The sequence below is a fragment of the Gottschalkia purinilytica genome (assembly GCF_001190785.1).
In the GTDB taxonomy this organism is placed as follows: Bacteria; Bacillota; Clostridia; order Tissierellales; family Gottschalkiaceae; genus Gottschalkia_A; species Gottschalkia_A purinilytica.
In genome coordinates, this window is sequence record NZ_LGSS01000002.1 from 115344 (window position 1) to 173014 (window position 57671).

Annotated in this window: 58 protein-coding genes, 1 tRNA gene and 1 riboswitch (2 of these 60 cut by a window edge); of the genes, 6 read left to right on the forward strand and 53 right to left on the reverse strand. The window is 28.4% G+C overall.

Annotated features, from left to right (window positions below):
* The 28 genes from fliD to recD2 all read right to left on the reverse strand — a co-directional run.
* A protein-coding gene (gene fliD / locus CLPU_RS02310) for a flagellar filament capping protein FliD (protein WP_050354034.1) crosses the window boundary here: on the reverse strand, positions 1-86 show its 5' portion. 1681 nt of this gene lie to the left of the window's left edge; 86 of the gene's 1767 nt are visible here — the first part of the coding sequence; the start codon lies at positions 84-86; its stop codon lies beyond the left edge, outside the window.
* Positions 87-104: 18 nt separating this feature from the next.
* On the reverse strand, positions 105-464 hold the full coding sequence (locus tag CLPU_RS02315; protein WP_050354035.1) for a flagellar protein FlaG: 360 nt from the start codon (positions 462-464) through the stop codon (positions 105-107).
* Between the two features lie 120 nt (positions 465-584).
* Complete coding sequence (locus CLPU_RS02320) at positions 585-782, reverse strand: YjfB family protein (RefSeq protein ID WP_050354036.1); 198 nt, start codon at positions 780-782, stop codon at positions 585-587.
* An 18-nt stretch (positions 783-800) separates the two neighbouring features.
* On the reverse strand, positions 801-1397 hold the full coding sequence (locus tag CLPU_RS02325; protein WP_050354037.1) for a hypothetical protein: 597 nt from the start codon (positions 1395-1397) through the stop codon (positions 801-803).
* Positions 1398-1436: 39 nt separating this feature from the next.
* Positions 1437-2549 carry a Gfo/Idh/MocA family protein gene (locus CLPU_RS02330; RefSeq protein WP_050354038.1) on the reverse strand — a complete coding sequence of 371 codons (1113 nt, stop codon included), beginning with the start codon at positions 2547-2549 and terminating at the stop codon, positions 1437-1439.
* Positions 2550-2575: 26 nt separating this feature from the next.
* Positions 2576-3319 (reverse strand): acyltransferase, encoded by a 744-nt coding sequence (locus CLPU_RS02335; RefSeq protein WP_050354039.1) that lies wholly within the window; start codon positions 3317-3319, stop codon positions 2576-2578.
* Between the two features lie 29 nt (positions 3320-3348).
* The gene (locus CLPU_RS02340; protein ID WP_050354040.1) at positions 3349-4689 is read right to left on the reverse strand and encodes a nucleotide sugar dehydrogenase; all 1341 of its coding nucleotides are present in this window, start codon (positions 4687-4689) and stop codon (positions 3349-3351) included.
* A 32-nt stretch (positions 4690-4721) separates the two neighbouring features.
* Positions 4722-5828, reverse strand: a complete 1107-nt coding sequence (locus tag CLPU_RS02345) for a DegT/DnrJ/EryC1/StrS family aminotransferase (RefSeq protein ID WP_050354041.1) — start codon at positions 5826-5828, stop codon at positions 4722-4724.
* Between the two features lie 115 nt (positions 5829-5943).
* A complete protein-coding gene (locus CLPU_RS02350) occupies positions 5944-6807 on the reverse strand; it encodes a dTDP-4-dehydrorhamnose reductase family protein (protein WP_050354042.1) in 864 nt (287 codons plus the stop codon).
* Between the two features lie 8 nt (positions 6808-6815).
* A complete protein-coding gene (gene wecB, locus CLPU_RS02355; RefSeq protein ID WP_050354218.1) occupies positions 6816-7943 on the reverse strand; it encodes a non-hydrolyzing UDP-N-acetylglucosamine 2-epimerase in 1128 nt (375 codons plus the stop codon).
* The gene (locus CLPU_RS02360; protein WP_050354043.1) at positions 7936-8970 is read right to left on the reverse strand and encodes a polysaccharide biosynthesis protein; all 1035 of its coding nucleotides are present in this window, start codon (positions 8968-8970) and stop codon (positions 7936-7938) included. Before CLPU_RS02360 ends, wecB begins: the two co-directional genes overlap by 8 nt.
* Positions 8971-9019: 49 nt before the next feature.
* A complete protein-coding gene (locus CLPU_RS02365; RefSeq protein ID WP_050354044.1) occupies positions 9020-10072 on the reverse strand; it encodes an FkbM family methyltransferase in 1053 nt (350 codons plus the stop codon).
* Between the two features lie 27 nt (positions 10073-10099).
* Positions 10100-14971 carry a glycosyltransferase gene (locus CLPU_RS02370; RefSeq protein ID WP_050354045.1) on the reverse strand — a complete coding sequence of 1624 codons (4872 nt, stop codon included), beginning with the start codon at positions 14969-14971 and terminating at the stop codon, positions 10100-10102.
* Between the two features lie 160 nt (positions 14972-15131).
* On the reverse strand, positions 15132-15962 hold the full coding sequence (locus CLPU_RS02375) for a flagellin N-terminal helical domain-containing protein (protein ID WP_050354046.1): 831 nt from the start codon (positions 15960-15962) through the stop codon (positions 15132-15134).
* Positions 15963-16074: 112 nt separating this feature from the next.
* A complete protein-coding gene (csrA, locus tag CLPU_RS02380; protein ID WP_050354047.1) occupies positions 16075-16302 on the reverse strand; it encodes a carbon storage regulator CsrA in 228 nt (75 codons plus the stop codon).
* 2 nt (positions 16303-16304) lie between these two features.
* Positions 16305-16754, reverse strand: a complete 450-nt coding sequence (gene fliW / locus CLPU_RS02385) for a flagellar assembly protein FliW (protein ID WP_050354048.1) — start codon at positions 16752-16754, stop codon at positions 16305-16307.
* Positions 16755-16771: 17 nt separating this feature from the next.
* Positions 16772-17326, reverse strand: coding sequence for a DUF6470 family protein (locus CLPU_RS02390; RefSeq protein WP_200898450.1), 555 nt, complete (start codon positions 17324-17326; stop codon positions 16772-16774).
* 4 nt (positions 17327-17330) lie between these two features.
* A complete protein-coding gene (gene flgL / locus CLPU_RS02395) occupies positions 17331-18287 on the reverse strand; it encodes a flagellar hook-associated protein FlgL (RefSeq protein WP_050354049.1) in 957 nt (318 codons plus the stop codon).
* A gap of 24 nt (positions 18288-18311) precedes the next feature.
* Positions 18312-19769 carry a flagellar hook-associated protein FlgK gene (flgK, locus tag CLPU_RS02400; RefSeq protein ID WP_050354050.1) on the reverse strand — a complete coding sequence of 486 codons (1458 nt, stop codon included), beginning with the start codon at positions 19767-19769 and terminating at the stop codon, positions 18312-18314.
* 30 nt (positions 19770-19799) lie between these two features.
* The gene (gene flgK / locus CLPU_RS02405; RefSeq protein WP_050354051.1) at positions 19800-21245 is read right to left on the reverse strand and encodes a flagellar hook-associated protein FlgK; all 1446 of its coding nucleotides are present in this window, start codon (positions 21243-21245) and stop codon (positions 19800-19802) included.
* Between the two features lie 12 nt (positions 21246-21257).
* Entirely contained in the window at positions 21258-21749 is a 492-nt protein-coding gene (locus CLPU_RS02410) for a flagellar protein FlgN (protein ID WP_050354052.1), read from the reverse strand.
* A 14-nt stretch (positions 21750-21763) separates the two neighbouring features.
* Positions 21764-22054: a flagellar biosynthesis anti-sigma factor FlgM gene (gene flgM, locus CLPU_RS02415; protein WP_050354053.1), complete on the reverse strand. Its 291-nt coding sequence runs from the start codon at positions 22052-22054 to the stop codon at positions 21764-21766.
* Positions 22055-22129: 75 nt separating this feature from the next.
* Positions 22130-22537, reverse strand: coding sequence for a TIGR03826 family flagellar region protein (locus CLPU_RS02420; protein ID WP_050354054.1), 408 nt, complete (start codon positions 22535-22537; stop codon positions 22130-22132).
* 43 nt (positions 22538-22580) lie between these two features.
* A complete protein-coding gene (locus tag CLPU_RS02425) occupies positions 22581-23369 on the reverse strand; it encodes a ComF family protein (RefSeq protein ID WP_050354055.1) in 789 nt (262 codons plus the stop codon).
* A gap of 201 nt (positions 23370-23570) precedes the next feature.
* Positions 23571-24317 (reverse strand): hypothetical protein, encoded by a 747-nt coding sequence (locus CLPU_RS02430; RefSeq protein WP_050354056.1) that lies wholly within the window; start codon positions 24315-24317, stop codon positions 23571-23573.
* 17 nt (positions 24318-24334) lie between these two features.
* A complete protein-coding gene (locus tag CLPU_RS02435; RefSeq protein ID WP_050354057.1) occupies positions 24335-25108 on the reverse strand; it encodes an ABC transporter permease in 774 nt (257 codons plus the stop codon).
* On the reverse strand, positions 25105-25998 hold the full coding sequence (locus CLPU_RS02440) for an ABC transporter ATP-binding protein (RefSeq protein WP_050354058.1): 894 nt from the start codon (positions 25996-25998) through the stop codon (positions 25105-25107). Before CLPU_RS02440 ends, CLPU_RS02435 begins: the two co-directional genes overlap by 4 nt.
* A gap of 299 nt (positions 25999-26297) precedes the next feature.
* Positions 26298-28523 carry an SF1B family DNA helicase RecD2 gene (gene recD2 / locus CLPU_RS02445; protein WP_050354059.1) on the reverse strand — a complete coding sequence of 742 codons (2226 nt, stop codon included), beginning with the start codon at positions 28521-28523 and terminating at the stop codon, positions 26298-26300.
* 317 nt (positions 28524-28840) lie between these two features.
* On the opposite strand from recD2, the gene CLPU_RS02450 reads away from it, so the two are divergent.
* Together CLPU_RS02450 and CLPU_RS02455 are read left to right on the forward strand one after the other, a co-directional pair.
* Positions 28841-29032 carry a hypothetical protein gene (locus tag CLPU_RS02450; protein ID WP_050354060.1) on the forward strand — a complete coding sequence of 64 codons (192 nt, stop codon included), beginning with the start codon at positions 28841-28843 and terminating at the stop codon, positions 29030-29032.
* Positions 29033-29209: 177 nt separating this feature from the next.
* Positions 29210-30250 carry an ABC transporter substrate-binding protein gene (locus CLPU_RS02455; RefSeq protein WP_050354061.1) on the forward strand — a complete coding sequence of 347 codons (1041 nt, stop codon included), beginning with the start codon at positions 29210-29212 and terminating at the stop codon, positions 30248-30250.
* Between the two features lie 368 nt (positions 30251-30618).
* On the opposite strand, the gene CLPU_RS02460 is transcribed toward CLPU_RS02455, so the two are convergent.
* The 14 genes from CLPU_RS02460 to CLPU_RS02520 form a co-directional block, all read right to left on the reverse strand.
* Entirely contained in the window at positions 30619-31224 is a 606-nt protein-coding gene (locus CLPU_RS02460) for a competence protein ComK (protein WP_050354062.1), read from the reverse strand.
* Between the two features lie 254 nt (positions 31225-31478).
* Complete coding sequence (locus CLPU_RS02465) at positions 31479-32078, reverse strand: isochorismatase family protein (protein ID WP_050354063.1); 600 nt, start codon at positions 32076-32078, stop codon at positions 31479-31481.
* 65 nt (positions 32079-32143) lie between these two features.
* A complete protein-coding gene (locus tag CLPU_RS02470) occupies positions 32144-33202 on the reverse strand; it encodes a guanine permease (RefSeq protein WP_050354064.1) in 1059 nt (352 codons plus the stop codon).
* Positions 33203-34013: 811 nt separating this feature from the next.
* Complete coding sequence (locus tag CLPU_RS02475) at positions 34014-34862, reverse strand: bifunctional 5,10-methylenetetrahydrofolate dehydrogenase/5,10-methenyltetrahydrofolate cyclohydrolase (protein WP_050354065.1); 849 nt, start codon at positions 34860-34862, stop codon at positions 34014-34016.
* Positions 34863-34997: 135 nt separating this feature from the next.
* Positions 34998-35150: a YvrJ family protein gene (locus tag CLPU_RS16495; protein WP_082154033.1), complete on the reverse strand. Its 153-nt coding sequence runs from the start codon at positions 35148-35150 to the stop codon at positions 34998-35000.
* 118 nt (positions 35151-35268) lie between these two features.
* The gene (locus CLPU_RS02480; protein ID WP_050354066.1) at positions 35269-35493 is read right to left on the reverse strand and encodes a DUF2922 domain-containing protein; all 225 of its coding nucleotides are present in this window, start codon (positions 35491-35493) and stop codon (positions 35269-35271) included.
* A 37-nt stretch (positions 35494-35530) separates the two neighbouring features.
* The gene (locus CLPU_RS02485) at positions 35531-35755 is read right to left on the reverse strand and encodes a DUF1659 domain-containing protein (RefSeq protein ID WP_050354067.1); all 225 of its coding nucleotides are present in this window, start codon (positions 35753-35755) and stop codon (positions 35531-35533) included.
* A 61-nt stretch (positions 35756-35816) separates the two neighbouring features.
* A complete protein-coding gene (locus CLPU_RS02490) occupies positions 35817-36386 on the reverse strand; it encodes a sigma-70 family RNA polymerase sigma factor (protein WP_050354068.1) in 570 nt (189 codons plus the stop codon).
* 251 nt (positions 36387-36637) lie between these two features.
* Positions 36638-36928, reverse strand: coding sequence for a hypothetical protein (locus CLPU_RS02495; protein ID WP_050354069.1), 291 nt, complete (start codon positions 36926-36928; stop codon positions 36638-36640).
* A 146-nt stretch (positions 36929-37074) separates the two neighbouring features.
* The gene (locus tag CLPU_RS02500; RefSeq protein WP_050354070.1) at positions 37075-38436 is read right to left on the reverse strand and encodes an 8-oxoguanine deaminase; all 1362 of its coding nucleotides are present in this window, start codon (positions 38434-38436) and stop codon (positions 37075-37077) included.
* A gap of 55 nt (positions 38437-38491) precedes the next feature.
* Positions 38492-39172 (reverse strand): YczE/YyaS/YitT family protein, encoded by a 681-nt coding sequence (locus tag CLPU_RS02505; RefSeq protein ID WP_050354071.1) that lies wholly within the window; start codon positions 39170-39172, stop codon positions 38492-38494.
* Between the two features lie 87 nt (positions 39173-39259).
* Positions 39260-40012: a GntR family transcriptional regulator gene (locus tag CLPU_RS02510; protein WP_050354072.1), complete on the reverse strand. Its 753-nt coding sequence runs from the start codon at positions 40010-40012 to the stop codon at positions 39260-39262.
* Between the two features lie 410 nt (positions 40013-40422).
* Positions 40423-41604 carry a methionine adenosyltransferase gene (gene metK, locus CLPU_RS02515; RefSeq protein WP_050354073.1) on the reverse strand — a complete coding sequence of 394 codons (1182 nt, stop codon included), beginning with the start codon at positions 41602-41604 and terminating at the stop codon, positions 40423-40425.
* 184 nt (positions 41605-41788) lie between these two features.
* A riboswitch (SAM riboswitch) is annotated at positions 41789-41891 on the reverse strand.
* A gap of 269 nt (positions 41892-42160) precedes the next feature.
* Positions 42161-42628: a COG2426 family protein gene (locus CLPU_RS02520; RefSeq protein WP_235436087.1), complete on the reverse strand. Its 468-nt coding sequence runs from the start codon at positions 42626-42628 to the stop codon at positions 42161-42163.
* A 461-nt stretch (positions 42629-43089) separates the two neighbouring features.
* On the opposite strand from CLPU_RS02520, the gene CLPU_RS02525 reads away from it, so the two are divergent.
* Positions 43090-43166: transfer RNA gene (locus CLPU_RS02525), tRNA-Pro, on the forward strand.
* 250 nt (positions 43167-43416) lie between these two features.
* Positions 43417-46239 carry a phosphodiester glycosidase family protein gene (locus tag CLPU_RS02530; protein WP_050354074.1) on the forward strand — a complete coding sequence of 941 codons (2823 nt, stop codon included), beginning with the start codon at positions 43417-43419 and terminating at the stop codon, positions 46237-46239.
* On the opposite strand, the gene CLPU_RS17125 is transcribed toward CLPU_RS02530, so the two are convergent.
* Positions 46215-46370 (reverse strand): hypothetical protein, encoded by a 156-nt coding sequence (locus CLPU_RS17125; RefSeq protein ID WP_157857693.1) that lies wholly within the window; start codon positions 46368-46370, stop codon positions 46215-46217. The genes CLPU_RS02530 and CLPU_RS17125 overlap by 25 nt on opposite strands.
* A 340-nt stretch (positions 46371-46710) precedes the next feature.
* Between CLPU_RS17125 and yyaC the strand changes: the two genes are divergently transcribed.
* Positions 46711-47244: a spore protease YyaC gene (gene yyaC / locus CLPU_RS02535; RefSeq protein ID WP_200898451.1), complete on the forward strand. Its 534-nt coding sequence runs from the start codon at positions 46711-46713 to the stop codon at positions 47242-47244.
* Positions 47245-47314: 70 nt separating this feature from the next.
* Here the strand turns inward: yyaC and CLPU_RS02540 are convergent, their stop codons facing one another.
* From CLPU_RS02540 to CLPU_RS02585, 10 genes are all read right to left on the reverse strand, one after another.
* Positions 47315-49033 carry a phospho-sugar mutase gene (locus CLPU_RS02540; protein ID WP_050354075.1) on the reverse strand — a complete coding sequence of 573 codons (1719 nt, stop codon included), beginning with the start codon at positions 49031-49033 and terminating at the stop codon, positions 47315-47317.
* Between the two features lie 24 nt (positions 49034-49057).
* Positions 49058-49915 carry a sugar phosphate isomerase/epimerase family protein gene (locus CLPU_RS02545; RefSeq protein WP_050354076.1) on the reverse strand — a complete coding sequence of 286 codons (858 nt, stop codon included), beginning with the start codon at positions 49913-49915 and terminating at the stop codon, positions 49058-49060.
* A 150-nt stretch (positions 49916-50065) separates the two neighbouring features.
* Positions 50066-50776 (reverse strand): S-layer homology domain-containing protein, encoded by a 711-nt coding sequence (locus CLPU_RS02550; RefSeq protein WP_050354077.1) that lies wholly within the window; start codon positions 50774-50776, stop codon positions 50066-50068.
* A 192-nt stretch (positions 50777-50968) separates the two neighbouring features.
* On the reverse strand, positions 50969-51433 hold the full coding sequence (locus CLPU_RS02555) for a hypothetical protein (protein WP_050354078.1): 465 nt from the start codon (positions 51431-51433) through the stop codon (positions 50969-50971).
* A 153-nt stretch (positions 51434-51586) separates the two neighbouring features.
* Positions 51587-52237 (reverse strand): S-layer homology domain-containing protein, encoded by a 651-nt coding sequence (locus CLPU_RS02560; protein WP_050354079.1) that lies wholly within the window; start codon positions 52235-52237, stop codon positions 51587-51589.
* A 274-nt stretch (positions 52238-52511) separates the two neighbouring features.
* Positions 52512-53774 (reverse strand): TRAP transporter large permease, encoded by a 1263-nt coding sequence (locus CLPU_RS02565; protein ID WP_050354080.1) that lies wholly within the window; start codon positions 53772-53774, stop codon positions 52512-52514.
* On the reverse strand, positions 53774-54256 hold the full coding sequence (locus CLPU_RS02570; protein ID WP_050354081.1) for a TRAP transporter small permease: 483 nt from the start codon (positions 54254-54256) through the stop codon (positions 53774-53776). Before CLPU_RS02570 ends, CLPU_RS02565 begins: the two co-directional genes overlap by 1 nt.
* A gap of 58 nt (positions 54257-54314) precedes the next feature.
* Positions 54315-55358, reverse strand: a complete 1044-nt coding sequence (locus CLPU_RS02575; protein WP_050354082.1) for a TRAP transporter substrate-binding protein — start codon at positions 55356-55358, stop codon at positions 54315-54317.
* A 281-nt stretch (positions 55359-55639) separates the two neighbouring features.
* Positions 55640-56071, reverse strand: a complete 432-nt coding sequence (fabZ, locus tag CLPU_RS02580; RefSeq protein WP_050354083.1) for a 3-hydroxyacyl-ACP dehydratase FabZ — start codon at positions 56069-56071, stop codon at positions 55640-55642.
* A 35-nt stretch (positions 56072-56106) separates the two neighbouring features.
* Complete coding sequence (locus tag CLPU_RS02585) at positions 56107-57054, reverse strand: AEC family transporter (protein WP_050354084.1); 948 nt, start codon at positions 57052-57054, stop codon at positions 56107-56109.
* 301 nt (positions 57055-57355) lie between these two features.
* On the opposite strand from CLPU_RS02585, the gene CLPU_RS02590 reads away from it, so the two are divergent.
* Positions 57356-57671, forward strand: the 5' portion of a protein-coding gene (locus tag CLPU_RS02590; RefSeq protein WP_097677526.1) for a response regulator transcription factor. The gene runs 380 nt beyond the window's last position; only the first 316 of its 696 coding nucleotides appear in the window; the start codon lies at positions 57356-57358; its stop codon lies off the right edge, out of view.

The window sequence follows — 57671 nt, forward strand, 5'->3', positions numbered from 1 at the left end:
CTATCTACTTTTACTCTCTCAGCCTTCATAAGTTCTTTAATCATGCTATCTGTGTCCATACCAGATGCAAGTCCTGATATTCTCATATTTATCACCTCATGTTTTTATATTTTTTCATCTAATATTAACCCTGCTACTTCCCATAGCTTAGCTACTAGATCTAATATCTTTTGTGGTGGAACTTCTCTTATAACTTCATCTGTATGTACATCTATAACTTTAACCATAACTTCATTTGTTCCTTCATGTATAGAAAACTCAAGCCTTCTATCATATGTTAAAAACTCTTTATTTACTTTTTCAAATGCATCCATAAAATCTTTATCACTTAGAATATCTTTATCCAAAGTAGTATTGTCATATATGTTATTCTTTTTTATGCTACTTATACTGTCTGTTTTTTCCGTCCCATTCCCTTTTGTTGTATATATTCCTTGAGATAAATTTGTACCAGAAATATTCATTTCCCTACCCTCCTTTTCACGATACTTACAATTATAATATCGGCAATATTCAGGGTAATTTAAGTTATAAAAATAAAATATTTAAACAAATAAAAATCCTATTTTCATAGGATTTAATAATTATATATTTATGTCTATATTTCCACCTATATGAGGCGTTACCGATTGTTCCATCATTTTAGTATTTTGCTGTATCATTTGAGTTAGGTCTGTTGTTTGAATTTTCGCATTATCCATAGCCATTTTCATTACTGAAAGATTGGCTTGTTGCATAGCTTTCATTTGTCCAAGCGCTGTTGATAACATAGCTATATCCATTCATTATCTCTCCTTAGTTTAAGAAATTAGCTTTTCCAGCTTTTCTTTCATATTCTCAAATATCGTAACTATCTCATGAGACAATATGTCTCCTATAGATGTAACATCATTGCTTTCCATTAATATCTTAATTTTTGTTATTACTTCATTTAATGAGTATATCTCTTTAACATACTCATTCCATATTTCATAATCAGAAATTATATCATTTAAGTTTCCAACATCTTCAATACTTTTAAAGGATTCAACCATAAAGTTTACTCCTTCAAATAGTTGGCTTAACTTTGTCCAACTTTCTTCACTAGTTTCTCTATAAAACTCACTTGAGAGCTTATTTATTTCAGGTATAGCCCTACTTACATATTCGTTTATAGAAATTAGTATCTCTTTAACTAGTTCTTTCATAGTTCTTGTAGCTATCTTTATTTCTTCTATTTTTTTTATATTATCCTCTATGTATTCTTGATAATTGTATATAATCTCACCGTCTATTATCATATGTCCAAATTTATATTCTGTTCCTTTAGTTACATCTTCCACTATATTTGCTATTTGAATAAAAGCATTTCTATCATTGTTTATTTCAAACTCTTTATCTAATATGTATAGTCTCATGATTTCCCTCCAATTACTTATATAGTATATTACTATTTATCATTCGTACTTTATTTTCTTAAAGTTCAAAGTGCTTATATTGTTTATAGGGAATTTAATTGCTTTATTCTTATATTGGGATTCATATCCACACAGTATTATTTCCATAGCTTTTTTTCCTTCTTCTCCAGATACAAGTGGATCTCTATCTTCTTTTATAGCTTGTATAAAGTCTTTTATTAAAGGAGTATGTCCAAATCCATACACGTTCTCTATATTCTCACATTGGTCTTTTAATACTACTTCTTCTTTATTATCAGAAAACTTCCATGTTTCTATTTTATTTACTGCTAGCCCCCCTATTACTACTGTGCCTTTTTCTCCAAATATGCTAAGTGTTTCTTCCAAATTTGTAGGATAAACACATGCGCTTCCTTCCACTATTCCTATAGCCCCGTTTTTAAATCTTATAATTATGGCTCCAAAATCTTCTGCCTCTATACCTCTTAGAAAAGTTCCTGTTTGTGCATATACAGATTCTATTTCTCCTCCCATCATCCACTGTAGAAGATCTATATTATGAATACACTGATTCATAAGAGTTCCGCCGTCAAGTTCCCAAGTTCCACGCCAAGATGCTTGGTTATAATAGTCGTCATTTCTATTCCAAAGTATTCTAGCCGTTCCATTTATAAGCTTTCCAAATTCATCTTTTTCTATTGCTTTTCTTAACTTTTGAACAGGTGGATTAAACCTATTTTGATGACAAACTCCAAGTTTCACATTCATTTCTTTTGCTAACTTTATCATAGTTTCGGCATCTGTAGTTGACAATGCAATAGGTTTTTCTACGATCACATGTTTTTCTTTGTTTATACAATCTATAGTATGTCTGGCATGATATCCACTTTCAGTAGCTATAGTTACTATATCTATATCTTCTTCTCTAACTAGCATTTCTTTATAATCTGTATACTTACGTATACTAGTAACTTCATTTATACCGTTATTTCTTAAAGTGTCTATATATTTACTTATGGTATCATCCATCTTTTCAGCTACTATATCACATACAGCAACTAATTCTCCTTCTATATAGTTATTAGCTATTGCTTCCGCATGCTTTTTAGATATTCGTCCACATCCTAATATAGCAAACTTAAACTTACTCATTTGTCATTCTCCTTGGCATAGTCTAATTATATATTATTTTTTAGTAGTTGCTCTTCTGAAACATTGCTTATCTCTCTTATAGGATTGCCTATCATTATTTTTTCTTTAGGCACATTTTTAGTTACAACACTTCCTGCTCCTACAAATCCATCTTCTTCTATAGTTTTTCCAGGTAAAATAGTTACTTGAGCTCCTATTCTTCCACCTCTTTTTATAGTTACTCCTTTAAAATGTTTAAATCTTTCCTTAGTTCTTCCTGCAAAGTTGTCATTTGATGTAACTACTCCAGGAGCAATAAATACATAATCTTCTAATTTTGAGTATGAAGTTATGTATGCATTGGTCTCTAGTTTACAATAAGAACCTATTTCACAATAGTTTTCAATAGCTACACCTCTTCCTATAATTGTTTTATCTCCTATAGTTACATTTTCTCTTACCGTTGAAAGATCAGCTATTAGACAGTCCCTACCTATGTTACATCCTGCATATATTATAGAACTTGTTCCTATAATACTACCGTCTCCAATATTTGCTGGTATCTGTTCTTTCCCATCACTTATAGCGCTGGTTACCGCTCTCATAGGCTGTTTTCCTATAACAGTGTTATCATCTATCCTTACATTTTCACCTATTATTGTTCCTCTATATATAGTTACATTATTTCCTACAGTAGAGTTTTTTCCTATTTGTACATTTTCTTCTATGACTGTGTAATACCCTATTTTTACATTTGACATAATATGTGCTTTTGAAGAAACTTTATTCATCTTTTCCTCCATTTTTACTTTTTATAATACTATAGTTTTTCTATTTTTTCCCTGTTATTTTTAACTTCTTTTGTAGCATTTTTGGTATCAAACAGTATATTTGAATTATCAACTATAAATTGATAGTCAAAACAAGTGTGCATAGTTGTTATTATAGATATATCTGCTAGTCTTAAATTCTCTTCTTTTAGTTCTATAGAGTTATATTCTTTACCTTTATATTTAAACTCTGGTATATATGGATCATAGTATTCTACAATTGCTCCTTGTCTTTCTAAATTCTCTATAACTTTTAAGGCCGGAGATTCTCTTAAATCATCTATATCTTGTTTATACGCTACTCCTAGTATAAGGACTTTTGCTCCATTCATAGCCTTCTTTTCTTTGTTTAATAACTTCATAGCTCTTTCAACAACAAACTCTGGCATGTAATTATTTATTTCTCCTGCTATTTCTATAAGCCTTGTATGATAGTCAAATTCTCTAGCTTTCCAAGTTAAATAAAATGGATCTATAGGTATACAATGTCCTCCTAATCCTGGACCTGGATAAAATGCCTGAAATCCATAGGGCTTAGTTTTAGCTGCCTCTATAACTTCCCATACATCTATATTCATTTTGTCACATAATATAGCTAGCTCATTTACTAAAGCTATATTTATATTTCTATATGTGTTCTCAAGTATTTTTTCCATTTCAGCTACTGCTGGGTTTGACACCCTATGTATACTTCCTTCGAGTACGTTTTCATAAAGTACGGCAGATATTTCTGTACAATTTTCGGTTATTCCTCCTACCACTTTAGGTGTATTTTTCGTATTATATATTTTATTTCCTGGATCCACTCTTTCTGGGGAAAATGCTAAAAAGAAGTCTTGTCCACATTTAAGTCCTGTCGACTCAAGTATTGGTTTTACTACTTCTTCTGTAGTTCCTGGATAAGTAGTACTTTCTAAAATTATTAACATACCTTCTTTAAGATATTTAGCTACTTCTTCTGTTGAAGATTGAACATATGATATGTCTGGTTGTTGATACTTGTCTAATGGAGTGGGAACACAAAGCATAACACAGTCAACTTCTGATATTCTACTGTAATCTGTAGTAGCCTTTATCTTATCTTCTACAACTATTTGTCTAAGATCTTCATCAACTACATCTCCTATATAGTTTATTCCTTGATTCACCATGTCAACTCTTTTCTGTTGAATATCAAGTCCTAAAACCTTATATCCTACTTTAGCTTTTTCTACTGCTAAAGGTAATCCTACATACCCTAGTCCTATTACTCCTATAACAGCAGTTTTATTTTTAACTTTACTCATAAGTGATTTAGCATGTATATTTTTATTTAACTTTAATGCCTCCATGTTCATACCTCCTTACTGTATCTATTTTTAACTTATTTATTTTCATAAAACTCTTTTATTTTATCTATTATATAATCTTGTTCTTTTTCTTTAAGTTCTGGATATAATGGTAGTGCAAAAGTCCTTTTAGAGCAGTATTCTGAATTTTCAAAATCGCCTTCTTTATATGTAAGACTTTTATATACTTCTTGTAAGTGCAATGGTATAGGATAGTAAACCCCTGTAGATATTCCGCTTTTTTTCAGAAACTTTATAAGCTCATCTCTTTCTTCTGATTGAACTATATAAAGATGATAAACATGCTTTATATTATCAATTTCTTTCGGAGTTTTTAATGGTAAGTTAATTAACTTTTCGTTATATTTTTTAGCAAGATAGTTTCTTTTATTATTCCATTCATTTAAATATCTAAGCTTTACCCTTAACATAGCTGCTTGTATTTCATCTAGCCTACTATTGTATCCTAACATTTCATTATGATATTTTACTCTTTGGCCGTGAAATCTCAACATATTTAATTTTTCAACTATTGAATTATCACTAGTAACTATCATACCTCCATCACCATAACATCCTAAGTTCTTAGTAGGAAAAAATGAAAAGCAGGCTGCATGACCAATAGATCCTACTTTCTTACTTTTATATTCAGCCCCTATGGCTTGGCATGCATCTTCTATAACTATAAGATTATATTTTTCAGCTATTTCTAAAACTTTATCCATGTCTACAGGTTGTCCAAATATATGTACTGGGATAATAGCTTTTGTTTTTTCTGTTATATTTTCTTCTATTTTATTTATATCCATGTTATAAGTATCTTTATCTATATCTACAAATACTGGTATAGCCCCAGCTTGTGATATTACTTCTGCTGTAGCAAAAAAAGTAAATGGTGTCGTTATAACTTCATCACCTTCACCTATATCGTAAGCTTTTAAAGTTAATAGTAACGCATCTGTTCCATTTGCTACACCTATACCATGATTAGTTCCTGTAAATTCAGCTATTTCTTCTTCAAAGGCTTCAACATTAGGACCTAGTATATATTGCCCTCTTTCTAATACTTTTAAGACTACACTATCTATTTCATTTTGTATGGATTTATACTGCTTAATTAAGTCTAATAGGTTTATTTCCATTATATGTCCTCCATAGATCCAATGTTTAGTTATATATTAGCTATAAATCTATATAATTTTTGTCTATATATGAAACTTAAAAATTATAGTTTTTATATTCTTATCAATTTTAATTTTAAGTGTATATGTAATGATCATAATTTTTTTTATTTGCCTCAATCCATGTTTTCATATGTTTTAACATTTCCGTATACTCATGTACCATATAGTTAAAATCTGTTCTTGTATTTAAAAGACTTTTATCAGATATAATTTGATTGTCTTCATATATATTTATTTCACTTTTGCCAAATGTTGATTTCAATAATATTAATAGTTCGTATTTGCTTATTTTTTCTTTAGGTATTAAATGATATATTCCTGTTATATTTTGATTTATGAACTCTTGTATTGCCTTTGCAAGTTCTATAGTAGTTATTCCTGTCCATATAACATTTTTATATCCTTTAATGTTACCACTTTGTTTCATAAACCAATTAAATAATCCTATTCCATTTTTATTTATATCTGGGCCTATAATAGATGTTCTTATAGTTAAATCTTTATTATTATCTATTTCACCAATAGATTTAGTAAGAGCATATATTGTATTACCATCTTTAAAACTATTTTCACTATAGCTCCCTTGTTTTCCTGAAAAAACACAATCCGTGCTTAAGTGTATTATCTTTGTATTAGAATCTAAATATTTTTCTTCTAAAAACTTTGGTAAATAACTATTAACCAATATAGCATCTTTAGGGCTTCTCTCAGCAAAATCATTCAATAATCCTATACAGTTAACTATAATATCAAATTTAATTTCATCTAAAAATTTTTCAAATACATCTAATTTTCTCACGTCTAAAATTTTTGTATTCTCATTTAGTTTATAACTATGTGATAGATTATAAAGTTCATATATTCCTAACTCTTCAAAATATCTATATATAACATGTCCCGCCATGCCTGTAGACCCTAGTATTAATACTTTCTTCATCCTATCACCTACTTATATTTATTCCAAACAGTTCTATTTACATATTCTATATAGCTTAATATGATTCTTACTACCTTTTTGGAAACATTATCTATGTTATAATCATCTACTATTTTAATTGTTCCTTCTTCAGATTGCTTTGTGATAATATTTACTGAATGTAATATATTTTTTGAATTTATACCACTCATAATTAGAGTTCCTTCATCCATACCCTCTGGTCTTTCATGAACTTGTCTAATCATTATTGCTGGAAAACCTAGTATAGATGCTTCCTCCGTTATGGTTCCACTATCAGATAATACGCAATATGCACTCTGTTGTAATTTGATATAATCTATAAATCCAAATGGCTTCATAAAAATTATATTTTTTCCTAACTTCATCTCTATTTTTTTGTTTATTTTCTTCTCTGTTCTTGGGTGAGTTGAAACTATTACTTTCTTATCCTCAAAATGTTTAGATATATCTATAAGTGCATCTATTAGACTATTAAAATTAGACTTATCCTCTATATTTTCTTCTCTATGCATACTAATCAAAAAGTACTCTTTTTCTTTTAAGTTCATTTTTTCTAAACATTTTGATTTTTCTATTTTAGTTTTATAGTAATATAAAACTTCTTTCATAGAAGATCCTATTTTTATTATGTTCTCTGGTCTAAGACCTTCATTAATTAAATATCTTCTAGCATGTTCTGTTATAGTCATATTTATATCACTTAAATGATCTACTATTTTTCTATTTAATTCTTCTGGTACTTTTTGATCAAAACATCTATTACCTGCTTCCATATGAAATATTGGTATTTTTCTTCTTTTCGCAGATATGACTGATAAACAACTGTTCGTATCACCGTATAATAAGATAGCATCAGGTTTTTCAATTTCCATTATTTCATCTGACTTCTTTATTACGTTGGCTATTGTCTCTGCTGCATTTTTTCCTGCTACATCTAAGTAATAATCTGGCTTTCTTATTTCCAGCGTATCGAAAAAAATGTCACTTAATTCATAATCATAGTTTTGACCTGTATGAACTATAATTTGTCTAGTATACTTATCTAATTCCTTCATTACCAAACTTAATTTTATTATTTCAGGTCTTGTCCCTACTATAGTCATTATTTTATACATATACTTCATCCTTACTTCCTATATTTAACTGATTTTTGATTAAGTCCAAATTCAGTAGTAAACTCTTTAATTCTTCTAGATTTAATCTTTTAGTATTATGTGAATTATAATCTTTTAAAAAAGATATATCTTCTTTTCCCTCATAGAAATATTTATTATAGTTTAAATCTCTATCATCTAATGGTATTCTATAATATCTTCCTAAATCATCTATTTTCGTCATTTCTTCTCTTGTTATTAATGTTTCGAAAAGCTTTTCTCCATGTCTGGTCCCTATTATATTAATTTTACTTTCTCCTTTAAATATTTCATTTAAAGCAATTGCTAAATTTTCTATAGTGGAAGCAGGTGACTTCTGTACAAATATGTCTCCTTGTTTTCCGTGAATAAAACAGTATATTACTAATTCTACGGCTTCTTCTAAAGACATCATGAATCTAGTCATATTTGGATCAGTAATTGTTATGTCCATTTTGTTCTTTATCTGATCTATGAATAAAGGTATAACAGAACCTCTTGATCCCATAACATTCCCATATCTAGTAGCACATATTATCGTTTCTTCTTCACTCAAACTTCTAGATTTTGAAAGCATCAGTTTTTCCATAAGTCCCTTAGTCATGCCCATTGAATTTATAGGGTATACAGCTTTGTCTGTACTCAGTAAAATTATTTTCTTAACCTTATTTTCTACAGCTGAATTTATAACGTTTTCTGTACCGATAACATTAGTTTTGACAGCTTCCATAGGATAGAATTCACATGAAGGAACCTGTTTTAGTGCCGCTGCATGAAATACATAGTCCACTCCCTTCATAGCATAATTTATACTTGAATAGTCTCTAACATCTCCTATATAAAATTTTAATTTATCGTTCCTATAATAGCTTCTCATATCATTTTGCTTTTTTTCATCTCTACTTAATATTCTTATTTCTTTTATTCCTGTCTTCAGAAACTTTTTTAATACTGCATTTCCAAAAGACCCTGTTCCACCTGTTATTAGTAAAGTTTTATCTGTAAACATTTTGCTCCTCCATTGCTATCTTAATTAAGGTAAAAGTGCATCTTATATGTTATTTACAGTAGAGAACTGTCTCATACCAACAATTTCTATTATGATGTCTAAGCATAAATTTGTACTTGGGATTAATCTCTTTTATCAAAAGAGGAATCTCCCACATGTCTTTTGGCCTATGATACAAACAAATAGCTAATTTAGGGTTATAATCTAATATTATGTTTCTACTACCTTTTATTGCCTTACATTCATTGCCTTCTATGTCCAGTTTAATAAAATCTACCTTATCTTTTATAAGGCTATCTAGACTTACAGCTTTAATTCTCTGTTCAGAATATTCAACTATACATGACGATGAATTATTTTCATTACTAAAGTAAACTATCTCATTTTTATCTGAAATTGCATTATTCTTTAATATCAATTTTTCTTTAGGTAGATTAACTTCATTTAGTAAGTTGTTTTTCATTATTTTAAAGTTCTCTACATCAGGCTCAAAAACATATATTTTATTTACATCACCATTGAGTATCCTATAATATTCAATTGTGTTTTCCCCATGATATCCACCGCCATCTATAAACACAGTTTGGGGTTTATACTCAAAAAACTCCTTTATGAAATATTGATTTTCTTCAAATGTAATTTTCTCAAATAAAGTATAATCTTGTGTAAATAAATATTTAACTAATGTTTTAAATGTTGTTATAGATATATCATCTTTAAAAAGTTGCATAGCTAAATCTAATTTATCTAAGTTCATTAAATAGTCGTAAGCAAAGTAATGATAAAAGTTCTCTATGCCTTGACTTTTTAGCTTATCTGATAATTGATCTGTCCACTTAGATACAATAAAGATTGGCTTGTCCTTATAATGCTTTTTATAGTTAATATGAAATTGTTCCATAGAAATGACTTTTATATTATCATAATTTTTATTTTCATAGTCTTCACTTACAACAACTTTTATATTTAAATTAGAATGTGTTCGAATAAAGTATTCAATTTCGTTGTTTGTTCCATATATTATGACTTCAGGTATATCATTCTTTTCAAAATATTTTATAATGAATCTATCAAAACTCTCTATATATTCTCTTAACTTCATAATTAAGCTCCTTAATATTTTTTCTATCTAATTTAGACAGTATTTACTAAAGTATTCTTTTAATCTTTCTGATTCTGAATCATTACCATTTGTATAGCTTATAAATTTCTCTAAATAATATATTCCTCTTTTTGCAAAGTAATTCATATATCGCTCTATATCTTTTTTATTATTATTTATATATTTAGGTATTAAATCCCCATTTAAGTGATTCTTTATATATTCTTCGAAAACTCTAGAAATAATGTACGATTTATATACTTTTCTGTTCTTGATAGAGCTCCATTCTATATTTGGCAAATAGATATCCTCATCAAAATTTTCTACTATATAGTCTATAATAGTTGTACTTCCATATATTCTTTTTTCTATGTTATATGAAAGATTTTTATCATGTATCCTATAATTTACAAGATAGTCCTCTAGTTTTCTTATTTTAATTCCATTTTTTATGAAGTTTAATATATTTATAGTGTCACAAGAGAAATCATTTCCTTTATAGATTATCCAATTGACTTCATTATCCACAAAAAACGACTTTCTATATAAACAGTTTAATGGTATGGGTGTAGAACATGTATTAAATATATGTTTTATAATTTCATTTGATGTAAGTTCATTATATCTACATTTTTCCTTTATTTTACTATATTTATCTATTATATTGAAATTGCTATAAACATAATCAATACTATCATTATTCTCCATAAATTTGACAAATGTTTCTATGGCTTGTGGCTGTAATGAATCATCACATGCAATCCACTGAAAATATTTACCATTTGAATTTCTAATAATTTCGTTTATACCTTTTGAAGCTCCTCCCGAGTTTTTATCATGATATATACTTATAACATTTTTATGATTTTCTTTATATCTATTAATAATATTAATGGTATTATCTGTAGAGCAATCATCTACTATTAAAATTTCAATATTTTTATAAGTTTGTTTTAAAATAGAATCTAAGCATACAGTTAGATACTTTTCACAATTATATGTAGTTACGCCTATAGTAACTAATGGTTCTACATCTCTTTCTTCTTTTACACTATCTTCAGTACAATTTATAATATTTCTTATAGATTTTATGGTTTTACTAAGCTCATAATTATTTTTAATAAAATCCCTATAATCTTTTGAATCATAATTGTTACTTACAATATAATTAGATGCTTCATCTATAGTATTCCATATATATTCTTCTTTATATATACCTTTTGCTCCAACAAAATTATGTATTATAGGTTTTATACCTTTAGACATAGCCTGCATTACACTCATATTTTGTGATTCTAATACACTAGTACATAATATATAGTTCTTGTCTTCTAGCCAATTATCTAAATCATTTTGCCATCCTTCAAAAAATACATTCTTTTCTATGCCTAATTGTTTTACCATTTGATTAAAATATAGTACATCCCTATCATCTTTAAATTTTCCTGCTAAATAAAGCTTATATCTACAGTCCATATCATATATTGACTTAAATGCTTGTAATAATAGCATTGGTCCTTTTTTATAGTCTATATAACCAACATTTGCTATGTTGAATCCGTCATTTCTACTTTTGAATGTCCAATTCTTCATATCAATGCCATTTGGAATAACGCATGTTCTTTCTTCTCTTATATCAAATTTATCTATAACAAATCTTCTTATATGTTCAGCTACAAATACTATTTTGTCTATGTTATCCCAATTAACATTATTAGGATTATTTGTGAAAGCCTCATAACTATGTAGTCTACATATTATAAATTTTTCTTTAGCAATAGATATTTTACTCCCATACTCCGCTAAAGAATCACACCATTCAAACCAACATATGTCACTCCATTGCATCCATTTATCTATAAGATTAAACTCTTCATACTTTTCTATTATTATTTTTTTTATTTCATATTCTCGTGATAAATTTGTTATAATATCATCTAGAAATGAATCTCCATTTTTTACACAGAAAAAAGCCAATTTTCTTCTATTTTTAATATTATGTATTTCATCAAAAACCTTAGATAAATTTTCTGATAATAATTTTCTCTCATATATCTTAACTTCATCTGTTATTTCTAGACTATTTTCTTTACCATTTAACCAATCGTTATATTGTTGTAAAATATATCTTTCTATTTCTTTTATGTCATCAAATTCAATATTTTTACCCCTATTTTGTTTTTCTATTATTTCTTCTACTATACTTTCCTTGGGTGATAGTGCTAATATAGGCTTGCACAGTCTCAAGTACTCATATATCTTCCCGGTAGGTACTCCCTTCCATTTTTCACTTTTTCCAACAACTAATAAAAGTAAGTTGCTTTTACTAGCCAGTTTTAAGCTTTCCTCATGTGATAGATAATCTATAAACATTATATTTTCTTCTAATTTCATATCTTTTAATATGTTTTTATATCTTTCAGTATCATCAGTTGGTCCAAATGTAACTTCTATTTTAGATTTATCTATTGATCCATTAATTATAAGATTATAAATAGCCTTTATAAAGTTATCTACTTTTCTATCAACTCCATAGAGCAGTCCATTGTGTATAATTCTAAACTTATCTCTATAATTTTGAATTTTTATATTATTAAAATCATCTTCATCATATCCATTTGTAATTGTATCTACTTTTTTATTATCTAAGTTAAATATTCTCTTATAATTATCTGAAGATATCTCTGTACAAGTAACGACTTTATCTGCATAATGTATTATACTTTGTTCAAATGCAAAACTCATTTTATATATTATACTTTCTTTGTCATAATTCATCATTGGATTGTTAGTCCATTCATCCCTAAAATCAGCTATCCATGGAACACTATATCTTTCTTTTAAATAGTATCCTATAGTATGAGCTGAGTTTGGTCCAGATGTTGTATATATCATATCTATACCATTAAAGTCTACCTTATCGTGAATCTTTTCTAACACTTCTTTAGCCCAAACTATGTACTGATCTGGAAATAGTATTAGGTTATCATAAGCTTCTTGAGAGCTACTTATAAAGTGTACATATTCTTTGATTAGATCATTGTCGTTGACTATATTACTATACAATTTTATTAATTTTTTAGAATATCTACCGTCTATTTTATCAACTTCATCTATTCTTATAATTTCAACTTCTTCTGGAATTTCCGATATCATTTCTTCATCTCTTAATAAAAATTTAGTTTTTCCTGTAGTTACTACTATAGGTTCCCATCCAAAGTCTCTTAAGTATTTCACAAACTTTAAGCTTCTCTGAACTCCTGATCCACCCAACGGTGGAAATATGTGAGATATAAATAGAACTTTTTTTCTATTCTTATAATCTTTTATTTTATTTAACTTTTCATATTCTTTTATTTTCTCTTTAACTTCATCTAATAGAATCTCATCACTTGAACTTTTCTGTATCTTTATATAGTATCTATACGCGCTTGTTATTTTTCCTTGACTTTCATATAAGTAAGCTAAGTTATATAATATATCCACATTGAAAGATTCTATTTCTAACCCTTTTAAAAAGTTTCTTTCTGCCTCTTCTAAACTTCCTTCCATCATAGACATAATACCTTTAATAGAGAAAACGCTTACATCATTTTTTACTATTTTCTCAAACTCTAATACCATCTCTTTAGCTTCTTTTATTAGCCCTTGTTCTAATAACACTTGTATGTTATTTTTAAATTCTTCTTTATACTTTTCAAGTTCTATTTTTACTTCTGTATTATTTGTTTTAGTTCCAGTTTCCTTTATTTCTTCTATTTCCTCTTCAAGTTCTTTTAATTCACATGTCATATTATTTTCTTCTAGTAAAATTTTAAGTTCTTCTAATCCTTTCATAGTAGGATTATTTTTATTAAATATAGCTTCTTTATATTTTTCTATAGCTTTATCTAATCTTCCGTTAATTTTAAGTACTTCTCCCCATTCTATAAGTGATAAAAAACTTCCAGTCCCATACTTCGATATCCCTTCATAATAATCACCAATTTCTATAGCTTTTTTAAAGTTTTCTATAGCTTTCTTATACTTTTTTCTTTCTTTATAACACATGCCTAAATAATAGTATATGTCTGGCATTTTATTTATGCATTCATCTTTTAAAAGAGTTTTTATAAAACTTATGGTATCTTTATATCTTTTAAGCATCATCATACATTGTATCATTCTGATTAATAAGTCATTATGATAAGCTTTTCTAATCCCGTTACATAAGTTATGAGCTTTTATGAAGTCGTTTAAGGCGCTATTAAAATTGCCATCTATCATCTCCATTATAGCTTTGTTATACCAGTTAAATGGATCTTTAGGATCTTTCTCTATTTCTGACTTTATAATATCCATGTTTCTTTTACTTTTATTCTTAGCTTCAAATATACCATTATCGTATCCATAGTGATAAATTTTGCATATATCTTTGTCTATTGTTCCTCCAAGATATTGTTTCCCGTTTATAAAAATTTGTTCATGAATGGCTCCTTTATATATAGGGTTATCATTTTTATAAAGACGTATCATAGAAGTAGATACTGTAAAGTTGTCTTTTCCGTATATATTATATATAGGAATACTATATACTACTTCCTTATTCTCAAGTAATAGCTTTTCAAGACTATTCCTATTGCAAAATATTCTTTCATCAGCATCTAGTACTAATATCCAGTCTCCCATAGCATACTGTAAGGACTTATTTCTAGCTTTGCTAAAATCATTTTCCCATTCATAGTCTATTATCTTCACTCTGTCATCTTCACTATATTTCTCCAAAAGTAATTTTCTTGTTTTATCTATAGATCCTGTATCCACGATTATAGCTTCATCCACCACTTTTAAAGCTCTATCCAGACATTCAACTATATTTTCTTCTTCATCTTTTACTATCATACAAAGACTTAGTCTCATACTTTTCACCAGCCTATATTTATTCTAATCACACATTATATTAATGTATATCGACAAAATAGAATATATTTTGAACAATTCTACAAAAAATATATATTCTCCTTTTAAAACAAAAAATATCCAGAGGAATTCCTCTGGATATTTTTTATTTTAAATTTAATTATCTTAATAGTTGAAGTACACCTTGTGGTGCTTGGTTAGCTTGTGCAAGCATAGCTTGAGCAGCTTGTTGTAATATGTTTTGTTTTGTTAAGTTAACCATTTCTTTTGCCATATCAGTATCTCTTATTCTTGATTCTGCAGCTTGAATATTTTCAGCAGCATTATCTAAGTTCTTGATAGTATGTTCTAATCTATTTTGATTAGCTCCTAGTTTTGATCTTTGAGCTGAAACAGCCTTTATAGCCTTATCTACAGTATCTATAGCTTTTGTCGCATCTTTATGATTTGATATACTATTAGCTACATTGTTTACTGTTAATGTAGTAGCGTCCATATTTCCTATTTCTAATTGCATAGAAACTCCACAGTCAGCTCCTATTTGGAAGTTAAGAGCTTTAGCTGTTCCTGATAAAGAACCATCTAATAGTTTTTTCTCATTGAATGTAGTTGATTTTGCTATTCTATCAATTTCGTTTGATAATTCTGTTAATTCATCTTTTATAGATGTTCTATCTATAGTTTCGTTAGTATCATTTGCAGCTTGTACTGCTAATTCTCTCATTCTTTGAAGTATTGCATGAGTTTCTGTTAAAGCACCTTCTGCAGTTTGGATAAGTGATATACCATCTTGAGCATTTTTTGAAGCCATGTTAAGACCTCTAACTTGAGCTCTCATTTTTTCAGAGATTGATAGACCAGCTGCATCATCTCCTGCACGGTTGATTCTTAATCCTGATGATAATTTTTCCATAGATTTTGATTGGTATCCACCAGTAATTCCTAATTGTCTGTTAGTGTTTATCGCTAACATATTGTTATTAATTCTCATTATGTATTCCTCCTTGAGTTTTTTATTTGGCATCCTTGCCCTTTCAATATTATTATCGGTACATGCTTTTTCTACTTTAATATATTTTTAGAATTTTTTTATATTTTTTCTTTTATTTTTTAAAAATTTCATTAAATATATTTAAATCTATATTTTTACTTAATGTAGCATTCTTATTTTCATTCTGAATAGAGTCGTATAACTCTTTTCTATATACACTTACATCTTTAGGAGCATTTATTCCTATCTTTATCTTTCCATCTTTTATATCTAAAATATTTATTTCTATATTTTCATTTAAAATTAAACTCTCGCCTTTTTTTCTAGTTAGTATAAGCATAACTATAACTCCTGTCTATTTTTTTGCTCATCTATTATTAAATACTTTGTAGTATATCTTTTGTCGTCTAATACTATTTGTTTTCCTGTCATATTTTTAATATTTATTATAATAGGACCTAATAAGTTAGCAGTCATTTTAGTTATATCTTCTGGAACAACTACTATTGTATATATAGCTAAATCTTTTTCATTTTCTATTTCAAGTTTCTTTATGAACCAATCAGGTAAATCAAACTCATAATCATGTTTAAATACAAATGGATTAATTATTATAAATGATAATTCTTCATTTTCTACAGATTGAAGCTTATGAAAAGGATTTTTCTCATCAGCATTATTTACTATGACAAATTTTTTATATTCCTCAAACCCCGGTATACCATCTATAAAGTTAATTGTCTTTTCGTATTCTATGTTATCTTCTTGTACACTTGCTACACTTAGGCTCATATTTATTCTCTCCTTTATTACTTCCTATTGTCAATAAACTTTATGTCTAATTCAGGATACTTCTTCATATATACTTCTACCTTTCCAGGATTATATGATACTACAGGTTTTCTAGGCTCATATGAATATTCTACTCCTCCTAGTTGCCAGTTAATATCTAGACTACCCGTTACTTCTATTTTAGGTCTACTTTTAGGTATGAGATCTATATTAAATTCTCTTATATGAGGTGTTCCATTTTTTTTAGCTATTTCTGGTATAGCTGGTGGCATTTTTTTCTGTATTTGAGCCATCCGATCTCCATCTTCACATATTCTAGCTATCGCCTCTAGTGCTCCTTGTCTCCCTAGTTGTGCATATTCTCTCATAAATTCATCACGAGATTTTAACCCTATTTCTGAAAAACATTGACTTTGGTCTATTAAAACCTTAGGATGTTCTTTATTAATTTTCATCTTAGGTTTAATTTGTCTTATACTTTGTTCTCCTTTAGGTTGACTTATGTCTAGTCCTGCATTCATAGTATTTATACCTATTTGCCCTTTTACAGTTGTAATACTAAGATTGTTCATAATATCACCTTAAAAAGTCAACTAATGTTGGTTGGATTATTCTAGTACCTGCTGCCATTGATGAAAGGTATACTGTTTCAGCCATTTTAAGATTCATTATAACTTCAGCTGGATCTACATCTTCATTTTCGGATAGCACACCTCTAAAGTTAATCGAATCTGAACTTAATCTTTTTTCTGTCATTTCAAGCCTATTTGTTTTAGCTCCTATCTCCGCTCTTACTGCCAACAAATTATCTTTAAGAACATCTATTCCCCCTAACATACCTCCTATTTCTTTATGATTTCCATTTTCCATATTCTCTATGAGGTCATCAAGAAACTGTATCATATAGGATTTATTATCTTTATTTACTGAATTTTTATCAAAATTAGGGTTTGTTTTATCATTTTCATCATAAACTCCAAAAATCTTAGTCCCGATTGTATTAACTTCTATATCTTCAGATATTCCTATATTGTAAATAGATAATTCACTACTCTTTAAAGGATTAGAAGGATCATAAATATAGTTACCGTCTTTATCCATAAGCTCTTTGTCTGTTTTATATCCAGTAAACACATATCTTCCTGCATGAGTAGTATTTCCTAATTTTATAAGTTGCTCTTTTAGTTGCTTTATCTCTTCAGATACTTTAGTTGTATCATCGTCAGTTTTTGTTCCATTAGCGGCATCTACTGTCAATTCTCTAATTCTCTGGAATATTTCTCCCATTTCTGCAATAGCATTCTCTGTAGTAGTCATCCATGACATAGCATCTTTAAGATTAGATTCATATTGTTCTATTTTAGACAAATCTGTATATAATTTTAAACTCTTTGACATTCCTATAGGATTTTCTGATGGAAGTTGAAACTGCTTACCTGATGACATTTGATTTTGATATTTCGCCATTTTTCTTAAGTTACTATTCAAATTCACCATCATATTTCTAACAAGCATACCATTTGTTATTCTCATCTATATCTCTCCTTTCATATTAATCTATCTGCCTACAAGTCCAAGTCTGTTTATAGTAACATCAAATATATGATCAAATGTAGTTATCATTCTTGCTGATGCATTATACGCTTGAGTGAATCTCACCATATCTGACATCTCTTCATCTGGATCTACTTGAGATATTGAGTCTCTTTTTTGCATAACATTCTTTACAATCATTTGTTGTTTATCTGCCATTCTTTGTGTATGTTGGCTATCAACTCCTAGCACTGATATTATTGAAGTTATATAATCCTCTGGAGTACCTCCTGAAGTTACGTCTGGTCCTGAGAAAAAGTCCTTTTTGTGTCTTAACTTTAGTAATTCCTCTACTATACCTTTGTTCTCTACTCCATTTGTTTCGTCAGCAGTCGCTATATTCTTTTGATCTTCCATTATTTTTTTTGACACCATAATATTATCTGCTCTTATTTCTGAGCCATTACTATTTTCAAATAATTTTATTCCATTTTCCGGTGGATTACCCAATGTATATCCTTGTTCATGAATTTTATTCATTTGTTCAGCGAATACTTTAGCAAACTCATCAAGTCTACCTAAATAATACGGAACTCCATTATATTTTCCATTTTTTCCATCTCCGTCTCTTACTTCAAGTAATCCTTTTAAATCGCCACTTTTAAGAAAAACATCCTGGCCATTCTCCCATTGCACTTTATATAAATCTATAGAAGGATCTATACTACTTGGTACTGTCTCTGGCGGATATTTAAGCTTTCTAGCGGAATTATGTTCTACTAAAGTGGATCCTCCTACTGTAACTATGAATTTGCCATTCTCTTCATAAGTTTTTATATCAACTATTTTAGAAAGTTCATCTACTAATAAATCTCTTTGATCCCTTAAATCATTTGCAGGATGTCCATCTATTTCTAGTCTAAATATTTGATCATTAATGTTTTTTATCTGCTCTCCTATTTCATTTACTTTTTTTATTTTTCCACCTATTTCAATATTTAAATCCTTTTGTTCTTTATATAACTTTTGAGCTAGCTCATTTAACTGTTTAGTAAATGATACAGCACTCTCTCTAAAAGCAATTCTATGTGATGATTCACTAGGATTTGTACCCAACTTTTCTAGTGTCTTAAAAAAGTCATTTATATTTACACTTAATCCATGATCTTCCCCTTCTCCAAATATATGTTCTATTTGCGTAAGTGCATCCTTTTTTATTCCCCATTCTCCTAATGGTGAGCTTTCAGATCTATATTTGTTATCTAGATAGTTATTTCTGATTCTTTCTACTAGATTAATTTGTGTTCCTGTTCCTATGTATCCTACACTACTCATATAGTGTGGAGTCGAAGCAGATTGTCGTGCTACTTGCTTTGAATAACCTGGCGTATTTGCATTTGCAATATTATGACTAGTAGTATAAAGCTTTCTTTGACTTCCTATAAGCCCTGATACAGCTGTATTAAAACCTAACCAACTCATAAATATTCACCCCTTTTAAAATTATGTTTATTATCTTCCAACTACACCCAATCTATTTACAACGTTCTCTATCATTTCATCTATAGCATTTACCACTCTCGTATTTGCAACATAAGCATGTTGGTACTTTAACATTTCTGACATTTCTTCATCTAGCGAAACTCCTGATATTGATTTTCTTTTACCTTCTACTTCATTTATTACTGTTTCATGAGCCATTGCCATATTTATCGATTCCTCTCCAGATAAACCTAAATCTCCAATTAAATTCCTATAGAATTCATCTATGTTTAGCTTACCTTCTCCATATATCTTTCCATTTCTTAAATCTAGTATAGCTTTAGCTATTGATCCATCATTTGCATCTCCTGAATCAGAAACAATTATGTCATTTACGTTCTCTATATTTAACTTTATATTTCCGGCTCTTATATCTTTACCATCTATAGATCCAAAAAAATGTTTGGATGTATCATTTCCTCCATGAATACCATTTATTGCATTTGCTATAGTATTTACCAAAGTATCTAATTGAGCTTTAATGGTAGGTATCATTTCTTCATATTGTTTACTTCCAATAGATGGACTATCTCCCTTTCCTCTTGCTTTTATTAGTCCTAATAATTCTCCGCTTTTCAATTCATCATCGAGGTCTAGTTTTTCTCCACTATCTCCCCAACAAACATCTACGAATGGTCCACCATCTTCTACTGTAGATAGCTCTCTATATCTTCCTTCTGAAATTAAGTGTCTTCCCCCTAATGTAACATTAACTGATCCTGAGCTTGTCTCATAATAGTCTATCCCCATTATTTGAGATAGTTCATCTAATAACTTATTTCTTTCATCTCTATAATCATTAGCTTTTGCTCCAGTAGCCTCACTTGCAACTATTTGTTGATTTAGTTCAGCTACTCTTTTTGATTTTTCGTTTACGGAGCTTACTACATCTTTAACGTTTTTATTTAGACTGAACTGCAAATCATTAAGTTGATTGTATATATGATTTACATTATCTACGAATTCAATTGCTCTTTGTTTTAAATGTTCCCTTTTAGTATTATTACTAGGATCATTAGCAACTTCTTCCCAAGACTTCCAAAAATCATCCATTATTTTACTAAGTCCAATATCTTCAGTATCCTTTTTATCTTTTTTACCTAGGTCTTCTCCTATTATTTCTTCTATTTGACTAAAGATATCTGCTCTTACTCCCCAAAATCCATACTTAGACAGTTCCCCTCTGATTTTTTTATCTAGAAATTCGTCTCTTACCTGTCCTACTTTTTGAGTATCAACACCTAATCCTACTTTGTAATTTCCATATTTATTATATGGTGAGTCAGCATGTATTGCTCTTTGTCTAGTGTAGTAATAATTATCTACATTAGATATATTATGAGATATGCTCTCAAGTGATCTTTTACTAGCATTTACCCCTGAAAAGCTTATATACAGTCCTGAAAATGACCCCATCTTAATCCTCCTTTAAGCTTTTATATCAAATAAATTTTTATTTTGAGTATTAATTTCTCCTGTATCTCCTTTATATGTTCCTTGACTTGAAGAAGCAGTAAGTAAGTTTACACCTAGATCAATATATTGTAGCGAATCATCTATAAGTGTTTTGTTTAGTTCATTTTTATCTTTTAACTCCGCAAGTATATCTGTAAGTTCATCTTTTATAGTATTTAGGGTTTCTTGTTCTTGTTCATTGAAGTATCCAATTAAAGTTGTAAGGTCCATTTGTTCTTGTATATTAAATCCTTTTTCTATATCCGAAACTATTGTTTCTCTATCACTTTCTAATGCTTCTATTCTATATATAATTTCATATTCTTCTTTAGTTATATTCTCTATTTTGTCTATACTACCTGAAATTAATATATCTGTTTTTTTATCAGCCAATTCTAATACCTGCTTATATTCTTCTAGTTCTTTAGTCAAAACTACTTTCAGTTCTTCAATTAATCTACTCATGGTAATCCCTCTCTTTATACCTTTTTATCTATGTTTATTGTATCGAACATTTTTTCAACTATTTTATCAGAATCGATTTCATAAGTTCCCATTTGAATTTGCTTCTTTATTTCTTCTACTTTTTCTTTTCTAATATCAGGAACATCTTTTAAAGCATTCATAGCAACTTGGTATTCTTTAGCATGACTTGATAAGTTCAATTCGTCTCTTCTTTTAGGTGCTTGATTTTTATTTACATTTTTTATGTGTTGCTGTCCGTTATACACTTCTAGTATTTTACTTATTCTGTCATTAAAAATTTTCATAAAAACACCCCCGTTCTTAACATAGTTCTATAACTATTATCGGTAAGAACGGAGGCTATCTTTAAGGATTTATATTTACTTTTTATATCTATCTGCTAGATACATTTTATCTTTATCTTTTTTATCCTTATCCTTATTTTTATCATCAATTATTACACTTTTTAACTCTCTTTGTAGCTCTAATATACACTTATCACAAAATCTTCCAGTTGTTATAGCTTTTCCACATCTTTCGCAATCAAGTATAAAGTTAGGGCTATCTGACTTTATTTCTAATTTTCCCTCTCTAAGATATCTTAGAATTTTCTTTACTTCTACACCTGTTTCTGTTGATACAGTTTGAATATCAGCTCCTGGATGATCATATAAATATTCTTTTACTTTTTTAAACATTTCATCTTCTACATTTCTACACTTTATACATACATCAAATCCATCATAAGCATACATTCGGTCACACTTTTTACAGTTTCTTATATCCATATTTACCCCTCCAAGTCCCCACAATAAATAGTATGTTAATATTCTACATTAGTTTCCAAGATTCCTTTTTCAAGTTATTTGTTTGATCATCTTTTCCTGTAGCTATAGTTACAACAAAGACGTTTTTTGCTCCTGATTCTAGTAAAACTCTTGAGCATTCATCTACAGTTGCTCCTGTAGTATATATATCGTCTATTAATAATATATTTTTATTAATAAAAGCTTTTTTGTCCTTTACAATAAATGCATCTTTAATATTTTTTATTCTATCTTCTCTATGTAGTTCATTTTGAACTTTTGTTTCTCTCACTCTTTGTAGATTTTTTGTATCTATTTCTATGCTTAAATTATTGGAGATATATTTTGATATAAGTTCAGATTGGTTAAATCCTCTAAGTCTCTTCTTGTACTTATATAAAGGTACTGGTACTATCATATCTACTTTATCAAATCCACTATTTGTAATTGAATGAAGTATAAGCCTTCCGAAAATCTTGTACATATATGTTTTATTACTATATTTGTATTCATATATAGCTTTTTTTGCTATTCCATCATAAACAATTGGAGAAACTGCTTTAGTAAAACTATGTGGATGTTTAAGACAATCTTTACATTTTCTAAGTTTCAGATTATCTCCCAAGTATTTTCCGCATATGGTACAACCATTGTGTCTTATAAATATTAGCTTTTCTAAACAATCTATACATATATGATCTTTCGTTATATCTTCATCATAACTATTACATATAAAGCATATATTTTTCTCGACAAATATTAAATCCATTATAGCATCATAAAACTCTCTTATAATACTTATGAATTTATTCATCTCTACCTCCTAATAAATCTAAATGCTTTTAAGTAATTTGTTATTAAGCTTTGAGCATTTTTTTAGTCCTTGTCATATATATAGTAAGTATTTCTTTATTTTAGCTAAGTTTTTATAACTAATATATCTTTTTATTAATGTTACTAAAACTATGTTATTAGTTTATGATTTTTAATATATTACTCACTTTTAAAGCTTTTCTTATTCTTGTATTATGTGTTGTTCTATTAATGAATTTTTTAATTTTGTATAGTCCTCTTTATATAAATCATAGTATTTATCTTTATAAATATATAGTAACTTCTTTTTTACACCATCAGAAGTTATATGCTCCTTATCTGATAATATACTCATATAGTATTTAATTGGATTTTTATCAAGAGAGTAGTTCTTAATTTTTTTATAAAAATTTAGCTTTTTTTCTATTAAATCTTCATTTTTTATTGTATTTAAATATATCCCTTCACTTTTAGAAATATTTGAGGCTTTTTGTAAAATATTTATAGCTTTATCTATATTAGAAATTAAATAAATATCACTCAAATTACTATATACTAATAATAAATCTTCTCCATAAGATACTGTTGCTAAGGTATTACTGTATTTTTCAACTTTTTCAAAGTTCATTTCTTCATCTGCTATTGCTATTGCTTTACGAAGAGTTTCAACACTTTTGTTATCATATTCTTTTAAAATTATTTCTATAATGGCTTTACACTTGTCATATTTATATCTTGCGTAATATGTTTCAAGTAATTCTTTTAATTGAGAGTATGTTAACTTTCTATAGTCATCTTCATTGAAGTTAATTGTATTATTAATAACTTCATTATACTGTCTAGAATAATCTTCAGATGAGTATTTATCAACTCTAGATTTCTTCATATATATATTCAGACCCAAAGTTAATGAAAATATTATTATAAGTGAAGCTATAGCTTTATTCATTTATTTTCCTCCTAATTTTAATACTCATGCTTATGAAATGCTAATAATGCAATTGCTAGGAATAGTGCTGAGTTAGATATGCTAGGTATAGTATCTCTTATTTTGTTAAAATAAAACCCGTAAACTCCTATATAAGTAGGAGCATTAGAAGTTTGAAAAAATGTATAAGATGAAACTGTTAATAATTTTCTTAGTCCACTATATAATAATAAAATAATAGTAATTAATATAATATATATCAGTATAGATACTCCTTTTTTCTTAGTTAAATATCCTAGCATTAAAGAAAAAGATATTACTGCAAAAATGTATAAAAGTATCATCCCAATTACACCAATTATATTTAAAGAAATCTCCATATTACTTGCGACTCTGAAATTTCTATAAATTGCGCTCTTATCAGATAAGAAATAACTTAAATATATAAATATAGATATTGTTATTAAAAATGTAAAAGCTACAACTATATATATAGAAATTAATTTAGAAAATAGTATTTTTTCTTTGGTATAACCTGACATTAAGTAGTTTTTTATAGTTTTATTTGAGAATTCATTACAAACTAGTGAAATCGTAAAAATCCCAATTGATAATGGAAGAAATAGTTCAAAATTCACTTGGAAAAACTTGCTTAAATTAAAGTAAAATGATCTATTCATACTATTTGAATCTATACCAGTTAGGATACTTGTCCATGCTAGGAAAATCATTAATGCAAAAGATATAATTAATATGTATTTGTCTCTTCCTTTTGATATTTTATATAGCTCTATCTTGATTAAATCTTTCATATTTGTTCCTCCATGAGTTCATTAAATTTACTTTTTAAGTTATCATTATTTGATGATATATTTTTTATTGTGTAATCAGATTGTGTAAGTAGTTTTAATACATAATTTATATCTTTATTATTAATTTCTATAGTAAAATCATCTATTTCTTTAAAAGGTATATTGTCTAAGATTAATGATAATTCACTCAAATTGATTTTGTTATTAAATTCTATATAAGTACTAGTATCTTTATGTTTTGCGTATGTATCTATTAAACGACCAGATTTCATGATAAAAGTTTTATCTACTAAAGAATCTAACTCTTCTAATATGTGACTTGACACTATAACAAGTTTGTTGTTTTGCTTCAATATATTAATTATGTTATGAACTGAATGCACAGTATTTATATCTAGTGAATTAGTTGGTTCATCAAGAAAAACTATATCTGGATTATTTATTAAAGACGCTATTAAACCTATTTTTTGTCGCATTCCTAATGAGTAAGTCTTTACTTTTTTGTCCATAAAGTTACTAATATCAAACTCTTGAAGCAGAAATTCATACCAGTCTTTATTTCTTATTCCATATAACTTTAATAATATATTTAAATTTTCTTTTCCAGATAAGTCATTATATATATTAGGCATTTCTATAAAAGCTCCGATTTTAGGCAAAAGGGTTTCTTTATTTTTATGTAAGCATAAATCATTTATTTTTATAGATCCACTTGTAGGATTCCATAGTGTAGAAAGTACTTTAAATAACGAACTTTTACCGCAACCATTTGGGCCTACTAATCCAAAGATCTTACCACTTTCACATCGTAAAGATATATTATTTAAGATGTGTTTTTTTCCAATCAATTTATTTATATTTGAAATATCTAAAGTTAATTTTTGATTCATTTATGTATCCTTCCTTCATATTTGTTCATTATATATTAACATATATAGTAAAAATTTACATGTGACTGGAATATATATTTATACAAAATAGGTATGTTTTCATGAAGAATAGCCCCTATTAGTCAATAACTACAAATAACTCATATGCTTCATAAAAAATATAAATTAATATTATCAGACTATAATTTCATAACAAATTAATAGGGATATACCACCTCTTATATCAAGGTATGTATATCCCTACATGCTAAGTTATTATTATAAAATTTCTTAATTTATAACTATAAATTCATCCGTATCTAACTCATCATAAATTCAAAAACTTTAAATAATCTATTATTAAGTCCCGAATATCTCTTAGTTATTTTATTATTATTTATCATATATGCTAAGTACTTTTCCATTCCAACTAGTACAACCAGTTCTTTTGATCTTGTAATAGCTGTATATAACAAATTTCTAGTAAGTAGCATAGGTGGTCCCCAGTATATTGGCATTATGACTACAGGAAATTCACTTCCTTGACTCTTATGAACAGTAGTTGCATAAGCTAACTTAAGTTCATCCAGTTGACTAAAGCTATATGTTACCTCTTTATTATCATCAAAAAGAACCGTTAGCTCACTTTCTTCTTCATCCATATATGTTATAAATCCAAAGTCTCCGTTAAATACACCTTCTCCTTCTTGAACTACTTGACCATCTTCTAACTGTTTCCACTTGGTATTATAATTATTTTTAATTTGCATTACCTTATCTCCAACTCTAAATATAGTATCTCCTATCTTTCTCTCTTTTTTATATTTAGATTTAGGATTTAATGCCTCTTGTAACTTTTCATTCAACACATTTACTCCTGTGTCTCCTTTTTTCATACATGTGAGTATTTGTATGTCTCTCAAAGAGTCATAGTTATTATACTTTGGTAATCTTTCTTTTGCTAATTCTATGACTGTTTCCACTACTTTATTAGGAGAAGTTCTACTCATAAAAAAGAAATCTTTTTCTTTTACATTTAAATGTGGGAACTCTCCCTTATTTATTTTATGGGCATTTACTACAATCATACTTTCCTGAGCCTGTCTAAATATTTCATTCAATCTTACTACTTTTACTATTTTACTTTCTATAATATCTCTCAGTACATTTCCTGCTCCAACTGATGGAAGCTGATCTATATCTCCAACTAATATAACTCTAGTTCCTTGCATAATAGCTTTTAATAGATTATTCATAAGTAATATATCTACCATCGACATCTCATCTATTATGATTACATCTGCTTCTATAGGGGTTCCTTCATCCTTGCCAAATACCATACCAAGCTCATCATCTGCGAATCCATATTCTAATAGTCTATGAATAGTCTTAGCCTCCCTTTTAGTAGCTTCAGACATTCTTTTAGCCGCTCTACCTGTAGGAGCCGCTAATACTATATCAAGTTCACAATCTTCAAATATTCTTATTATACTATTAATAGTTGTTGTCTTACCCGTACCTGGCCCACCAGTAATTACTAGTAGCCCATTTTCAATAGCCTGTCTTATAGCTTCTTTTTGATTCTCTGCTAACTTTATATCACTTTCTTCTTCAATAGATATTATTTTCTCTTCTATATTTATATCAAGTTTTTTTATTTCTCCTTGTGATAACTCTACTATTTTTTTACTTACATTTGTTTCAGCATAATAAAGTGGCATACTATATACACATATTTCTCCATTAAAGTTTTCTAACTGTATCTCTTGTTTAAGTGCAAGTGCAGTTATTCCATCTTCTATAATACCTTTATCTACCTCAAGCATTTGTGATGATTTTTCTATTAGCTCATCTTTTGGTATATATGTGTGACCTTCTGTAGAAGATTCCATTAGCTTAAATTTTATTCCAGCATTTATTCTATATTTAGAGTTAAAGTCTACTCCCATACTTTGAGCTATCTTATCAGACATTTTGAATCCTATTCCTATTATGTCTTCTGACAGTCTATATGGATTTTCGTTTATTTTTTTTATAGTTTCACTCCCATATTTCCTATATATGCGTATCCCCAAATTTGGACTTATATCATATCCTTGTAAAAACATCATTATTTCCCTTAACTCTCTCTGCTCTATAAAAGCTCCAGCTATTTTCTCTATCTTCTTATCTCCTATTCCTCCTACTTCTTTTAGCCTTTCTGGATTGTATTGAAGTATATCTAGAGAATCTTTACCGAATTTTTCTACTATCTTTTCAGCAGTTTTAGGTCCTATTCCTGGTATTAGACCTGATGAAAGATATTTTATTATTCCATTAAGAGTAGAAGGTGTAACCATAGAATATGTTTCCACTTTAAACTGTTGTCCATAATTGTGATGTTCAATCCATTCACCTTGAACACTGATAGTTTCTCCCATACTCAATAGTGGGATGCTTCCCACTATTGTTACTACATCATCTTCAGTTTCTAATATTGCTACTGAATATCCGTTGTTTTCATTTTGAAATATTATTTCTTCAACAGTTCCCTGTAAAGTTAGCACTTTGTTTACCTCCGAATATTTATGTTAATTTTATTATATCATGTATGTATATTTCTTAGTACAACTTATAACACATTAATTACAACATATAGCTTAAATCAATGTTTACAGCTATATTATTAGAAATCATATAACATGAAATACAATAAAGCGAATTAAATTTTTGACGATTTTTTGATGTCAAACAAAACAATATCATTTACTTAATTTGATCCACATATTAGATAACTAATTTCTACTTTTTTTCGATAGCCTTTTATGTATATATTGTTATAATACTTTTTAAAATAAAAAAACAAACTTGAGGAGAAATTGATATGGGTAAAGGTGGTTTTTCATGGAAAAGGGCTACTGGTGTTACAAAAACGAAACAGAACTTTTATAGAAAAACAGGTATACCGACAACGAGGTCTGGTAGACAACGAAAAGCAGGAAGTACAATGAGATGTGCCACTTTTATAATATTATCAATACTAATGATAATTACATTAATCTTAGCCATTTTATAATAAATAAAAAAAGTAGGGAATTTTTCCTACTCTTTTTTGTATTAATATATTTTTTAAATATATTTTTTCCGAATTGATATATCTTGAATATTTGTTGTTATATGTTATTATATGTAATATATGTAAATAATTATTATAAATTGCTAACTTATCAGATAAAGGAGGATAAAATGAAAAATGAAGAAAAAAACAAGTTTAATACTCTTAGCTTCTTTGATATTAACGCTAGGATTATCTGGATGTCAAAGTAAAGGCGGACAAGTTATTAATGATAAGAATAAAGAAACATTAGTAGTATCAATGTTTGAGTTTAATGAAGAATTATTCAAAAAAAATGTTATTAAACCATTTGAAGAAAAACATAACGTAAAAATAGTAGTTGAACTCGGAAATAATCTTAAAAGACTAGAAAAACTTAAAATTGATAAAAGTAAAGTAGATGTAGTGCTTTTTACAGATTATGTCGCAATGCAAGCAATAGAAGAAGGTCTAATAGAAAAAATGGATCGTAAAAATATACCTAATATAGAAAATTTATATGAGATGTTTAAGTTTCCACTAGGGAAAGACTATGGCCCTTCTTATGGTATAGCAAGTTATGGATTAATATATAATTCTGATAAAGTAAAAGAACCGATTACATCATGGGGAGATTTATGGAAGCCCGAGTTAAAAGGTAAAGTCTCACTGAGTGATATCTCAATATCTGGAGGTAAGTTTCTCCTATTAATCGCGGCAGAACAAGCAGGTGTAGATATCAAAAAAGATGAGGATAAAGTTTTTGAAAAAATTAAAGAACTAACTGAAAATAAACCAAAATTTCACGTAAAAGCCGTAGAAGCTATAAACCAGTTTTCAATAGGAGGAACTGATGTTATGGATACATATAGTTTTGAAGTTGAGACTATAAAAGATAATATTCCGACGGCAAAATGGGTACAACCAGAAGAAGGTACTTATCCACTAATGGAAACAATTAATATAGTAAAAGGTACAAAAAATAAGAAATTAGCAGAAAAATTCATAGATTGGATGCTAAGTGAAGAAGTACAGAAATCACTAGCTCTAGACAAGATAAATTCACCAACAAATAAAAATGTGAATCTAACAGATAAAGAATCCGAAAATCTTGTTTATGGTGAAGAGGCAATAAATAATTTAAAAACGGTAGACTGGGAGTATGTGAACAAATCTATGAAAAGATGGACCGAAAGATAGAATAAAGAGATAAGTCCACAAAAAAATAACTAAAATTATATAAATCTATATAGAAATAATCTATAAACTCAATATTATATAAATAAATATTAATCTTAGTTATTTTATATAATTATTATAAAATGACAAAAGAATAATATTGTTATTAGCTATTAAAAATATAAGCGTTTAATGCTATTTAGTACACCTATTACCTATTACATTGAAGAAAAAAACAAATATCTTAAAATTAAAAATAAAATATTATTTTGTGATGAAGAAATAAAAAGATTAGGAAATTAATCCTAACCTTTTTATTTCTTTTCTAAATTTAACGCTAATGCTATATCGTCTGCATAATCTCTTGAAATATCTTCTATAAAGTATATTTATTTTGTATCAGTGAGTGTTTTTAGGAGGTTATTTATCTTTGAAATTTCATTTTTTATTGATAATATGTCGGCCTTAGTTGCAGGTTTATTGTACTCTATTAAACATTCTTTAACTCTATCAGAGTATAATCCACTTATATGCGATGTATGTATATCTCGTATTATGCTTCCATTTCTTATATTCCTCTGCATTACTTTATAACTTTGTATTACATCTACTACCCTGTCATCTCTTAGCACTATTTCTACTTTTTCATTCTTCTTATTTATAGTTTGTATATGTATTAAATTAAAATATCCAAATGCCCCATCATTTTTAGATATAGTATTTCTAACTTTCCCAGGAATAAATATATTATTAATATTAAATACAATAGGTACTGAATTTTTGCTGCCTATAATATTACCATAATATTTTCTAGTTTGTTTCAAATCTATCATAAAGTGTCTTGCTATCATATTCATGACTGTCTTTATGTTTTTATATACGTAAATATCTTTTTGAGTATCTGTTATTATTAACGTAGCATTTCCTTTCATATTCAGATAAACAGGAACTACAGCTTTTATTCCTGACGAAACAATTTTTTCTATACTCCCCATTACCAGACTTCCCCCTTTTTAGTAGATTATATAGAAACATATGTTCGATGTCAACTTTATAAAAAAACATCAAGATATACTCAATGTCCTTTTCCTCTTCTGTAGTATTTTAAAACATGCTTACAATTTTAGGTAATTTTTCTATATAAATAAATATTCTATAAGAACATAAAAAAACCTCTTTGATATTTTATAATATTAAAGAGGTTTTTAAAAACATCATTATTTCAAACTATAAGCAATATTTAATATATTTATTTATTATTATCAAAAGTTTCAATTAAAGAATCTACGTCTACAACATCACCTATTACATAGTCAATATTCTTAAGAAAAGCTTTATGAAGTTCTACATCAGTACCGGCAACACAGTCTGAAACTACTATTGCATTCATATCTCTTTGTTGAGCATCAAGTGCAGTAGCATATACACATACATTTGTAGCTGCTCCAGTAATAATTAATGCATTCTTCTTAAGTCCTCTCATAAGAATTTCTAGATCTGTTAAATAAAATCCACTGTATCTTCTCTTTAATATAACATAGTCATCATCATCTGGCTTAAGCTCGTCAATTATTTCTACTCCACAAGTTCCATATAGACAGTGTTCAGGTTCGCTTCTTTCAAGCTCAAGTCCAAAGTCAACCTTTTGCTTTCTGTGAACCTCTTGAGTATACATTACAGGTATATCATTTTTTTTAGCCCATTTTTTTAGTTTTTGTATGTTAGAAATTACCTCTCTCCCTCCTGGACATTCTATGGGAGCTCCTTCTGCAATAAAATCATATTGCATATCAATAATTATCACAGCACAATCTTCTTTTTTTATTTTTCCTAAATTGTTTATTGGCATATTAAACCCTCCTAAAGTGTAATATTATTTTATATTAATAAAAACTTATTAGATATTTATTTTTACTAAAAAGCGCCTATTAAAAACCTTACAACTATTCCTGCTAACATACCTACAAAAGGATCTATAGTAGCTGTAACAATTGTTGCTACCCCTGCTGTTATTGGATCTGCTTCAATTCCTGGTTTTATATTTGTTGGAAATACAACTATAGCACCAAGTACTAAAAGGAATCCTGCAATAGATTCATTAGGTACATATTTACCTATCCTTGGAAGTAATTTTGCGAATAATATAGCTGCCATAATAAGCATCATTAAAACACCAGCTATTACTGGATTAGGCGCAACTGCTGTTCCACTTATTATTGCTTCTACAGGTCCCCCTCCAAAGAATGCACTTATAGAGTCAGCTATACCTGAATAAAGAGTTATCATATCCACATTAACAGCACTTTTTGCCAAACTTCCTGTTACACTTGAATAAGCAATATTTCCTCCTATTTGTAAGGTAACTAATGCAAGAACTTTTCGAATAATATTAGAGTTCACCTTTATTTTCAAAGGAATTAGCTTTTCATGTTCAAGATTTATTTCTTCTTCGTTTTCAGAAACAGCATTTTTCCTCATAAAAATCCAGATAGCTGAACTTAAAAATACACTACCAACTATTGTATACACTAAGTCATTTGTTATGAAGTAAATAAGTATAGCAGAAGCTATAGAAATTCCGCTTATTATCTTATTTCCTTTAATCATGTCTATTGCTAATTTTGCTAAGATTATACCAACACCAGCCATCATACCACTTAATATAGATGTCCCAATAAAATCTACTGTAGGTTGTAAAAGACCTATTCCCCCTATTAATGCCATTACTATACCTGTAAAAAATACAATATTAAGTCTTTCATTTCTATCTTTACCCATTGTACCTGCTAATACTATGGCTTCAGCCTGAAATGAAATTGGTGCAACTTGACCAGATAAAAGCATACCAACGGGACCTACTAAGAATGCCAACGCTGTAGGAAATGCAGCAAACCCAAATGATAATGCTAAGATTCCCTGAGGTAAGCCATTAACAACTACTGCTATTGCAGCTAAAATATCTTGAATGGTCATTAAGTTCCCCTCCTTTGAATTTGATAGATGTTAATACTTTTTAATTAAATCAGTAAGGTCTCCTAAAAAATATCTTGTTAGTTAATTAAACTTTATATAAAGTTACAATTATAAGTAAAATTTATTTATTTGAAGCTTTTTACCATATGCTTCATATAGTTTAAACTAAAGTTATTAATTTTATTAATATTTTTTATTCTGAATAATATATAAGGATTTTATGTTAAAAAATTAACAATACTATAGTTGAAATGATACATATATAGTTATAGTTTCATATAATTAAAAATATTTATTAAGTTTTCTCGAGTTTTTTATCTCAAAGAACTCTATCGTATAATAACTAACTTATATGAAAATTAATATGAATAGAATATTGGAAATGACTCTTTTGTTCTATTTAAAAATGTCAATGTCCTAAGTATATTGTTTAGAGTAATATAATGAATATCACATTTTCGTTTCTTGTTTTATAGTAAATAAAAAATCTAAGCTTATATAGCTTTTACTTTTAATTGTAAATTGATAGATGAGAAAACATTTGTGAAAACGTTTTCTTGACATTTATAAGTTCTATGTACTATAAGTTTATTATAGATTTATTTTAATTATAAATCAATAACGTTTTTATACGTATTTCGTCATTTTTCGTGTTTACATTAAATTATATTTAATTTTTTAGACAATTTCACATAATATTTTCTGTTACTTATATTTTAAAGAAAAAAACTAAGCAATCTATTCTAACAAAAGTAGAGAAATTAGACTGCTTAGCTATTTTCCTAAAGATATTTTAAGCTATATTTCTTTCTTATTTTTCTTTATGAGATACAAATAATTCTAATAAGTTCTCAATTAACATAGCATTTGTTGTAGTTCCTACTCCACCTGGAACTGGAGTTATAAGTGAAGCTTTTTTAGATACTTCTTCAAAATCAGCATCTCCAACTATTTTATCTCCTATAACATTAATTGCAGCATCAACTACAACTACTCCATCTTTAACCATATCTCCTGTTACAAGTCCAGCTTTTCCAGCTGCACATATAACAACATCAGCTTCTTTTACATGTTTTTTTAGATCTTTAGTTTGTACGTGACAAACTGTTACAGTAGCACCACTATGTAATAGTAATTGAGAAATAGGCTTACCTACTGTACGACCATTACCTACAACAACAACTTCTTTTCCTACTAAATCTACTCCACTTTCTTCTAATATTCTCATCATCCCTTTTGGAGTACAAGGAACTATTCCTTTTACACCCATGAATAACTTTCCAAGATTAGTAGAATTCACACAGTCTACGTCTTTATCTGGTGAAAGTGTGTTTGCTATTCTATCTTGGTCTAAGTGCTGTGGAAGAGGATATTGGATTATTACTCCATGTACACTATCATCTGAGTTTAAAGTTTCTATAACTTTTACAAGTTCTTCTTCTGATATATTTTCATCATATATTGATAGGCGATGATTTACTCCCATATTATCACAAGTTCTTTCTATGCTTTTTACATAAGAAACTGATGATGGATGAGCTCCAACTTGTACTATTTCAAGAAATGGTTTTTCTCCATATTTTTCAGTTAAGCTACTAACCTTCTCTCCTAATCCTTTTCTTATGTTTGCTGCAATTTCTTTACAATTAATAGTAGTCATTTTCTTCTCTCCTTTATACTTTTTACTAATTCCTCTCGAATATATTGTATCTTAAAAACTACAAATGTTTAATAGTTTTTTTATTATACTGTATACATATCTATTGAAAAAAATTATAGATAAGTATATTATTATCTAAATATCATCCTTAGATAATAATAACACTTTTGACAAGTTATTTATACTATTTGTTAATTCATCTAGTTTTCCTTCTATTCGTACCAATAAATATATAGATACGACTATAGGAAATCCTAGATTTGATATATAGTTATAAAATTCATTCATAATATCACTCCTATTATAATAAATATATCTATATTATTTTTTTATTGATCCTCCTAAATAATTAATACATATACTTAAAAAAGCCTGTAAATTCAGGCTTTTTTAAGCATGTAACATTCTACTGTACATTTAATTTTACTATATCAGTTGAAACTATTTTAGCTTCTACAATAGATGCAAGTTCTCCATTTTTTTCAGTAGCAAATACATTTCTAGATAAAATATCATCCATAGCAGATTTAACCTCTACTTCAGTTACATCATCTTTTACATTTTCTATAGAAATAGTTGACCTTGAACCTTTAGCTGTTCTAAATACCATATTTAACTTTTTAGATGCCATTGAATTACCTCCTTTCTAAATTTTTTAGTTAAATTAATTATTGTTCTTGAATTTCTAATTCGTTTACTCTTATTACATTTCTTGACTCTAGATTTTGAAGTCCTATCAAAGTCTTAGCTACTTCATATACATCATCATTACTTGATGCAGGCTTAATATTTTGAAATATTTTTGAATTTAATATGTCTTCTCCCCTTTCATTTTCTCCTGTTTTAAATACAAGCTTTAACTTTGATTTTTTAATTTCTGATGTAGCTGGCATCTTATCACCTCCCTTTCATTACCTATATAGAATGAGAGTTGATTTTTTACTATACTTTTTATTATTTTTTAGTTATTATTTTTTTTAGTCTTTTAAGAGCAGTCGATTTTGTATTAACTACAGTTCTGTATGAAATATTTAAAGTTCTAGCTATATATTCTATAGGTTTTCTTTCTATATAATAAAGTGTAATAATCTCTTGTTGTCTTTCTGTCAGAGATAATATTCCCTTCCATAGTATATTTACTTCTTCGTTCTTAATAACCATTTCTTCTTGAGTTAATGATTCATCTATTATAGTATCTATCATCTCTATCTTTTCATCTTGTGATATAGTTTGATTCAAAGATATATCCATATTTTTTTGCTTATGCTTGTCCAAGTAATGAAATCTAAGAGCATTTTTTACATATCCTAAAAAGTGTTTCTCACTTTCAAACGTCATTGTCTTTAAAACTCTTAAAATAATTTCATTTCCTTCTTGAATAAGATCATCAAATAAATTGTAGTTATTATAATATTTTTTAATTGAATTTATAATTAATGGCTTTAAATTTACTATTAACTTTCCAATAGATTGATCTTTTCCTTCCAAAGACTCCTTATATAATCTTGCGATTTCCGAATACATACTTTCCTCCAATATTAAGGAGTACTCCTCTTCCTTATTACCTAGGTAAGTACATATTAAGTTAAAATATTAAAATATTTAATTTAGGAAATATACATATATCATTTAAGGATATCTATATAATTCATTTATTATGATATATGAATTACATAAAATTCATTGTTAGTAATCTTGAAATAGACTTAAGTCCTAAAAAATACTGACTTATTAAATAATTAATATTAATTATTTAATAAGTCAGTATATAACTACTATTTATCCAAGATTTTATATTCAATCTTTTTTTCTTTAGTTTTATTTGACTCTTTTTCTGATTCAATACTATCATCCTCATTTGGCATTACAAAAACTATATTCTTAAAATTTCTTCTTAAAATGTTCAGTAAATAATCTATATGTTCTTCATCATGTACATAAACAGTTATTTTACTAAGACTTTCTGGTTTATTCCCATTGATAATATCTATATATATGTTTCTTCCAAATTCTATTACTCCATATATGAAAAATACATATACGATTATGGTAAATATTATACTCATATTATTCACCCTCTACTTATAGATTTCAAAACTATTATTTTGAAGGTTTTACTATCATAATATGAAAACCAATATATGTATTGTTCCATCAAATGATAAAATTGTACAAAAATAAACCCTGCTAATAAGTAAGCAGGGTTTAAATATTAAGCCTTTTTAACAAGTTCCTCTACCTTAGAATTTGCTTCATGTACTATTTTTTCTTCATCTATAGTTAGGAGCTTTCCATCTTTTACTACAGTCTTTCCTCCAACTATAGTATAGTCTACACTTCCTTTTACTCCTACAGTTCCTAGAACTGACTTAGGATCATATTGAGTTCCTACAAATTCAAGTCTATTAGTATTTATCATAAACAAGTCTGCTGCTTTTCCTACCGAAAGTTCTCCAATATCTTTTCTCCCAAGTAATCTTGCACCACCTTTTGTAGCAAGCTTTAATATATCATATCCTGTTGGAGCCTTACGACTTGAATTTAATCTGTGTAGAAGATATGAAACTCTTATTTCTTCAAGTAAATTTGATCCATCATTACTTGCACTTCCATCTACTGCAAGACCTACAGGTATATCAAGATCTATCATTTCTGGAATTCTAGCTATTCCTGAAGATAGCTTCATGTTAGATATAGGACAATGAGCAACTCCAGTTTTTGTTTCAGCTAGCTTTTTTAGTTCATCGTCATTAAAGTGTATTCCATGGGCATACCATACATCTTCTCCAATCCATCCTAGACTTTCCATATATTCAAGAGGTCTCATATTGAATTTTTCTAATGTAAACTTCTCTTCATCAAGAGTCTCTGCTAAGTGAGTATGAAGTCTAACCCCTAGTTTTCTTGCAAGTATAGCAGACTCTTTCATTAATTCTCCTGTTACACTAAATGGAGAACAAGGAGCTAAAACTACCTGTCTCATTGAAAATTCACTATTATCATGATACTTTTTGACAAGTCTTTCTGAATCATATAATATCTTATCTAAATCTTGAACCACTGAATCTGGAGGAAGACCACCATCTTTTTTACTTAGAGACATACTTCCTCTTGAAGCATGCATTCTAATTCCAAGTTCTGATGCAGCCTGAAACTGAACATCTATAAGTTGTTCACTTGTAGTCTGAGGAAATACATAATGATGATCAAAGCAAGTAGTACATCCATTTTTAAGTAGATCTCCCATTCCGACAAATGAACTATATCTTATTACATCTGTATCTAATCCCTTCCAAATTTCATATAGTGTTACAAGCCAATCAAAAAGTTCCATATTTTGAACTTGAGGAAGATTCCTTGTAAATGTTTGATATAAATGATGATGTGTATTAATAAGTCCAGGATAAGCTATCATATTTTTTCCATCTATAATTTCATCTGCATTAAACTTATCTGTACCTATATTTTTAATTATACCGTCTTCTATATATATGTTAACGTTTTCCATAACATTATCATTTTCATCACATGTAACCACAGTTTTAACATTCTCTATAAAAAGCGATTTAGTCACGAAATTAACCTCCTTAATATCATCACCTAATAAATATTTCTTAAAAACTTATATACTACTCAGCTTGTTGCTCTTTATTTTTCCTTCTGTCATCTATCATATCTTTAAATGTATAGTGTTTATTAATGTCAAAGTCATAGTCTATAACTTTAGCTGCAAACTGTATAAAGTACCCTAGTGTTAAAGCAGCTATTATTGTTCCAATTCCCATAGGCCCTTTCAGAAATATAGCTCCTATCACAGCAAATATTTCTAATACAGCTCTTATATATAGAACAGATACTTTTGTTGTATTTACGAGATACTCCATAAGTGCATCTCTAGATCCTACTCCTATTCTGGCTTTTAGTGCAATTACTATTCCAAATCCAAATAATACAAGACTTGCAAACAACATGAGAGCTTGCATAGGAATTCCATTAGGTGTTTCAATTCCAAACTTCATTGAAACATCTATGAAAAAACCTATAAAATAAGCATTTAGTAATGTTCCTACACCTGGTATTACTTTTCTAGTCAGATTGAATACTAGAATGACAAATGCTATTATTTGGGAAGCCTGCCCTAAGGTTATGGGCAGATAATTACTCATTCCTACTTGTAATGCATCCCAAGGATTTGCTCCAAGTCCACATTTTACAGCTAACACAATAGCCAGCCCGCATAAGAATAATCCCAAAATATTCATTAATATTTTAATGATCCACTGAGTTGCTGAAGGGTTTTGCTTTTCCATCTTCCTTCCTCCTTAAGATACGTTTTCCGATAACTTAAATAAACTAACTTAGCTATCTTTGCATAATACGTCTTAAGCTCATATAACTTATTCCTTATATGCTACATTTCTACATAGCGTGAATTTTATGAACTTATCAGTATAAAATTCTGTATTGTACATCAAGGTAATACTATCAGAGGTATATTCAAGTACATCAAACCTTAATATTGGTGTATTTATCTCAATATTAAATATTCTTGCTAAGTCTTCGTCAGCTCCATGAGGATATAACTGAACTACATCATGAGTTATGGATTTCTGACATAGGCTTTCTATAGTTGGAAAAATACAAGGTCTTAAGTCTTCAGCTGTAAATTTCTTCGTCTTTAAAAGTTTTTCTGGTACTCTATCTATATAAACTGCTGCAGCCATTTCATTAGCATATAGTATCTTTTTCACTACAAGAATACTATCTTCAGGATTTAATCCAAGCTTAGATTCTTCTACTTTTGTTGCTTTTCTAAATTCTAGTTCATCAACTTCAAATCTAACATCATACCCATTTTGTCGAAGACAACCTTCTATATCACTTCCACAGTCTATTCTGTTTTCAAGTTTTGTTACAAAAGAATTAATTAAAGTTCCTTTCCCCTGTACCCTAGAAACCACCCCTTCCCTTTCTAAAACTGTTGTAGCTTCTCTAACTGTAAGTCTACTTACTCCAAGATATCTTGAAAGTTCATCTTCATTTGGAAGAACTTCACTAACTGTATCCTTTATATACTCTCTGAGATTTTCTAATGCCTTTTGTACAGCTGTTGTTTTGTTAACCCTCTTAATTCTTTGTGTCTGATTCATCCTGATCTCCTCTATTCAGATTTTTATATTTAAGATCTCTTTTTTAAGGTTTCTTTTAATCTACTACTAATATAATAATCTAAATTTAGGAATTCTTAAATAGTATTAACAAAAACATACAGAAGAATTATTACCGAAAGATCGTAGGTATAAGTTAATCATAAAGTCATCAGATGATTTTATTATAAGCTTAATTCCATTATATACAAATATCGAAACAATACCACTATTTCTTATCAATATTTCACATTTTGTAATTGATATACAATTGATTATTTTATTAGATAATATTCATTGTAGATAGTGTCGTTGGTTATAATTAATGATTATATTTAGCTTGAAAAGTATCCAGGAACAATAAAACTCGTCAATTCATGACGAGCTTTATTTCAAACACAGTTGTATATTTTTTACAAACCTTGTTTTCTTAAAATTTCAGCTTTATCAGTTTTCTCCCAAGGTAAATCAATATCTGATCTTCCAAAATGGCCATAAGCAGCTACTTGTTTATAAAGAGGTCTTCTTAAGTCTAAGTCTCTTATAATAGCAGCAGGTCTTAAATCAAAATTATTTCTTACTAATTCTTCTATTTTACTTTCTTCAATTTTGTTAGTTCCAAAAGTATCTACCAATATAGATACTGGTTTTGCAACTCCAATTGCATATGCAAGTTGAACTTCACATTTATCTGCTAAACCTGCGGCAACTATGTTTTTTGCAACATATCTTGCAGCATATGCAGCTGATCTATCAACTTTTGTAGGATCTTTTCCTGAAAAAGCTCCTCCTCCGTGTCTTGCATACCCACCATAAGTATCTACTATTATCTTTCTACCAGTTAATCCTGCATCTCCTTGAGGACCACCTACTACAAATCTACCTGTTGGATTTATATAGTATTTAGTATTATCATCAAGTAAGTTTGCTGGTATAATTTTAGAAATAATGTGTTCTTTTAAATCTTTTTCTATAGTTTTTAAATCTACTTCAGGACAATGTTGAGTTGATATAACTATAGCATCTACTCTAACTGGTTTATTATCATGATACTCTACTGTAACTTGAGTTTTTCCGTCTGGTCTTAAATAGTCTAACGTACCATTTTTTCTAACTTCACTTAGCCTTCTAGCTAGTTTATGTGCAAGAGCTATTGGAAGTGGCATGAGTTCTGGTGTTTCGTTACATGCAAAACCGAACATTATACCTTGGTCTCCAGCTCCTATTGAATCTAAGTCATCTACCTTACCTTCTCTATGTTCTAAAGCTTCATCTACGCCCATAGCTATATCTGGTGATTGTTCATCTATAGAAGTAAGTACAGCACAAGTATCACAATCAAATCCATACTTTGCTCTAGTATACCCTATATCTTCTATTGTTTTTCTTACAACTTTAGGAATATCCACATAACATTTAGTTGTTATTTCTCCTGATACAAGTACTAATCCTGTTGTAACAGATGTTTCACAAGCCACTCTGGCATCTGGATCGTTTGTAAGTATAGCATCTAATATGGAATCTGAGATTTGATCACATATTTTATCTGGGTGCCCCTCTGTTACTGATTCTGAGGTAAATAGCCATTTTCTCATTTTAAATTATCACTCCCTATACTTGTCTTCTCGCTTGCTATTTAATATATTGAAAATATATCTTAAGCTTTATTGTAAATATTTACTAATTTCGTCTAAAGTTTTTATCATATTAACTTTTTAATGATAATATAATAAAAAACCCCTTCCAAAAGGAAGAGGTTATCATTCTTATTAGACAAAGACCTCATCTTCCAGAACTTCAATTCTGTAGGACTTAGCACCGACTTAGATTATCGGTTGCCGGGTTTCACAGGGCCTATTCCCTCCACCTCTCTTGATAAGGTAATCAAGTTTTTCATTCTATTTATACTGACATGATTCTACCATAAAAGCTTTTCAAAGTCAATGCTTTCCCGTATAAAATATTCCATATTATGTTATTTTGGTTATTTATTGTCTATTTAAGATTTAACTTAACATAGCGTCTGTATATTATAGTCAACGTATTAACCAAAACATATATTTCATATTATAAAACCTATTTTCTAAAAGAAGCACAAGTCTCGATTATGTAATTATTTCTAATGTATTAAATCAGTTTCCAACTTCTATACTAAAGTAATGATACTACTTTATAGCTTAATAGAAATACTACTATTCCTGATGCAACTATTCCAGATATTATAGCTATCATAGCATCTCTAAACTTTATTTTAAAAAGCGTGGCTACCACACATCCAGTCCAGGCACCTGTCGACGGAAGCGGAACAGCAACTAATATAAAAAGTCCAAATACACTATATTTTTTTATCTTTTCTTTATGTTTCATTCCTTTATTCTTAGCCCATGTAAGTATACGTCCTATTCCTATTACATTTTCAAAGTATTTAAAAATAGGTTCTAGAAGTATAAGTAAAAATGGTACTGGAACTATATTTCCTATTATACTTATAATAGTGCTATTTAAAGGACTTAACCCTAATGATATTCCGAAAGGGATAGCCCCTCTTAATTCAGATATAGGTGTAGCTGCTAGTAGCATTACAATATACTCTTTCTTTATAAGACTTAATATTTCCAAAATCTTCCCCTCACTCACTTCTAATGCTCATATTATTTAAGAATTCTATAATCTGTATTATATTAGATCTTGATAAATATCTAACTATATAATATATATCCCTATTTAAAGTGTATATAATTTAATCGGAACTTATTACCCCTATTTGCATATAATATTATATGGCCGACATTATACTATACCACTTAATAATATAATAATTAAGTAAATATTATTGAAATATAATATATTATAAAGTATTTCCTCCATAAACATTTTACTTCTTTATGACTTTTTATAAATTACTATACATTTAAATTTATATTACATAACTGTAATTCTAAAGATAATTAGCTTAATCCAAAGATTTATAGATATATCAAATACTAATCTAATGTTTTGACTGAAATTGTCGAAAATTAGACGTTGAATTTATTAATTAAATCATCTATAATTTACGAGTAGTGAGTTGAAAAAACTATCGGGGTGTAGCGCAGTTTGGTAGCGCACGTGGTTTGGGACCATGGGGCCGGGGGTTCGAGTCCCTCCACCCCGACCATATTTAAAAGCTGAGATTAATATCTCAGCTTTTTTTATTTTCTTCATTTACTTATTTTTAATTTATGTCACTTTTATATATAAAGTGATGATTTTTTTCAGTTTATTCTGTAATATATTTGTAAACTAGTCCAAATATGGTTTATTATATAATTAATACTAATGATTAAAGGCTTTTGTTGTCTAAAAAGTAAAAAATAACATACTAGTCTTTAAGGTTAAATATATACTTAAACAAAAGGAGGGGTTATGTGAACAGATTTCTCAAAAAAATAGTGGTAGGGGTTTCTTCTTTAGCAATATGTTTGTGTACTTTTTCTAATGCCTTTGCTTATCCTACCTTATTACATGAAAATAAGATAAGTAAGAACTTATCAAGTGGTGTAGTACATGAATCTATAAAACAATTTCACTCTAATGGTTGGTGGAATATAAATATTCTTAGGGTAAATTTAAACGATCAATATACTAAAATAGGTTCTCTTTTTAGTAATAAAGGTGTATCTCATAAAGAAAAAGTAACTGATATGATGAAGGAATCAGGGGCAATTGCTGGTATAAATGGTGACTTTTTCGCAAATGAACACAGCTCTTTTCCTATAGGAGCAGTAATATCAGATGGAAAAGTTGTATCTACACCAGCTCATCATAGTAATGCGCATGTACCTGTTTTTGCTATTGATAAAGATAAAAATCCTTTTATGCTTTACTGGGATTGGGAAGTAAAAGCAATAAATAAAAACAGTGGACAAGGTGTTTCTCTCTTTGCTATAAACAAAGATACTAGAAATCATGAAGAAGTTATAATGTACGATAGTAATTGGGGACAAAAGACTCATGGAAATAAGTTCAAAGATATGGTTGAAGTTGTAGTAACTGATAATATAGTAAGAGAAGTTAGAGTGGGAAAAGCTCCAATAACAATTCCTAATAACGGTTATGTACTATGTGGCAGAGGTAAAGTTAAAAATCAACTAATAAATACTTTTCCTGTTGGAACTCATGTTAACTTAGATGTAAAAGGTGCTCCTAACTTTAACAATATCTCTATGGCAGTAGGTGGAGGAAGTCTTTTAGTCAAAGATGGTGTAAGAGCAAAATTTGACATTAATATAAAGGGAAATCATCCTAGAACTGCTATAGGAATGTCCAAAGATAAAAAACAATTAATTATGCTAACTATAGACGGCAGGGATAAAACGTTTCAAGGAGTTAGTCAAGACGTTCTTGCAGATATGATGATTGCATTTGGAGCACATGATGCCATAAACTTCGATGGTGGCGGATCTACAACAATGGCAGTTAAGACTAGAGAAAATAATCTCCCTGTACTAGTTAATAATCCATCTGATGGTAGCGAAAGGAAAGTTATAAATGGTGTAGGTATATTTGATAATGCACCTATTGGTGCTCCTAAATATATAACTATACATACTGATGATAGTAAAATGTTTGTAAATACTACAAGAAAGTTCTCTATAAAAGTTTATGATGAATATTATCATCCTTTAAATGTAGATACAAGTGGTACTACTTTCTCCATCGAAGGGATAAATGGAGTATTTAATGGAAACACTCTTACTGCTAATCAAGTAGGTACTGGAACAGTAAAAGCAAACTTTAATGGTATAATTGCTGAACACAAGATAAATGTTTTAAGTAGTCCAAAAGAAATAATAACAGACATTAATAAGCTTGGAATAGGAGTATCAAGTCAAAGAAGTTTAGGTAATATGTCTGGTAAAAATGGTAAAGGTCAAGTTGCTAAAATAGATCCTAATGATATAAATTGGGAAGTAGTTGGTAATGTTGGTTCTGTAAAAAATGGTGTATTTTACAGTAGTGAGTCTTCTAACTCAGGAGCTATAGTAGGTAAATTAGGAGACGCTATTAAAAATATATTAGTAACAGTTGGTAGTGTAGAAAAATCCATAGATGAACTAGAAAACTTAAATAGTATAAACCATACCTCTTATCCTAAAGACCTTGTTCCTGCAAGTATAGAAGTTAGCAATGAAAGCAAAGTTGGTAGTTATTCAGTTAAATTAAACTATGACTTTACCAAAACTAACGCAACTAGAGCTGCTTATGTATTATTTGGTAGTAATGGTATCAAGCTACAAGACAATCCTCAAGGGGTCGGAATGTGGGTATATGGTAATAACGATAATAGTTGGTTAAGAGGAGACATAGTCGATTCTAAAGGACAAGCACATAAAATAGATTTTGCTAGAAATATAAATTGGAATGGATGGAAATGGGTAACTGCAGATATTCCTTCAAATGTTAGCTATCCTGTTACTTTACAAAGAGTATATGCAGCTCAGCCTGATCCTAATACTAAGGTAGTAAGCAATATCCTAATAGACGGACTTAAAGCTTTATACAGCAAGGAATTTGATGGTGTGGATACTTCCATACTTCCTGGATCTACAAAAGCATCAGATGAAAGCTATAAGCAAGGTACTATTAAAGACAATGGATACAAATTTATAGTAACTTTTGGAATAGACAATCTTAATAATAGCTTTAAACAAAATGCTGCAAATGGTATAAGAGATCGTGTAATGAATAGCAAGTATGCATTTTTCATGGGTCCTATGACAAGTAGTGTTACTCAAGGATCAAATTCGGTTAATATGCCGATAGTATCAGGTTATCAACATATGAATGATAAAGACTTGTCTTTTATAAAAATAGATAATTCTAAGAACGGAATAAGACTTACAAATCCTAATCAATGGTTGTGGCTAAAAGAAGGAATCAGCTACAATGATAAAAACAAAATAGTTATACTACTTCCTAAGCCTGTATACGGATGGGGTGGATTCAGTGATGCTTTAGAAGCAGAATTATTCCATAATGTCCTTTCTGAACAAGCTCTTAAAGGAAAAGATATATTTGTAATATATGGACAAGGATATAATGTTGTAGATGTCAAAGATGGAGTAAGATATATTGGTATAAATAATCCTGATTTAAATGGAGGAGTAAACTTAAATAGCTTAAGATATCTTGAATTTATAGTAAATGATGACGATATTAGTTATCAATACTTACCTTTATTCAAATAAAAGTAGGGGATATCCCCTACTTTTTCTGTTTTTGAATAATCTATAGTTACCTTAAATGTCATTATAACTGTAACTGTGATAATAGTGAAAATAATTGCTATAAGAGAATAATATAAGTGTCTTTTTTTCACGATATTCACCTCCTACTTTTCTTCTTTTTTATAGTATTTCCTTTAAATTCCTTATATATTCTTTCTCTATTCAATAACTAATATACATTAATATTAAATATTATTAATTTAACTCATTATGATAGTTAGCTTTTTATATTGAAATTACTGGTTTTAAATCATTAGACTTTTAAGGAAAGATATTATTATAGTATTTTTAACATTATTAAGATTTAATTAGCGCAATATACTAGTTCACCCTATATCTTTTAGTTTTAAGTGTCCAATTATTAATATATAGAATAATATTTAGCTATCCCCAATATATATTTAATACTATATTTTCTGGGGGTGTGCTTTTTTGTATTCTATTAATGAAATAAGTGTCTCTTTTACTAATAACTCTGCCTCTGAATTAATAGGAAGGTATGTAAAACCTTTTTTACATAAAGATAATAAATATAATGATGTTATTATAGTTTGCATAGGTACTGATAGATGTATAGGAGATTGCCTAGGACCTTTAGTAGGAACTATGTTAAAAGAAAAAAACTTTCCCATAAATGTTTATGGAACTGTAGAAGACCCTATACATGCCGTTAACTTAAGCAAAAAACTATATAATATTAAACAGAAACATCCCAATGCTTTCATAATAGCTATAGATGCAAGTTTAGGTGAAAAAGAATCCATAGGAAGTATACAAATAAGAAAAGGTCCTATTTATCCTGGAAAAGGAGTAGGTAAAAAACTTCAATCTGTAGGTGATTTATCTATAATCGGAATTGTTAATGATGGTAAATCTTCAAATGGATTCGCTCTACATAATGTAAGGCTATCATTTATAATGGATCTAGCTAAATCAATAGTTACAGGTTTGACAAAAGCATTATAAAAAATAAAACATTACAGTAAGGTATTTTTACTAATTAACCTTTCTTGTAATGTTTTTTATATTTAATACTTTATATTATATGCTTTATTTTTGCCTGTATAATATCTTTTATAAGCCTAGCTTTTTTAATTGCGTCTTCCCTTGTCTTACCTGTTCCTGTTATATATATTTTAAGTTTTGGCTCTGTTCCAGAAGGTCTTAATGCATACCAAGAATTATCTTCAAATACAAACTTCATTACATTTTCTTTAGGTAAGTCTATCTCTTTAACATCTCCATTTGATAGATAAGTCTTACTTTCTTTATAGTCACTTACCTGTAATAATCTCAGGTTTTTTATATCTTTAGGATAATCAACTCTAAATAAGTTCATTATATCTTCTATCTTTTTTCTACCTTCTATTCCTTCTAACTTTATAGAATATAAATCATCTACAAAGTATCCAAATCTATTATATAAGTTTTCCACTGCTTCATGCAAAGTCATTCCATTCGATTTATAATATCCTGCCATTTCACATATAAGCATAGAAGTCACAACTCCGTCTTTATCTCTAACATATCCTCCTGGAAGATACCCGTGACTTTCCTCATAACCAAATTCAAAGGTAAACTTTCCAGTTTCCTCAAACTCTCCTATTTTATCTCCTATATATTTAAATCCTGTGAGAGTATCTATTGTTTTAACCCCATAGCTTTGTCCTATAGTTCTTCCTAATTCACTTGTTACTATAGTTTTTATAAGTACACTATTATTAGATAACATTCCTCTTTCTTTTCTTTCTCTTAGAATATAGTCCAAAAGTAAAGCTCCTATCTCATTTCCCTTTAAAGAAATATACTCTCCTTTTGTATCCTTAACTACAACTCCTACTCTATCACAATCTGGATCAGTTCCTATAAGTATATCACTGTCTATGCTTTTCCCTAATTCTATAGCAAGTTTAAAGGCTTCCTTTTCTTCAGGATTAGGATATTTAACTGTAGAAAATTTATAATCAGGATTTTCTTGTTCTTTAACTACATATATATTTTTAAATCCTCTTTCACTTAATACCCTTCTCACAGGAATATTACCTGTTCCATGAAGTGGTGTATATACTATCTTAATACCTTTATCTATGTCCTCTCTTAAAGAATACTTTTTTACTTCTTCTATATACTTATCATCTACTTCTTTACCTATTATTTCTAAAAGATTTAGTTCTTTAGCTTTTGATTCCTCTATAATACTTATCTTTGTAATATCTTCAATTTTTCTTGCTTCTTCTATTATTTTATCTGCTTCATATGATAAAAATTGACCACCATCACTTCCATATGCCTTATAACCATTATATTCTGCTGGATTATGACTAGCTGTAATAACTATTCCAGCATTAGCCTTAAAATATCTTATAGCAAATGATAGCTCAGGTGTACTTCTTATATCTTCAAATAGATATACTTTTATATTATTAGTACATAGCACCAACGCTGCTATTTTTGCAAATTCATCTGATTTATATCTAGAATCATATGCTATAACTACTCTTCGTTGTTGACTATCAGAATTTTTGATAATATAATTAGCTAAACCTTGTGTAGTTTTAGCAACAGTATATTTGTTCATTCTATTAGTACCAGCACCTATCTTGCCTCTTAATCCCCCTGTTCCAAACTCCAAATCCTTATAAAATCTATCCTCTATCTCTTCTTCATTATGTCTTATACCTAACAATTCTTTTTTAGTTTCATCGTCAAAATAGCCATTTTCAACCCAGTAATTATACTTTTCCCAAAAACTCATATGAGACCCTATCCTCCCTTAAGTTTATAAATTTTCAGCTGTTTTTCTAACATTAGTAAACTTACAGACCATTTCGTTTACCCATTTGACTCCCTCTTCAAAGTATTCTTTATCTTTATATTTAAAATTTGGTTCAAATATTATATACATATCTTCATTATATAGTAGTGATATTTCAAGTGTCTTTTCTATGTCAATCCATCCATCTTCTTTGCTTTGACTAGGATGAACAGGTATATATCCATACTTTTCTAAATCTTCATTTGATTTTGTATTCCAAATATGAATAGCCTTTGTAAATGGAAGTAATCTTTCAAGTTCTTTAAAATAGTCTAAATCACAATCTTTACATACATTATAAAGCTGTCCTATATCTAGGCATAATCCTAGATTGTCATAGTCTTTAACTAGATCTACCCATTCTTGAGGCATTCTAAGCCTATCATTATATACAGCATACTCTATATATATAGGTAATTTATATGCAATACTTAACTTATTTATTCTTTTTATACTTTTCTTTGCAAGCTCTTTCAATTCCTCATCACTAATATCCATGTCCATAGCCCTTGAAGTAAAATGTACAACTACATAGTCTGTTGGTAAACTTGTTGCCATTTTTAAATTTATCTCTAATATTTCAAAAGTTGCTTCCCTTAACCTCATATTTTTGCTTAAGTAGTAAGTTAAAGTTGGATCAACCTGGTGAAAAACAGGTGCATGATAACTTACCCTTATAGGATAATTTTTATTAAGTTTAAGTAATGAAGTTATGTCACTTGCATTTGAAAATTTATGACATAATTGAATTCTTTTAAATTTATGTTCAGTTATATAGTCCGTCCCTACATTATATATGCAAATTCCAAGCTGTGAATTCATATATTACCTCCTTACCAAAACGTTACATTTCATATATTATAGCATATACACATATAAAAAAGTAAAATAGGTTAATTGTAAATTATTAATGATATAAAAAAGCCTGTAATAAAGTAGATTAAAGTCTACTCTTACTACAGGCTTTTTTTCTTATATATAAAATTCTACTAATCTATATATAACTGAAGCTGATTGTGCTCTTGTTGCTATGCCATTTGGTGAAAATTGAGTTTGACTCATTCCACTCATGATTCCACTTTTTATAAGCTTAGCTACATGTGTTCTAGCCCAACTTTGTATACTTCCGCTATCTTTAAATTGTGATAATATTTTTGTAGTTTCTTCAGATGTTACTGTAACATCATCTTCTAAGTAACTACTTATTATAGCAGCCATTTCTGTTCTTGATATACTTTTATCTGGCTTAAATGTACCATCCTCATATCCACTTATTACTCCCATATAAACAGCTGTTGCTATATGATTTGAATACCACTTTCCAGCTTTAACATCTTTAAATTCATCTTCATATTCAACCAAGCCTTCTTTTCCATAAAATGTATTTACAAAAATTGTAGCAAATTCAGCTCTTGTTATGCTTGTTTCAGGCTTGAAAGTTCCATCTGGATGTCCTGTTATAACTCCTGCTAAGGCTAATATTTCAATATAATAACTTGCCCAATGTGTAAATGGTACATCTTTAAATTTAGGTTGTCCTGCACTACTAAATGCCTTTACTTCAGAGGAATTATTGATATTTACTTTTGGTCCGATTTCTGCTGATGCGAAAGTAGGAACGTTTAATAATAACATACTTAATGCTGTGAATAATACAAGTAACTTTTTAGTAAGTTTGTTCATTAGTGTTTTAACCTCCGTCTTATGGTAATATTGTATTTTTAAATAATATGTAGCTAATAAAGTAAAGACATCTACACATTATCATAGATGTATTATACTTACATCCAAATAATTTTGCAATATGTACTTTTTAATTTTATATACTTTATAACAATAAAGTTGTTAATATAATTTTTTGTAGTAAAAAACCAATTATATTTTCTTTAATTCATCTATTAATGTATTAATTAAATTTTCATCAAAATCAGTAATTATAGTCTCTTTAGGAGTATCATACACGTCAAAGTCTTTATTATCTAATCCTATATCATGCAAACTTTTTATATCATTATCATATATATTTTCTATCACGAAATCTTCCCAGTCACTTAAAGAAACAATAATTTTAGAATCTTTAATAATATCATAAGCAAACAGATCGTTATTAAACATTACTTTTTTTACATCATCATTTACTTTGATAGATAGTTTTGATTTAAGGGAATCATGTTTCTCTTCATGAATATTATCAATCTTCATAATTTTATTATAAATTTCATTTTCGTATTCTCTGTTTATATAGGCAATTATTAAGTCACTTTTATCAAAATAGTAGTTTAATAAATTGGTTTTCTTATTAGTATCTAAGTTTCCTAAATTAATATAAATATATCTCATATTTATACACCTCTTTTATAACTTAATCTATAATTAAGCTTATATTTCTAAGTCTTATCAGAAAATACTATATATGTTTTACACAAAACTAAAATAAAAAATAAGCCTGTATAAAAAACAGGCTTAAAATCTACTTTATGTAAAAATTTGTTTCTATTCTTCTCCATAAATCTCAGCTGCTCTGTATATAACTGTAGCTGCTTGCGCTCTTGTTGCAGTGCTATTTGGTGAAAATTCAGTTTTACTCATTCCGCTTATTAGTCCACTTTTTACAACCTTAGCTAAATCAGCTTTAGCCCAACTTGGTATACTTGCATTATCTTTAAATTGTGATAATATTTGTGTAGTTTGTTCAGCTGTTAAATTAGTTTCACTTTCAAAAAGTCTACTCATTATAACAGCCATTTCTGCTCTTGATATACTTTTATTTGGCTTAAACGTTTCATCTGAATATCCAGCTATAAGACCATATTCTACAGCTGTAGCTATGTAATTTGCATGCCATTCTCCAGCTTTAACGTCTGTAAAGTCACCTTCATATGTAGATAATTCTTCATCAATTAAACTAACTATTAGTGTTGTAAATTCTGCTCTTGTTATACTTTTTTCAGGTTTAAATGTTCCATCTGAGTATCCTGTTAGAATTTCTCCTAAAGCTAGTGCTTCGATATACTCACTTGCCCAGTGATTAGCTGGCACATCTTTAAAAACAGGTTGATCTCCTTCTGCAAAAGTAGGAACACTTAATAACAACATACTTAAAGCTGTAAATAATACAAATAATTTCTTAGTAAATCTGTTCATTGTTTTTAACCTCCTATTTGGATAATATTATTTTTTTGATAATAAATATACAATAAAGTAAATATTTGTAATATATTATCATAGATGTATTATAATTAGATTTAGGAAGTTTTGCAATACATATTTAGAATTATAGAATTAATTAATAATTTAAAATTTTATTAAAGTAATTATGTACGTTCAAATCTAAAAATTTTAATATAAAATCATGAATATAAGGTTCTTTCCATCTATAATTTCATACTTCAATTCTAGTTTTAAATAATCATAATATTTATAATAAAAATAATGATAATTTTGGTATATAAGTTATAAGAAGAAGTGCTATTAAACTTAGTATTATAAATGGAGCTACTCCTGAAATTATCTTACTAATAGACAAATCAGATATTCCAGTTGCAACAAATAGATTAAGTCCAAACGGTGGAGTAAACATTCCTATAGCACCATTTACAACCATAATAATTCCTAAATGAATAGGGTCTATTCCAAATTTCAATGCCAAAGGGAAGAATAAAGGAGCTAAAATAGTTGTTGAAGATGCAGGATCAACAAACATTCCAACAATTAGTAATATTATATTAACTATGAGTAGTATTACAAGTTTTGAATTACTTAGATTTATTAGTGATTCTGCTAATGTCTGCGGTACTTGTTGACTTGTAAGTACCCATCCAAAAACAGATGCAGCCGCTATTAAAATCATAACCTGTGCTGTTCCAACAACAGACTCTATAGTTTCATTTAATAGCTCTTTTACAGTTAAATTCTTGTAAATAAATAATGCTATAAATATTGCATATACTGCAGTAACAGCAGCTGCTTCAGTAGGTGTAAATATTCCACCATATATTCCTCCTATTATAATCACAGGAATTCCTAACGCCCATCCAGCTTCTTTTAAAGCTTTAAGTAATTCCTTAGCACTACTTCTTTTCTCTGTTTTTATATTATTCTTTCTAGCATAATAATAGCTGTATATAATAAAAACCCCACCAAATACTATACCTGGTATAACCCCTGCTATAAATAAATCTCCAACAGAAACACCAGTTACTGAACCATAAACTATCATACCTATACTTGGAGGAATTATTACTGCAACTGCAGCACTGGACACTATTAATCCAATAGAAAACTTTTCTCCATATCCACCTTCTATTAGAGCAGGTAGCATTAACGATCCAATAGCAATCACTGTAGCAGGACTAGACCCTGAAACTGCCCCAAAAAACATACAAGCTAAAACCACTGTCATTGCCAGTCCGCCTCTGAGATGTCCTACTAAAGCCTTTGCAAAGTTTAATATCCTTATAGAAAGACCTCCACCTTTCATAACATTAGCTGCTAGTATAAAAAATGGAACTGCCATAAGTGAAAACTTATCTATTCCTGCAAACATACGTTGAGATATAATTTCTAAAGGAATTGGAGTAAAGAATGCAATAGCAATAGCTGAAGCTAATCCTAGAGCTACATAAACTGGAGTACTACCGATAAGAAGCACAATTAAAATAGCAAATAATGCTAAGCTCATTAATACTCACCCCTTTTAAGAGTTCTTACGCTAATAAAAAATTGTTGTATAAATCTTAATAACATTAAAACTCCACCTACTGGCATTGCACCATAAATGTATACCATTGGAACTTCTAAAGTTGAACTTACCTGTCCAGTTTCAAAAACTACTTTTGTTATGTAAAATGATTTTATTGTAAGCAATAACGTAAAAATAATTGAAATTATTACTGTAATCAAAGATAATATATTCTTTCCTTTATCTCTTAATATTGTAGTTATAGCATCTACTCCTATATGTGCTCCCTTGTATATACAAATACTAGAACCTACAAAAGTGATCCATATGATTCCATATCTTGAGAATTCCTCTACCCAATCTAAAGCAAGGCCCATATGTCTTAAGACTACGTTAACGAACAATAATGCTGTAATAAACAACAATAAGATAGCACATGAATATTGTTCTATCTTAGACAAAATTCTATTAAAAGAATTCATAGTTTCCCTCCTTTAATATTTCACTTATACATAAGTAAACAACCTTATTTGCATTATCTTAGTTAGTGACTTCATTTCCTTCTAATCTTTCTATTTCTCTATATGCATCGTTTAATATCTTATCTCCAAACATTTTTACATACTCCTTATGTACAGGATTAGTTATTTTCTTTAATTCTTTCTTCTGTTTTTCATTAAGCTTTATTATTTTTGTTCCTGACTTTTCTATTGTTTTTAAATATTTTTCTTCTTCCTTTTGAACCTCTTTTCTTTGCCATTTTGCTAATTCTCTACCAGTATCATAGAGTATTTTTTGTATATCTTTAGGTAGCTTTTTAAACCAGTTATCATTAAATAATAATGCATGTCCTAAATATGCATGTTCACTTAATAATAAATAATCTTGAACTTCATAAAACTTCATATTTTCAATTGTAACTAGTGGATTTTCTTGACCATCAATAACACCTAGCTGAAGTGAATTATAAAGCTCGGCAAAGTCTATAGGTACTGGATTTGCCCCTAAAGATTTAAATTGTTTCATAACTATAGGACTCTCCATAGTCCTAAATTTTTGTCCTTTAAAATCTTTTGCTTCTGTTATTTTATTATTTGAAGTAAAGTGTTTAAATCCATCTTCATAAAATACTACACCTTTTACATATTGTTTTTCTAATGTCTTTAACAAATCATTTCCTACTTTACCATCCATTAATTTATAAGCAGTATCCCTGGAAGGAAATAAAAAAGGTAAATCAAATAACTGTAGTTCTGGTGCAAATCCACTTATTCTAGCAGTAGGAACTAATGCTATCTCTTGTGTGCCTAGTTGTAACCCTTCAAACATTTCTCTTGCACTTCCAAGTTGACTACTCGGAAAAACATTTACTTTAACTTTACCATTGGTTTTTTTCTCTACCTCTTCTTTGAATTTAAGTGATGACTTATGATGAGGTGTTTCTGGCATAAATCCATGTCCATAGTTAATTTGTATAACATCATTACTATTAGCTTTTTGATTACTTAGTGAACAGCCTTGAATTATAAAAGTAAATGCAAACAAACTAATTAATAAAAAGATACTTTTAAGTTTCTTAACCATTAACATTCTCCTTCCTTATTTATTTGTAAAAAACTAATACACTACCACATCCTTTTACTGATATTCAATTCATTAGTTTTTTATTCAGTATTTTAACTTATATAAAACTAACATAGTAAATCTTATGTGAATTTATTGTATATTAGAAATATAATTATCAAACAATCTGAGTTTCATGACGTTTAGATTTAAGCTTTCATAATAATTTAAAATATATTTAAATAAAATATCTATATAAATAAAAAAAGCTGAACTAAAAGTTCAGCTTTTTTCTAACTATTCTATTTTTGATCTATAAGTGCAAACATAAGTGTTCCTTTACAAGCAATTTCTCCATCTACGTAAGCAACAGCTTCTGCTACCCCTATTCCTCTTTTAAATTTAACCAATTCTACTTCCATTCTAAGTGTATCTCCAGGTCTAACTTGTTTTTTTATTCTAACTCCATCTATTCCTGTAAACACTGCTAGTTTTTCTCTATTCTCTTCAATAGTCATAAGTGTTACTGCTCCTACTTGAGCCATGGCTTCAACTATAAGTACTCCTGGCATAATTGGATTTCCTGGAAAGTGTCCTTGAAAAAATGGTTCGTTAGCTGCAACATTTTTTATTCCAACAGCTCTTTTTCCCTCTTCTATTTCTACTACCTTGTCCACTAATAAAAATGGATATCTGTGAGGTATAAGATTCTGAATCTGTATATTATCTATCACTACTTCTCCCCCTTTATATATTATAATCTACTTAATTATAACCCATATATTTTTGAAAATAAATATAATATGAGAGGTATAGTGGCCATATTTATCAATGTTGAAATAAATACTCCTTGAGAAGCAAGGTCATAGTCTGACTCATATCTTCTAGCAAATATAGCAACATTAGCTGCTGATGGCATACTATCTGATACTATAATTACACCTGCTATCATCTTAGGAAGTTTAAATATCATAAATACTCCAAGTAATATTAAAGGTATTATAACAGTTCTAGTAATTGAAGCTATTATTAGCTTATAGTTTTTAAACATAGAATCTATTTTCGTTCCACCCAACAATCCTCCTACTACTATCATAGCTAATGGAGTTGTTGTATTTCCTATCATATACATTGGGTCATATAACATTTGTGGTAACTTTAAAGGAGTTAAAAATAATATTAATCCTACCATTACTCCACCTATTCCTGGGTTTAATAAAAGTTTCTTAATACCATTCTCAGTACATTTTTCCTTATTACTATAAGATGTAATTATTTCCACTCCCATAGTCCATAAAAATATATTAAAAACTATATTAAGTATGGCTGCATAAAAAACCCCCTCTTCTCCATACATTGCATTTATAACAGGAATCCCCATAAATCCTAAGTTAGAAAAAATTATAAGCATTTTATAAACGCCTTTTTGAGGTTCTTTTATAGAAAACATCTTTACAAATAATGTACTTATGAATGTCTTCATAAAATAAATAACAACACTTATTCCAAATATTAGTCCAGTAAATATTAACCTATCTTTTGAAAACTCCCTATCCATTGATACCATAATCAATAATGGTAAAGTTAGTTTTAATATAAACTCTGAAAATCCTTTTATCAGATCGTCTGTTAATATGTTTATTTTTTTTATAATATATCCTACTATTACAAGTATAAAAAGTATTATAGTTTGATTGAGAACATTACTAAGTATCAACGCTATTCACTCCTTTTAGTATTTTATAACTACATTTAGCGATTCATATTTAAAACTACTTAGCCTATTATATAACTTGTTAATTAGTCATTTCATAATACGTGTTAATAATATCACAACTGTGAAAATGTTAAAAGAAATGAATACCGTTAATTTTACCTATATTATAATATTATGTTAAAATAAGCATATTGACTTATTTGATATAATTAAGATATATTTTCATTAAAGTAATTAAATTAAATAATAATTAGTGACTTTGTTGTCCTTTCTTTAAAAAGATATTAAAAGGAGGATATAATTGAATACATTAAAAATTCTTATTGTAGAAGATGAAGAGAGAATGAGAAAAGTAATAAAAAAGTATTTAGAAGCAGAAAACTATGAAGTCAAAGAAGCAAAAGATGGTAAAGAAGCTATAGAGATATTTAATGAGAATGAATTTGACTTCATTTTATTAGATATAATGATGCCTAATATAGATGGTTGGACTGTATGTAGAGAAATAAGAAAAACCTCTAGTGTGCCCATTATAATGCTTTCTGCTAGGGGTGAAGAATATGATAAGCTTTTTGGATTTGAACTAGGTGTAGATGACTATATGGTTAAGCCATTTA

Bases quoted from the DNA above. Each gene is read 5' to 3' on its own strand.
- CLPU_RS02315 (WP_050354035.1), bottom strand. From the start codon at position 464: ATGAATATTTCTGGTACAAATTTATCTCAAGGAATATATACAACAAAA.
- CLPU_RS02320 (WP_050354036.1), bottom strand. From the start codon at position 782: ATGGATATAGCTATGTTATCAACAGCGCTTGGACAAATGAAAGCTATG.
- CLPU_RS02325 (WP_050354037.1), bottom strand. From the start codon at position 1,397: ATGAGACTATACATATTAGATAAAGAGTTTGAAATAAACAATGATAGA.
- CLPU_RS02330 (WP_050354038.1), bottom strand. From the start codon at position 2,549: ATGAGTAAGTTTAAGTTTGCTATATTAGGATGTGGACGAATATCTAAA.
- CLPU_RS02335 (WP_050354039.1), bottom strand. From the start codon at position 3,319: ATGAATAAAGTTTCTTCAAAAGCACATATTATGTCAAATGTAAAAATA.
- CLPU_RS02340 (WP_050354040.1), bottom strand. From the start codon at position 4,689: ATGGAGGCATTAAAGTTAAATAAAAATATACATGCTAAATCACTTATG.
- CLPU_RS02345 (WP_050354041.1), bottom strand. From the start codon at position 5,828: ATGGAAATAAACCTATTAGACTTAATTAAGCAGTATAAATCCATACAA.
- CLPU_RS02350 (WP_050354042.1), bottom strand. From the start codon at position 6,807: ATGAAGAAAGTATTAATACTAGGGTCTACAGGCATGGCGGGACATGTT.
- wecB (WP_050354218.1), bottom strand. From the start codon at position 7,943: ATGTATAAAATAATGACTATAGTAGGGACAAGACCTGAAATAATAAAA.
- CLPU_RS02360 (WP_050354043.1), bottom strand. From the start codon at position 8,970: ATGTTTACAGATAAAACTTTACTAATAACAGGTGGAACAGGGTCTTTT.
- CLPU_RS02365 (WP_050354044.1), bottom strand. From the start codon at position 10,072: ATGAAGTTAAGAGAATATATAGAGAGTTTTGATAGATTCATTATAAAA.
- CLPU_RS02370 (WP_050354045.1), bottom strand. From the start codon at position 14,971: ATGAGACTAAGTCTTTGTATGATAGTAAAAGATGAAGAAGAAAATATA.
- CLPU_RS02375 (WP_050354046.1), bottom strand. From the start codon at position 15,962: ATGAGAATTAATAACAATATGTTAGCGATAAACACTAACAGACAATTA.
- csrA (WP_050354047.1), bottom strand. From the start codon at position 16,302: ATGCTTATACTAACTAGAAAAAAAGGCGAGAGTTTAATTTTAAATGAA.
- fliW (WP_050354048.1), bottom strand. From the start codon at position 16,754: ATGAGCCTAAGTGTAGCAAGTGTACAAGAAGATAACATAGAATACGAA.
- CLPU_RS02390 (WP_200898450.1), bottom strand. From the start codon at position 17,326: ATGAACAATCTTAGTATTACAACTGTAAAAGGGCAAATAGGTATAAAT.
- flgL (WP_050354049.1), bottom strand. From the start codon at position 18,287: ATGAGAATAACAAATGGTATGCTTGTTAGAAATATGATGGTGAATTTG.
- flgK (WP_050354050.1), bottom strand. From the start codon at position 19,769: ATGAGTTGGTTAGGTTTTAATACAGCTGTATCAGGGCTTATAGGAAGT.
- flgK (WP_050354051.1), bottom strand. From the start codon at position 21,245: ATGGGGTCATTTTCAGGACTGTATATAAGCTTTTCAGGGGTAAATGCT.
- CLPU_RS02410 (WP_050354052.1), bottom strand. From the start codon at position 21,749: ATGAGTAGATTAATTGAAGAACTGAAAGTAGTTTTGACTAAAGAACTA.
- flgM (WP_050354053.1), bottom strand. From the start codon at position 22,054: ATGAAAATTTTTAATGACAGAATAAGTAAAATACTAGAAGTGTATAAC.
- CLPU_RS02420 (WP_050354054.1), bottom strand. From the start codon at position 22,537: ATGGATATAAGAAACTGTAAAAAGTGTGACCGAATGTATGCTTATGAT.
- CLPU_RS02425 (WP_050354055.1), bottom strand. From the start codon at position 23,369: ATGAATAAATTCATAAGTATTATAAGAGAGTTTTATGATGCTATAATG.
- CLPU_RS02430 (WP_050354056.1), bottom strand. From the start codon at position 24,317: ATGAATAAAGCTATAGCTTCACTTATAATAATATTTTCATTAACTTTG.
- CLPU_RS02435 (WP_050354057.1), bottom strand. From the start codon at position 25,108: ATGAAAGATTTAATCAAGATAGAGCTATATAAAATATCAAAAGGAAGA.
- CLPU_RS02440 (WP_050354058.1), bottom strand. From the start codon at position 25,998: ATGAATCAAAAATTAACTTTAGATATTTCAAATATAAATAAATTGATT.
- CLPU_RS02450 (WP_050354060.1), top strand. From the start codon at position 28,841: ATGGGTAAAGGTGGTTTTTCATGGAAAAGGGCTACTGGTGTTACAAAA.
- CLPU_RS02455 (WP_050354061.1), top strand. From the start codon at position 29,210: ATGAAGAAAAAAACAAGTTTAATACTCTTAGCTTCTTTGATATTAACG.
- CLPU_RS02460 (WP_050354062.1), bottom strand. From the start codon at position 31,224: ATGGGGAGTATAGAAAAAATTGTTTCGTCAGGAATAAAAGCTGTAGTT.
- CLPU_RS02465 (WP_050354063.1), bottom strand. From the start codon at position 32,078: ATGCCAATAAACAATTTAGGAAAAATAAAAAAAGAAGATTGTGCTGTG.
- CLPU_RS02470 (WP_050354064.1), bottom strand. From the start codon at position 33,202: ATGACCATTCAAGATATTTTAGCTGCAATAGCAGTAGTTGTTAATGGC.
- CLPU_RS02475 (WP_050354065.1), bottom strand. From the start codon at position 34,862: ATGACTACTATTAATTGTAAAGAAATTGCAGCAAACATAAGAAAAGGA.
- CLPU_RS16495 (WP_082154033.1), bottom strand. From the start codon at position 35,150: ATGAATGAATTTTATAACTATATATCAAATCTAGGATTTCCTATAGTC.
- CLPU_RS02480 (WP_050354066.1), bottom strand. From the start codon at position 35,493: ATGGCATCTAAAAAGTTAAATATGGTATTTAGAACAGCTAAAGGTTCA.
- CLPU_RS02485 (WP_050354067.1), bottom strand. From the start codon at position 35,755: ATGCCAGCTACATCAGAAATTAAAAAATCAAAGTTAAAGCTTGTATTT.
- CLPU_RS02490 (WP_050354068.1), bottom strand. From the start codon at position 36,386: ATGTATTCGGAAATCGCAAGATTATATAAGGAGTCTTTGGAAGGAAAA.
- CLPU_RS02495 (WP_050354069.1), bottom strand. From the start codon at position 36,928: ATGAGTATAATATTTACCATAATCGTATATGTATTTTTCATATATGGA.
- CLPU_RS02505 (WP_050354071.1), bottom strand. From the start codon at position 39,172: ATGGAAAAGCAAAACCCTTCAGCAACTCAGTGGATCATTAAAATATTA.
- CLPU_RS02510 (WP_050354072.1), bottom strand. From the start codon at position 40,012: ATGAATCAGACACAAAGAATTAAGAGGGTTAACAAAACAACAGCTGTA.
- metK (WP_050354073.1), bottom strand. From the start codon at position 41,604: ATGAGAAAATGGCTATTTACCTCAGAATCAGTAACAGAGGGGCACCCA.
- CLPU_RS02540 (WP_050354075.1), bottom strand. From the start codon at position 49,033: ATGAGTTTTTGGGAAAAGTATAATTACTGGGTTGAAAATGGCTATTTT.
- CLPU_RS02545 (WP_050354076.1), bottom strand. From the start codon at position 49,915: ATGAATTCACAGCTTGGAATTTGCATATATAATGTAGGGACGGACTAT.
- CLPU_RS02550 (WP_050354077.1), bottom strand. From the start codon at position 50,776: ATGAACAAACTTACTAAAAAGTTACTTGTATTATTCACAGCATTAAGT.
- CLPU_RS02555 (WP_050354078.1), bottom strand. From the start codon at position 51,433: ATGAGATATATTTATATTAATTTAGGAAACTTAGATACTAATAAGAAA.
- CLPU_RS02560 (WP_050354079.1), bottom strand. From the start codon at position 52,237: ATGAACAGATTTACTAAGAAATTATTTGTATTATTTACAGCTTTAAGT.
- CLPU_RS02565 (WP_050354080.1), bottom strand. From the start codon at position 53,774: ATGAGCTTAGCATTATTTGCTATTTTAATTGTGCTTCTTATCGGTAGT.
- CLPU_RS02570 (WP_050354081.1), bottom strand. From the start codon at position 54,256: ATGAATTCTTTTAATAGAATTTTGTCTAAGATAGAACAATATTCATGT.
- CLPU_RS02575 (WP_050354082.1), bottom strand. From the start codon at position 55,358: ATGGTTAAGAAACTTAAAAGTATCTTTTTATTAATTAGTTTGTTTGCA.